The sequence below is a fragment of the Streptomyces sp. NBRC 110035 genome, from assembly GCF_000829695.1.
In the GTDB taxonomy this organism is placed as follows: Bacteria; Actinomycetota; Actinomycetes; order Streptomycetales; family Streptomycetaceae; genus Streptomyces.
The window spans coordinates 1-57671 of record NZ_BBNN01000022.1; the positions used below are offsets into that span (position 1 = coordinate 1).

A 57671-nucleotide genomic window follows, 5' to 3' on the forward strand; every position below is an offset into this window, starting at 1 on the left:
TGTGAGATGTGCGGATGGGGGCGGGCTGACCCCTGCGGGACGTCGGCGCCGGGAGTCGGCGCGGATGCAGGCGGCCGAGTTGTACGAGCAGGAGATCAAGCAGTCGGAGGTCGCACGGCGACTGCGGGTGAGCGTGAAGTCGGCGTACCACTGGCAGCAGTTGTGGCGGGACGGCGGTCGTGGGGCGCTGGCCTCCCGCGGCCCGAGCGGATCGCGATGCCGGCTGTCCCCGCGCTGTCTGGAGGAACTGGCCGGGTATCTCGAGGAGGGGCCGGCCGAGCACGGCTGGGTGGAGGATCAGGTGTGGACCGCGGCGAGGGTGGCCACGCTGATCGGCAGGAAGTTTCACGTCTCCTACAGCGTCTCGGGTGCCACCAGGCTGATGCACCGGCTCGGCTTCAGCCCCCAGGTCCCCGCGCGGCGGGTCGCCGAGCGCGACGAGCAGGCTGTGACCGCCCGGAGGGAGGCGACCTGGGCGGAGGTAAAAGAGCCCGGGCGGCGTGCGGAGGTTACATCTGCTTCGAGGACGAAGCCGGGTTCACCCGCCGACCGCCCAAAGGACGTACCTGGGGCCGGCGCGGCCGCACCCCGGTCGTGACCGTCAGCGGACGACGCTCAGGACGCCTGTCGCTGGCCGGACTGATCGCGATGCGGCCGGGCTCCCGCACGGCGGCTGTGCCACCGCCTGCGTACCCACCCCGCCGGCAAAGGCGCACGCCGCAGCATGGGCGAGCGCGACTTCGTCGCGCTGGTCGATGGCACCCACCACCTCGTCCAGGCGCCGATCGTGCTGGTCTGGGACCGCCTGAACACCCACGTCTCCCACGCCATGCGTGAGGTGATCGCCCAGCGCGAATGGCTGACGGTGTTCCTGCTCCCCGCCTACTCACCCGATCTCAACCCCGTGGAATGGGTATGGGCACACGTCAAACGCAGCCTGGCCAACCTCGCAGTGGTCGCCCTCGACCGGCTCGAAACGCTGGTCCGCAACCGGCTCAAGCGCCTCCAGTACCGGTCCCACACCCTCGACGGCTTCATAGCCGGTACCGGCCTGACCCTCGTCGATCCAGCGTCACCTTGACGAGCCGAAGTCAGTAACGCGCGGCCTGTCCTTCCTCACTTGATCCGGCCGCGCTGCGCGCGAACTCCAGCAGGCGCTGTGACACCGACCCCTCCAACGCCCAGAAAAGCGTATTCCAAACGGCACCGATCGGGCGCTCCGGCACCCGCACCATTGCCGGCCGCAGGGCCATTCCGGCCTCGGCGAACCACTCCAGCACGGTCAGCGTCTTGATCAGGCGGCCATGGGAGTCTCCGAGCACCTTGAGCACCTGCTGGCTCGATGACCAGGCTGTGTTCCGCCGAACCATGAGTGCGCCGCTCAAGCGCAGCCCACACCACCATGTCGGCCCCGCTTCGACGTCCTGGCCGCTGTGACGCGGCCAGGATTGCTCACCCCTCTGGCCAGCGTGAGGGCTTCACCCACGGCTTAGCGGATGCAGGAGAGCGAGGAGCAGGCCCGGTTCTCCGCGCGAACTGCCGGACCCAGTGCGGCCGCGGCCACGGCCTTCGCAGGTCAGCCCGTGCCGTTGGAGTAGTGCGTGTCAGGACGCTGCCGTGGGATGCCCGGATGGATCCGGCGCTTGAGGACGCTCCAGCGGTGAGGGGCGCCTTGCCGCAAGACGTACCAGGAGGCCGGGAGCGCGGCGGCGGCGTCCAGCGCGCTGCGGCCACGGCGCCGGGCCCGACTCTGCAGGGCGCCGAAATGGAGGCAGCCCTGGTGGAGTACGACCAGTTCGCCGTCGAGGACCAAGGGCTTGTCGAGGTCGGCCGCCGCCGCAGCGATCTCTGGGAAGGCACCGGTCAGGTCGGCTCCGTTCCTCGACTGGATCGTGATGTGGCCGGGGTGGGCGAAGACGATCGCGCGGAACCCGTCCCACTTCTGTTCCATGATCATTTCACCCGGGAGGGCACCGTCCGGGGGCAGCTCTCGTCGGGCTTCGGTGAGCATCGGCGCGATCGGAGGGGTCAGGACCACCCTTCACATCTACGCCGTCCGTGGCGCGTGTGCGCGCTGGGCTGCACCGAACCGGGTGGGATGAGCGGAACGACCATGCGGATCCATGGCGCAGGGGGGCTGCTATTTTCCAGCTCACAGCCCTCTCCGCGAGGGTGATGTCAGGGAGTTCTCAGGGGGGTCCCGAGCGAAAGACATTGGAATATCGGGAAACACCAAGAAACACACTTTGGTCCTGGTCACAGCCCCATAAGAAGATCCCACCGCAGCTCAAGCCCGTACCTTCTCGATGTACGAGGAGTACAAGGAGCCGCTCTACGCCGCTCCCCCGCCGCTCCCCCGCATGGTCGACGCCGGCCGCCTGGGCCGCAAGAGCGGATCCGGCTTCTACACCTACGGCTGACACGGCCGCCCCTGCCGGAGAACCGACGCTCCGGCACGTTCACCGACCGTCACGTTCCGGCCATGCGAACGGGCCCGGTGCCCCTGGGTCACCAGGCGCACCGGGCCCGCGGCGTTCACACACCGTGTGCGCTCCGGGCTCGCATATGCCTCTCGCACACTCTTACCCCGCGTCCACCAGGGGAGTTGACTCACCCTCCGCAGGCAAGGGATGAGAAGGATGACGGAGAGGAGCGGACTTGTGACCGCCGATCCCGAACAGCCCGCCGTCCAGGGTGAACTCGCGGAGTTACGGCGCCGCCTCGACGTGGCATACGCCCGCGTCGAGGGCGGACTGGCCCTGCTCAGCCATCGCACCGAGGAGGCGGCCAGGGAGCTGGACGAGCTGAACACCCGGATCGTCACCCTGGAACACGCCCGCTGGCCGCTCCAGGCGGTCGCGGCCGTCACGGCCGTGGGCGCGCTCCTCGTGACGGTCTGGCAGGCGTTCGGCCGCTGAACCACGCACCCGGGCCGGACGGCCGACGGCCGCACAAGGGGCTGGGTCAGGTGTCCTGGCCCAGCCTGAGATGGTGCAGCAGGAGTAACGCGGCCGCCATGGTGGCGGCCGGGACCTCGCCACGGGCGACCAGGTCGGGGACCACCTTGAGCGGTACCCACTCCCGGCGGTCCGACTCGAAGTCGTCCACCGGGTGTCCGAGGTACTCGGCCTCGTCGGCCCAGTAGATGTGGTGCCGGGCGTCGGTGAGCCCGTTGGACGGTTCCACGCTCATGAGGTGGTGCAGGGGCCCCGGCCGCCAGCCGGTCTCCTCCTCCAGTTCCCTGGCCGCCGCCCGGACGACGTCCTCGCCGTCCTCGACGACCCCGGCCGCGAGTTCCCACCCCCAGCTGTCGGTGATGAAGCGGTGGCGCCACAGGAGGAGGACCTCGTTGGCCTCGTTGACCACCGTGGCCACGGCGACGGGCCGCAGCCGGATGAGGAAGTGGTCGAGCTGCCGGCCGTCCGGCAGCTCGACCTCCGCGAGGTTGACGCTGAACCAGCGGTTGGCGTACACGGTTTGTTCGTTCTTGTTCGTCCACTGCACGGTTATGCCACCTTCCGTTCGATGGGTGGCAATATCGCAGCAGTGACGGTTCGGCAGCAGGCGCACAGGAGTGAGCCCGCGGCGCAGCGGACGGCGCGGTGCGGGCGCACGGTGCGGGGCACCCGGCTGCAGCGCCGGCAGCGGTTACAGCGGTACGCGCAGTGCCCCGTCGATGAGTTCGGCCGCCTCGGCGGTCCCTTCACAGCCGTTGCGCACCAGGTGCTCACGCACGGCGCGAAGCCTGTCGCGCAACCGCTGCGACTCCATTCCCCGGGCCTGCTCGGCCATCTGCACGGCGATGGCGACCGCTTTGTCGGCGTTGCCCTGTCGCAGCTCGATGGTGCTGAGCATGGCGAGCCGGTGCACCCGGCCCCGGTCGTGCGCGGGGTTGCCGACGGCGGCGGCCGCGTGCTCGCCCGCCGCGGCCAGTTCGCCGAGGCTGAGCAGGGCCTCCGCCACCTGCACGTTGACCAGGCCGGGCTGGACATAGCCGGTCTCGTCGGGTTCGTGTCCGCGCCGGATGCGCTCGGCGGCCTGCTCGGCACGCCGGATGCGGGACAGCGCGCCGGTGCTGTCGCCGAGGTGGGCGTACGCCTTGGCCTGCATCGCGTACAGGTCGGAGGCGAGCGCCGGGGTGATGTGCTTCCCGGCGGCGCGGAGCGCGGCCTCCGCGAAGGCGACGGCCTGCCGGTACTCCCGCATGAACAGCGACTGGTTGACGAGGAGTGCGATCACATACGCGCCGAGTCCCCGGTCCCCGCTGGCTTTTGCCAGCCTCAGCGCCTGGTGGAAGTAGCGCTGGGCCAGACCGTGGGCGTCGGAGTCGTAGGCGCAGATTCCGGCGACGGCCACCAGCCCGCCGGTGGCCCGGTGCAGTTGACGGCCCATGGCGTCGGTGTAGCCGCCGCGGAGCAGCGGAGCGGCCTCGGTGTTGAGGAAGCCGACGATGCGGTCACGGGTCGCGACGCCGCCGGCCTTGCGGTACATCTGCTCGTAGTGGCCGCGGGCGGCGCGCAGCATGTCCAGGTCGCCGGGGGTGACCCGGTGCCGGCCGCCGCGCGAGACGTCGACGTCCTCGGGCGGGTTCTCCCACTCCCAGACGGGCATCACGGCGGGGGTGCCGGTGACGGCGGGCGCGCCCAGTATGTGCGGGCGCCGCTGCTGGTCGGAGCGCCACAGCGCGGTGGCACGCTCCACGAAGCCGCAGAGCGTGCCCGTGTGCGGGGCGGCGGGTTCGCCGGGGACGCCGAGGCCTATGTCGTCGAGGGTGACCGGGCGCTGCAGCCGGGCGGCCAGCACCTCGCAGATCAGGTCGGGCACCTGGCCCCGGGGCCGCTGCCCTTTCAGCCAGCGTGCCACGGCGGTGTGTTCGTACCTGAGGGACAGTCCGCGCGTCCGGCCGGCCTGGTTGACGTGCGCGGCCAGGCCCGCGTGCGAGATACCGGCCTCGTCCAGGACCGCGTCGAGCAGAGTGTTGGGCTGCATGAGGCCCCCCGGGGGATCGGTGCCGACAGAGTAGTGGGTGGGCGTTCACACGGGGTGTGAACGGAGTGCCCGCATCCGCAGGGTGCGCGCGCTGTCGCGGAGAGTCGCCGGCCGGTTGACTGAGGTGCCTCGAAAGAGGCCGGCCGGGCCGCCGGCTCCCCCTCGTACAGTGCGGCGGCCCGCTTGTGCGCCGTCCGCCCGGCTGCCTGCCCGACACTTTGCGGCGGGGCGGACGGCACCGCCGGCCCGGACGGCGGCGACCGCGCCGGTCACGACGGTCACGACGACGGGTGCTGCAGCGGGTTCGTCGGGGAGAGGTCCGCCGCGCCCGGGTGCGCGGCAGTGCCCTGCGGCTCCGAGGGCGCGCGGGAGGACGGGCGCTCGTTCCTGAGGACCAGCAGGGCGACGTCGTCCTTGGGCGGGCCACCGGTGTGGCGGACCAGCGCCGTGAGGACCGTCCGCAGGACGGACTGCGGTGTGGGCGGGGCGGCCTCGCACGCGACCGAGGCCAGCACCTCGGACAGCGGAAAGAAGGTGCCGCCGGCGTCCCGTGCGTCCTCGGCTCCGTCCGTGTGCAGGACGAGCGTGTCGCCCGGCAGCAGCCTGCCGCAGGAAACGACGGGAAGCCCTGCGGGCAGCGGGAACGGACCGAGCGGCGGGAGCGGACCGGCACGGGCGATCGGCTCGGCCCGTGCACCGCTCAGCAGGTGGGGCCAGGGGTGCCCGCAGTTCAGGGCGCGCATCTGCCCGTCGGGAAGGATCTCGAGCAGCAGGACGGTGACGAACTCCTCGGCGGTCCGGAAGTCGTGGCCGGTGCCCGCCGGCAGGCGCTCGGCACGCGCCCGCTCCCGCAGGTGACGGCCCATCGCCCGCTCCAGCCGGCGCAGGACTCCGGTCAGGTCGGGCTCGTCGTGCACGGCCTCACGGAAGCCGTCGAGAACGGCACCGACGGTGGGGGCCGCTGCGATCCCGTGTCCGCGGACGTCGCCGATGACGGCCCGTACGCCGTACTCGGTGGCGACCACCGCATACAGATCGCCGCCGATCCGGGCGCCCCGGTCGGCGGACAGTTGGACGGCGGCGACGGCCAGCCCGTCGACACGGGGAGGCGGCCGCAGCATCCGCCGCGTGGAGCGGGCCGTCGTGCGGCTCCGCCGCACCTCCCGCAGCAGGCTCCGCCCGACGTGCAGGGCCAGCCCGGTACCGAGGGCGCCGAGGACGCCGGGCCGCAGTCCACGGGCGAGCGCCCGGCGCAGCGGACAGTGGTCGGGCACCCATGGGGTGGTCGACCCCGATGAGGTGGTCCCGGACCGTCCCGCGCGGGGCGGTCCAGCCTTGAAGAGGATCATGCCGATGGCCCCCCACTCTTGGCCCTGACAGCGTAGACCGGCCTGGAAAGGCCGGTCCGATTCTGTCGACCGCATCACCATATCCGGACGTATCGCCCGGAAATGCCACCCGAACGAGTGAGGTGACCGTCGGGAACGGATGTGAACAGATGCGCAGGGGACGCATGAGTCCCCGAGGGACGGGGGACGGCTGATCCTGCCCGGCAGGTCGAGCCCGGAGGCGGTGGTCGGTGCCGTCCGGCGATACCGCGCCGGGACCGCCGCGCCCGACGAGGAGGCGGAGGAAGCCGGGGACGCGCCGAACCCATCGGATGCGCCGGGGCCTTGGGCCTCAGCGGCACCGGCGGGAGCCACCGGTCGGTTTCCCGAGCCCTCCCCCGCTCTCAGGATCCCGGACCCCGGGAACACGCGGGGGCCGCGTGGCCGGCCTCGGCACGGCGAACCGTACCCGGCCGGCCACGCGGCCCCGGAGAACCCGCCGGTGCCGGCCCGGAGACCCCGCCGTCTCCGGCGGGCCCTCCGAAGCCCGGAGGGTGTCAGCCCCTCAGGACCGCCCCGGTGCGCTCGCCCGCGAGGGCGACCGCCGTCTCCCGGGCCGCGGAGGCCTCGTCGACCGTCAGTGTCCGGTCGGCCGCGCGGAACCTCAGCGCGTACGCCAGGGACCTGCGGCCCTCGCCCAGCTGCTCGGTGCTCTCGTACACGTCGAACAGCCGGATGGACTCCAGCAGTTCACCGGCGCCCTCGCGCAGCGCCGCCTCGACGTCGGAGGCCGGCACGGTCCCGTCGACGACCAGGGCGACGTCCTGGGTGGCGACCGGGAAGGTGGAGATGGCCGGCGCCTGCGGGATGCCTCGGCCGGCCTGCTCCAGGGCGTCGAGGTCGACCTCCATCGCGCAGGTGCGCGGAGGCAGGCCCAGGTTCTTCACCACGCGCGGGTGCAGCTCACCGGCGTGGCCGACGACCCGCTCGGTGCCGTCGACGGTGACCGCCAGTTCGGCGCAGCGGCCCGGGTGCCACGGGCCGTACCGGCCCTTGCGGACGACGAGTTCGGCGCCCGCCTCGGCGGCGACGCCGCGGGCGGCCTCGACCGCGTCGGCCCAGCCGGCCGGACGGCCCGCGCCCCACCAGCCGGCCTGCTCGCGGGCACCGGCGAGGACGACGGCGACGTGCCGCGGCTGGTGGGGCAGCGCCGCGTCGAGACCGGCCAGTTCCTCGTCGGTGGGCCGGCGGTCCACGGGCAGCCGGGGGGCGGTCCGCTGCTCCTCGCGCGGCTTGAAGACGAGGCCGGTCTCGAACAGCGCGAGGTCGTGGCTGCCGCGTCCGTCGTTGCGCCGCAGCGCGCCGAGCAGGCCGGGCAGCAGCGAGGTGCGCAGCGCGGGCTCCTCGTCGTTGAGCGGGTTGGTCAGCTTCACCACCCGGCGGGCCGGGTCGTCGGCGTCCAGGCCGAGCTGGTCGAGGATCTGCTCGCCGACGAACGGGTAGTTCGGCGCCTCGACGTATCCGGCACCGGCCAGGGCCCGGCCGGTCCGGCGGTGCAGCCGCTGCCGGGAGGTCAGCCCGCGTCCGGCGGGGGGCCGGGGCAGGGTGGCGGGCAGGTTCTCGTAGCCCTCGAGCCGGATGACCTCTTCGGCCAGGTCGTTCGGATCGGTCAGGTCGGGCCGCCAGGACGGCACGGTGACGATCAGCTCGTCCTGTCCGCCCGTCGCCCGGCCGGCACCCCCCGACGACGCGTTCCACGCGGCGGTGTTTCCCACCACGTCGCAGCCGACCTGCTGGAGGCGGCGCACGACGGTCTCCCGGCCGTAGACGACACCGGCGACCCGGTCGGGGTGGTCGGCCGGGAGGGTGATCGTGTGGGGCGCGGACGGGGCGACGACCTCGGTGACCCCGGCCTCGGCGGTACCGCCGGCGAGCAGCACCAGCAGGTCGACGGTGCGCTGCGCGGCAGCGGCGGCGGCCTGCGGGTCGACGCCGCGCTCGAAGCGCCGGGACGCCTCGGAGGACAGCTTGTGCCGGCGGGCCGTGCGCGCGATCGACACGGCGTCGAAGTGCGCGGCCTCGATCACCACGTCGGCCGTGGCCTTCTCGACGTCGTGGTCGGCGATCTCGGTGTCGGCGCCGCCCATGACGCCGGCGAGCCCGATCGGGCCGCGCTCGTCGGTGATCACCAGGTCCTCGGCGTCGAGGGTGCGCCGCACGCCGTCGAGGGTGGTGAGCTTCTCCCCCTGCCCTGCCCGGCGCACACCGATGGTGCCCTGCACCAGGGAGCGGTCGTAGGCGTGCAGCGGCTGGCCGAGCTCCAGCATCACGTAGTTGGTGACGTCGACGGCCAGGGAGACCGGGCGCATGCCGGCCTTCTGCAGTCGGCGGGTGAGCCAGATCGGGGAGCGGGCGTCGGGGCTGAGCCCCGTCACCGTGCGGGCCGTGAAGCGGTCGCAGCCGACGGGGTCGGAGACCTTCACCGGGTAGCCGAACGCGTTCGGCCCGGGGACGTCGAGCAGGGCCGGGTCGCGCAGCGGCAGCCCGTAGGCGGTGGCGGTCTCGCGGGCCACGCCGCGCATCGACAGGCAGTAGCCGCGGTCCGGGGTGACGGCGATGTCGAGGACCTCGTCGACCAGCTCGAGCAGTTCGACGGCGTCCGTGCCGACCTCGGTCTCGGGCGGCAGGACGATGATGCCCTTGCTGCCGTCGTCGCCCATGCCCAGCTCGTCGCCGGAGCAGATCATGCCGTGCGAGACCTTGCCGTAGGTCTTGCGGGCGGCGATCGCGAACCCGCCGGGCAGCACCGCGCCGGGGAGCACCACGACGACCTTGTCGCCCACCGCGAAGTTGCGGGCGCCGCAGACGATCTCCTGGGGCGCGCCGGTGCCGTTGGCCTGTCCGACGTCGACCGTGCAGAAGCGGATGGGCTTCTTGAAGCCCTCCAGTTCCTCGATGGTGAGCACCCGGCCGACGACCAGGGGGCCCTTGAGGTCGGCGCCGAGGTGTTCGACCGTCTCGACCTCGAGGCCGGCCGAAATGAGCTTGGCCTGGACGTCGCGCCCGGTCTCAGTCACCGGCAGGTCGACGTACTCCCGCAGCCAGGAAAGCGGGACCCGCATCAGATCTCCATCCCGAACGGCCGGGTGAACCGGACGTCACCCTCGACCATGTCTCGCATGTCCTCGACGTTGTGGCGGAACATCAGCATCCGCTCGATGCCGAACCCGAAGGCGAAGCCGCTGTACTTCTCGGGGTCGACGCCGCAGGCGGTCAGCACCCGCGGGTTGACCATGCCGCAGCCGCCGAGCTCGATCCAGCCCTCGGAGGAGCAGGTGCGGCAGGGGCGGTCGGGGTTTCCGACGGACTCGCCCTTGCAGACGTAGCAGAGCATGTCCATCTCGGCGCTCGGCTCTGTGAAGGGGAAGAAGTTCGGCCGCAGCCTGGTCTTCATGCCCTCGCCGAACAGCGACTGCACCATGTGGTCCAGGGTGCCCTTGAGGTCCGCCATGGTGAGGCCCTCGTCCACGGCGAGGAGCTCCACCTGGTGGAAGACCGGGGTGTGGGTCGCGTCCAGCTCGTCGGTGCGGTAGACGCGGCCGGGGCAGATCACGTAGACCGGCAGCTCGCGGCCGAGCAGGGAACGGATCTGCACGGGCGAGGTGTGGGTGCGCAGCACGACGCCGGACTCGGTGCCGCCCTGAGGACCCTGCACGAAGAAGGTGTCGTGCTCGCCGCGGGCCGGGTGGTCCGGGCCGATGTTGAGGGCGTCGAAGTTGAACCACTCGGCCTCCACCTGGGGGCCCTCGGCCACCTCGTAGCCCATGGCCACGAAGATGTCCTCGATGCGCTCGGACAGCGTGGTCAGCGGGTGCCGGGCTCCGGACGGTACCCGCTCGTGGGGCAGGGTGACGTCGACCGCCTCCTCCACCAGGACCCGGGCGTCCCGCTCGGCCTCCAGTTCGCTCTGACGGCCGGCGAGGGCCTTGTTCACCGCGCCGCGCGCCTGGCCCACGCGCTTGCCCGCGTCGGCCTTGGCGTGCGGGGGCAGGGCTCCGATCTCCCGGTTGGCGAGAGCCAGCGGCGAGGCGGGGCCGGTGTGGGCGATCTTGGCCTCGTGGAGTGCGTCGAGGGAGTCCGCGGCGGCGAAGGCGGCGAGCGCCCCGTCCCGCATGCGCTCGATCTCTTCCGGTTTCAACGCCTCGACCTCGACAGGGTCGTACGACTTATTGGGTGCCGACATCTCTTCCCGTACTTCCGATTGGCTGGCTGATGGTCCCCGTCACCGGCTCGTGGCCGAAGCGTCTCCGTCTGCGGGACACAAAGGTGCCAGGGGCCGAGTCTAACGGGGTGGGGGACCGCGAATGCGCCCGTGGGGCCCGGGGTGCGCGCTAGGTGAGATACGCGGGGGCCGCCACGGGCAACGTAAATCGGAGCTCCGCGCCGCCGCTGGGGGCGCGGCCGACCGTGATGGTGCCGCCGTGGGCCTCGACGATGCCCTTGACGATGTACAGCCCGAGGCCGGTGCCGCCGCGCTTGCTGCCCCGCCAGAAGCGGGTGAAGACGCGGTTCATGGACTCCTCCGGGATGCCGGGGCCCTCGTCGCTCACGGTGACCGACGTGGCCGCGTGCTCGCCGTTCTCCCGGTCACGGGGGGACGCCGAGGGCGTGATGTCGATGGTGACGGTTCCCTCACCGTGGCGCACCGCATTTTCCAGCAGGTTGCTGAGCACCTGGTCGACCTTGTCGGGGTCGGCCCACAGGTCGGGCAGGGGGTGCTGGACGCGCAGCAGGAACCGGTCGGCGCTCTGTCCGGCGGCGACGTAGGCCTGGATGTGCCGTCCGACGGCGGCCCCGATGTCGACGGGCTGGCGGCGCAGCTCCAGGCGCCCGGAGTCGATGCGGGAGATGTCGAGGAGTTCGGCGATGAGCCGGGTGACCCGGTCGGCGTCGGCGTCGACGGTCTCCAGCATGAGCTGTTTCTGCTCGTCGGTGAAGCGCTCCCACTTGGCCAGCAGGGTGGCGGTGAAGCCCTTGACGGAGGTGAGCGGGGAGCGCAGTTCGTGGGCGACGACGGCGATCAGTTCGGCATGGCTGCGTTCGGTGCGGCGGCGGGCCTCGGTGTCGCGCAGCGACACGACGACGCGGTGGACGGGTCCGGTGGGCCGGGTGCGGACGTAGCGGGCGGAGACGAGGACTTCCCGGCCGCCGGGCAGCAGCAGGTTGCGCTCGGGCTGGCCCACCCGGATGGAGAGGCCGCCGTAGGGGTCGGTGAGCTGCCACCATCGCCGGCCCTCCAGGTCCTCCAGCGGCAGGGCCGTGTCGAGCCGCCTGCCGAGGGCCCGCCCGGCGGGGACGGCGGTGATGCGGGCGGCGGCGGCGTTGAAGCAGATGACCCTGCCGTGCTCGTCGGCGACGACGAGACCGTCGGGCAGCTGGTCGGGATCGATGCCGAGTTCGGCGGGGCCGGCGGACCGGGGCGCGGGCGGGCGCGCCGCCCGAGGTGCTCCCGGTGCGCTGCTCGTGCCGACGGTCATCCCCGTACCCCACCTCTCCGTACTCCCTCGGGGTGCCCCGCGCTCGTGCGGGGTCCCCGGTCCGGTCGGAGCCGGGGAGCCTGGGGTACGGCCGAGAGCTGGGGGAGGGTCCCCGGGCAGGTCACCTTACTAGCTCTCGGTGACGGAGCGGCACCCTCCGGCGGCGCGCTGTGCACGCGCCGACGCGTAGAGACATACGGCGGCGGCGGTGGCGAGGTTCAGACTTTCGGCCTTTCCGTGAATCGGAACGCGGACGACGGCGTCGGTGAGCGCCCGGGTCTCCTCGGGAAGTCCCCATGCCTCGTTGCCGAAGACCCAGGCGGTGGGCCCGCCCATGGTGCCCCGGTCGAGTTCGTCGTCGAGGTCGCGGTCGCCCGCGCCGTCCGCGGCGAGTACCCGTACTCCGGTGTCCCGCAGGGCGGCCACGGCGTGCTCGACGGGCACGCCGACGGCGACGGGCAGGTGGAACAGCGATCCGACGGAGGCGCGGACGGCCTTGGGGTTGTAGAGGTCGACGGAGGCGTCGGTCAGGACGACGGCCTCGGCACCGGCGGCGTCGGCGCACCGCAGGACGGTGCCGGCGTTGCCGGGGTCGCGTACGTGGGCGAGGACGGCGACGAGCCGGGGGCGGGCGGCGAGGATCTCCTCGAAGCGGGTGTCGAGGAAGCGGCACACCCCGACGAGGCCCTGCGGGGTGACGGTGGTGGAGATGTCGGCGACGACCTGCTCGGCGGCGAGGTGGATGCGGGCGCCGGCGTCCCGGGCGGCGCCGATGATGTCGGCGTACCGCTCGGCGGCCTCCGGGGTGGCGAACAGCTCGACGAGCGTGGCTGCGCCGGCGTCCCGGTGCACGGCGGCCTCCCGTACGGCCTGTGGCCCCTCGGCGAGGAACAGCCGCTCCTTGCCCCGGACGTTCCGCTTGGCCAGCCGCCGCGCGGCCAGCACACGGGGTGAGCGGGAGGAGATCAGCTCGGGGGTGGCGGGGGGCATTCGGTTCACTTTCGCTCGCAGCTTCGGCGGCGGCTCCCGCGCGGGTGCCGCGCCGGCTTCCGGATCCGGACGGACTACGGACCCGCAGGCAGCGCCTGCGGGTCCGTTGGATCACGCCGGTCTCGGGGCCGGCGCGGCGTCACGCGGCCTTGGGCGCGTTCACGTCCGCCGGCAGCGCCTTCTGGGCGACCTCGACGAGCGCGGCGAAGGCGGTGGCGTCGTTGACGGCCAGCTCGGCCAGGATCTTGCGGTCGACCTCGACGTTCGCGGCCTTCAGACCCTGGATGAAGCGGTTGTACGTGATGCCGTTCGCGCGGGCAGCGGCGTTGATGCGCTGGATCCACAGCTGACGGAAGTCACCCTTGCGCTTCTTGCGGTCGTTGTAGTTGTAGACCAGCGAGTGGGTGACCTGCTCCTTGGCCTTGCGGTACAGGCGCGAACGCTGACCGCGGTAGCCGGAGGCCTGCTCGAGGATCGCCCGGCGCTTCTTGTGGGCGTTGACTGCCCGCTTGACGCGTGCCACTTGTTAACTCCTTGTAGCGGGGCCGCGGTTGGTGGTCACGTGGCCCGAAATCGATTGGGTCCCGGTTCTGACGTACTGACGGCGCCGGAGCGCCGGAGCGTCACTTGCCGAGAAGCTTCTTGATCTTCTTGGCGTCGCCCGGGGCCATCTCGGCGTTGCCGGTGAGGCGACGCGTCACACGGGACGACTTGTGCTCGAGCAGGTGGCGCTTGCCGGCGCGCTCGCGGAGCACCTTGCCGGAGCCGGTGACCTTGAAGCGCTTGCTGGCACCGCTGTGCGACTTGTTCTTCGGCATGGCGCCGTTATCTCCTCGTCGGTGGCGCTCCGGTGCCCGGTCACGAAAACCGGGCACGGTGGAGCGTCGTACTTGTTTCGGTTGTGTCCCTGGGGGCCTGGGCCCCCGAGGTCATACGGTCACGCGTCGGCGGGAGCCTCGGCCCGGACTTCGGCCGGCGCCTCGGCGTCGTCCGACTGCTCGGCCTCCGCGGCGTTCTGCGAGCGGCCGGGGTGGGCCTTCGCGTCCGCCTTGCGGGCTTCCTGTGCCTGACGGGCCTCGGCCATCGCCTCGGTCTTCTTCTTGTGCGGACCGAGAACCATGATCATGTTCCGGCCGTCCTGTTTCGGGTTCGACTCGATGAACCCGAGGTCCTGGACGTCCTCCGCGAGCCGCTGCAGCAGTCGGTAGCCCAGCTCGGGCCGGGACTGCTCGCGACCACGGAACATGATCGTGATCTTGACCTTGTCGCCCTGCTTGAGGAACCGGACGACGTGACCCTTCTTGGTGTCGTAGTCGTGCGGGTCGATCTTCGGCCGGAGCTTCATCTCCTTGATGACCGTGTGCGCCTGGTTCTTGCGCGCCTCACGGGCCTTCATGGCCGACTCGTACTTGAACTTCCCGTAGTCCATGAGCTTGCACACGGGCGGGCGGGCGTTCGCCGCGACCTCGACCAGGTCCAGGTCGTACTCCTGCGCAAGCTCCAGTGCCTTGGCCAGCGGGACGATGCCCACCTGCTCGCCACTGGGACCGACAAGTCGCACCTCGGGAACGCGAATCCGGTCGTTGATGCGGGGCTCGGCGCTGATGGATCCTCCTAGATAGCACCACGCGACAGCCTGGTGGACAGCCGCGTAACGTCTGTGTTCGTGAGACCTGACCGCGCCGAAGCAACAAAAATGCCCCGGACGATCACAGACGGGGCTCCTCGAACTACCGGAGCACCGCCGCGGTGACCGCGGGGCGCACTTTCGGGCGGATCGCCGCCGAGCGGGACCGCCTGACCGGTGACCTGCCATCCGGGGGACGGTCAGGTGGGAGTTCGAAAGCCTCCACTTGTGGGCCGGGCACGCATGCTGTGGGCAGACGGGTCCGACCGGTCGTTACACAAGGTTAGCAGCTTCCGCGAGGGTGCGCCAACCGCCCGCGCCGGGCCCTGGTCGGCGCACCTCCTGCTGTCAAGGGGACACGCGCCGGGCCCTATGGTGTGGGGCATGAGTGAGACCTCCCCCGCAGGCACCCCCGACTTCGACACCATGGCCCGAGACATCGCCGAGGTCCCGGCCGTCGAGGTGATCGTGACGGTCGCCGTCAATCTGATGAGCGCCGCGGCCGTGAAGCTCGGTCTGACCGAGGAGGGCGACGAGCACAGGGACCTGGACGAGGCCCGCAAGCTGGTACACGCGCTGGCCGGTCTGCTGGACGCGTCCGCGACCGAGATCAGCTCCTTCCACGCGGCGCCGCTGCGCGACGGCCTGAAGTCGCTCCAGCTGGCGTTCCGCGAGGCCTCGCTCGTCAAGGACGAGCCGGGGCAGGGGCCGGGTGAGAAGTACACGGGCGCGATCTACGGCTGAGCGCGGCGGGGCACGGGTCACCCGCGGACGTAGAAGGGCTCGCCCGGTGGCGTCGCTCCGGCCGGCAGCACCGCCAGGTCGAGGCCGCGCACCAGGCGGGCCCTCAGTGTTTCGTCGGCGGCGAGCCGCTGTGCCACGGCGCGGGCGGCCTCGGCGACGGGGGCGGCCGGGTCGAGGACCAGGGCGAGGGTGCCGTCGGCCTGTCCCGGTCCGAGGTGGGCGCGCAGGACGGCGGGTTCCGCGGCGACGACCGCGCGCAGGGCGCCGGTGACCGCGGGGTCGGCCAGCGGGTCGGTGGTCGTACGCCCTTCGGCGAGCGCGAGCAGCAGCGGGCCGGTCAGTTCGAAGGGCACGGGCCCGGCCAGGTCGAGGACGACCGTGTCCGCCTTCTCGTGCGCGGCCGCCTGCAGGGCCTGGTGCAGCGGCACGGCGACCGGGCGGGCCCGGGGGTCCCAGCGGGCGAGCGAGTCGGTGGAGGTGAAGGCGGGCAGCGCGGTGCGGCCGCCGGCCTTCAGCGTGGGGACGGCCATGTCGCTGGTCTTCTCGCGGCGCAGCCCTCGTTCGTCCTCCTCGGTCTCGCCGAGGACGGCCACCACGGGGACCAGCAGCCGGGTGCCCCTGAGCGCGTCGAGGACCGGCGCGACGGCGTTGCCGTCCTCGGCCCAGGCGGCGAGCGCCGCGCTCAGCCGGGGGTCCGCGGAGCCGTCGTCGTCACGGTAGCCGGGGTCGGGAATGTTCTTGTTCGCCACGGTCGTCGACCCTATCGGCCCGGGGTGGCAGACTCGCACGCGGGCGGACGGCGGGGAGCGGGAGGTTCCGGTGGGGTCCGACGGGTGGAGCGCGTGGCCGGCGGCGATGGCGGCGGTGGCCGTGCCGGACGGGGCCGAGGTGTCGGTGGGGGTGCTGGACCCGGTGTCCGGGGCGGGTTTCCGTCATGGCGGCCGGGCGTTCGTCACGGCGAGCGTGGTGAAGGTCGGCATCCTGGCGGCGCTGCTGCTGAAGGCGCAGGACGCGGGACGGGCGCTCAGCGGGGAGGAGCGCTCGTACGCGGCGGCGATGATCGAGCGCAGCGACAACGACGCGGCGTCGGTGCTGTGGCGCTCGATCGGGCGGGCGGGCGGCCTCGACGCCGCGCACACCCGCCTCGGCCTGACCGGCACCGAGGGCGGCGACGGCCCTCGCTGGGGGCTGACCCGGACCACGGCCGCCGATCAGCTCCTGCTGCTCCGCCAGGTGTTCGGGAATCCGGCGGACTCGGCACTGACCGCGGCCTCGCGGGCGTACGTACGGGGGCTGATGGAGCGGGTCGTCCCGGAGCAGGCGTGGGGGGTGCCGGTGGTGGCGGACGCGCTGCCGGCGGGCGGCGCGGCGTGGGCGGTGAAGAACGGCTGGGTACCGCGCGACGCGACCGGGCTGTGGGCCGTGAACAGCGTCGGCCGCGTCACGGTCGGGGGCCGGGAACTCCTGGTGGCCGCGCTGTCCGACGGCAACCCGACGATGGCCCGGGGCGTCGCGCTGGTGGAGGCGGCGGCACGGGCGGCGGTGTCGGCGGTGCGGCCGCACCCACCCGGCCCCGTTCGCCCCGGCCGCGGGGATGCCGCCGGTCGCCTCCGCCCCGGTCCGCCGGACGGAGAGCGGCCCTAGGCGTCCTGGTGGCCCGGTCGGCGGCCGCGCCACAGGACGACCGTGGCCACCAGGAGGACGCCGCCCGCGCCGCCCGCGAGGGGGGCGGCCCAGTCGGCGGTGCCGGTGTCGGACCCGGCGGTGTCCGGGCCGGGGCCGAAGTACTGCTCGCCGTAGGCCGCCGGCTCCAGGCTCTCGGGCTTCAGGCGGGCCGCGGCCTCGATGGCGGCGGCCGGGTCGACGAAGCCGAAGCCGCGGGAGTCGTCGCGGCCGTCGGCGGGGGCGTTGCGGGCGGTGTCCTGGAGGAGCCTCTTGAGCTGGGCCGGGGTCAGCCCGGGGTGGGCCGCCCTGACCAGGGCGACGGCGCCGGAGACGAACGCGGCGGCGGCGCTGGTGCCCCAGCCCTCGTAGTACTTGCGGTCGGGGTCGGGGATGATCACGTCGACGCCCGGGGCGCTGACCGTGGCGTACCAGCGCCGGGTGGAGAAGGGGGCGCGGGCGCCGTAGCGGTCGACGGCGGTGACGGCGATGACGCCCGGGTAGGCGGCCGGGTAGGAGACACGGTCGCCCTTCTCTCCGCCGTTCCCGGCGGAGGCGACGACGGCCACGCCCTTGCGGAGGGCGTACTGGATCGCCTCGTCCTCTCCGGACTCGGGGTGTGCGGAGGCGGAGTCGTCGCCGAGGGAGAGGTTGATGACGTCGGCACCGTGGTCGGCGGCCCAGCGGATGCCTTCGGCGAGGGCGTTGCCGCGGGTGCTGCGGGCCTTGGCACGGGAGGGGTCGCCGTCCTCCAGGATCACCCGGACGGGGAGGACCTTCGCCTCGGGCGCGATGCCCAGGACGCCTTCGCCGTTTTCGGCGCCGTGTCCGTGACCGGCGATGATGCCGGCCATGGCGGTGCCGTGCCGGGCCCAGGCGCGGTCGCCGGCCTCGGCGCCGAAGCCGACCAGGTCCTTGCCGGCCAGGACGTTGCCGTCGAGGTCGGGGTGCTCGGCGTCGACCCCGGTGTCCAGGACGGCGACGGTGACACCCGCGCCCCGCGTGGTGCGCCAGGCCTCGTCGGTGTGCAGGGCGTCCAGGCCCCACTGCCGGTCGCGGATGCCGTCGGCGTACGCGGCGGTGGCGGGGAGCAGGGCGAGGCCGGCGGCCAGCAGGACGCTCAGGGCCGCGGCTCGGGCGGTCGCGGGCCTCATGAAGACTGCTCCGTGGCCGCACCGACGTTCTTGCGCAGACCGCGTTCGACCCGGTCGGCGAGGCCCCGCGCCTCGTGGCCGAGGCCTGCCTGGGCGGGGGCGGTGGTGGTGCCGGACTCCATGGCGTCCTCGGCGGGCAGAGGGGTGTCGACGTCGCGGCCGTCGGCCCAGCCGGACACGGCGTAGACGACGACGGGGGCGTCGGTGAGGACGGAGATCGCCCACGCGGCACGCTGTCCGGCGCCGAAGCCCGCGGCCGCGGTCCCCTTCGCCGCGTACGGGCGGGGCATCAGGTCGCTGCGGCGGTCCAGGCGTTCCTTGTCGAACCGGTCGGCGAGGGAGGCCATGGCGGCGGCATCGGCCTCGGTGAACAGCAGGCCGACGGTGGTGACATGGCTCTGCGTGGCGTCGGTGTAGGTGGCACGCAGCAGTCGTTCGCAGCCGACGGGGGCGAGCAGCTTGCGCAGCAGCGGGTCGAAGGCGCCCTCGCAGCCGCTGTCCGGGGCCACCGCTGTCCGGGTCCAGGTCCGGTCGGCGTCACCGGGGCCGGCGCCCTTGCCCTGAAGGGTGGGCGGGAACAGTTCGTCGACCGGAACGCTGTGCCACATGTTTCCGGCGGCGGCGAAGCCGCTGCTCTCCCCCGCCTCGCCGGAGTCCCCGGCGAGCCAGCTCCCGGCGACGGCACCGCCGATCAGGCCCACGCCGAGGACGAGACAGACCGCGGCGGCCACGACCTGGGAGCGGAACCGCCGTCCGAGCGGGTACGGCCGGGCGTTCTCGTCGTACCCCTCGGGCTGCGCGAACGTCACGACCGGCCGGCCGGAGCCGGAGGCACCGGCTTCCGTGGAAGCGCTCCAGGAGAACGCGGGGTCGGGGGTGCCCCGGCCGTAGTGCGCGGCGGTGTTTCGCCCGGAGCCGTACGGCTCCCCGGCACCCGGACGCGGAGCCGGAGCCCACGCGCCGCCCCGCTCCGGACGGAGCGGGGGCGCGGTCGGCCGGGACGGCGGGACCGGGGGCGGGGCGGGCCGAGCCGGTGCGGATGCCCGTACGGGGACCGGGCGCAGGCGGGTCGTCGTCTCCGGCGGGGTCTCGGGGCGTGCCTCGGTACGGCGGGCGTCCGCGCGGCCCGCGGCGGAGCGCTGCCCGGTGGGCGGCTGCTGCCGGCCGGGGTGGTCGGGGCCGTGGGTGGGCTGCACCGGCACGGTGGCCGAGCCGTTCGGCGAGGCGGCCGGGGACGGTGCTCCGCGGTCCACGGCCGGCGGGGGGTCCGGAAAACGGGCGGACGCCCTCGGTGGGGGCGGTGCCGCCGCGTCCGTACCACTGTCCGTGCCCACCGGTTCGTCCCGGCCGCTTCGGCCACCGGCGCCGAACCCCGGGAAGGGGGGCCTGGACGGTGAAGACGCCGGGGAAGAGGGGGCGGGACCGGGCGCGTCCCCTGCGCCGCCCTCCGCTCCGCCGGTGCCGGCGGACGGCGCCGCGGCCGGCCGGCGCACGTCGAACGCGCCGGTTCCGCCGGAGGTCCGTCCCCTGGGCTGCACCGGCGCGGCGCCGCCGGTGCCGTTCGCCGCTCCCCCGGTGGGCGTCGCGCCGGATGTCCCGCGCGGCCCGGTGCCGGCGTCCGGCTGCCGCCGGTCCGGCCCGCGGGGGTCGTCGGCCGGAGGGCGGGGCGGGCGCGGGGGCGTGGACGGCGGCGGGGGGGTCGTGGGGCGGGGAGGGTGGGAGGCGCGCTGCGCTTCCGTGCTCATGCACCCCCCGTTTCCTCGTGCCCGGACCGTTTCCTCGCCGCGGGCCGGTGTCTGCCGCCGGACCCGGTACGAAGCCGTCCCGGGCACAGATACCCGCACGGGAGGAGCATCATCCCGGCACGGGTCCTTGCCCGGCGTGGGCCGCCGGACGTGCGCGTCACTCTACGGCGTGACACCGGCCGGACGGGAACCGGTCCGCAGGCCCGCGGCATCTGCCCGGAACATCCCCCTACCCCTGCGGCAAACCCGTCTGGCAGGCTGCGTCCATGACTGTGCGCGCCTCCGACCGGGCCCGTTACGACCGGGCCACCGCCCACCTCGACGCCCCGCTCGCGATCGTCGATCTGGCCGCCTTCGACGCCAACGCGGACGATCTGCTCCGGCGGGCCGGCGGGAAGCCGGTGCGGGTGGCCGGCAAGTCCGTGCGCTGCCGCGCCCTGCTCGAACGGGTGCTCGCCCGGGACGGTTTCGCGGGCATCATGTCGTTCACCCTCGCCGAGTCCCTGTGGCTGGCCCGCTCCGGTTTCGACGACATCCTGCTCGCCTACCCCTCCGCCGACCGCTCCGGTTACGCCGAGCTGGCCGCCGATCCCAAGCTGGCCGCCGCCGTCACCGTCATGGTCGACGACCTGGCACAGCTGGACCTGATCGACGCGGCGCGCGCCGGGGGCGCGGAGGTGGTGCGGGTCTGTCTGGAGCTGGACACCTCGCTGAGGCTGCTCGGCGGACGGGTGCGGGTCGGTGCCCGGCGTTCCCCGCTCCACTCCCCCGCGCAGGTCGCCGAGCTGGCCCGCGCGGTGGTCCGGCGCCCCGGGTTCGAGGTCGTGGGGATCATGGCGTACGAGGGTCATGTCGCGGGGGTCGGGGACGCGGTGGCCGGGCAGCCGCTGCGGTCCCGGGCCGTACGGCTGATGCAGGCCACCGCCCGGCGGGAGCTCGCCGCGCGGCGAGCGGCGGTGGTGCGGGCGGTACGGGAGGTCGTGCCGGGTCTGGAGTTCGTCAACGGCGGTGGCACGGGCAGCGTGCAGTACACCGCCGAGGAGGACGCGGTCACCGAGATCGCGGCGGGTTCGGGGCTGTACGTACCGCGGCTGTTCGACAACTACACGTCGTTCAGCGGGCGTCCGGCGGCGCTCTTCGCCCTGCCCGTCGTACGGCGCCCGGGTGTGGGCGTGGTGACGGTGCTCGGCGGCGGCTATCCGGCGTCCGGCGCGGCCGGCACCGACCGGCTGCCGGTGCCGTATCTGCCCGGAGGGCTGCGCTACGACCCGCAGGAGGGGCCCGGCGAGGTCCAGACACCACTGCTGGGCTCGCCGGCCGACGATCTGCTGATCGGCGACAAGGTGTGGTTCCGGCACGCCAAGGCGGGCGAGCTGTGCGAGCGGTTCGACGCGCTGCGGCTGGTCGAGGGTGACGCGGTGACGGACACCGTGCCGACGTACCGCGGCGAGGGCATGACGTTCCTTTAGGGGTCATTCCCCATGGGCGTCCGGTCGGGTCGCGTGGTCCGGTGCCGTGCGCCGCAAGGCCCCGGAGAGCCCTCGTAGCGGAGCCACCAGGGCTTTTCGGCGACACGGCGAGGTGCGGTGCCGGGCCGCGCGACCCGCGCGGGCACAGGGGAAGGACCCCTCGGCCCGCTCCAGCCGGGCCGGGCCCGGTCCGTCCCGGTTCGAGGGGGCCGGTCCGCCGCCACGGGCCAGGGGGCGGGCTCAGGAGGCGGGGCCGACGCTGTTGCCCACACCACCGCCGGGGCCCGCGTCGCCGGCCGCGCGGATGCCCTTGGTGATGCGGTCCATGTCGGCCAGGGGCGGTGCGTCGTCGCCTGCTTCGAACACGTAGCGGACGGCGACCGGCGCCCCGGTGCCGACGGTGGAGGGGAAGACCAGCGACTGCACGTACCCGCCGGGGCCCCTGCCGGTCGTCACCTGCCAGCGGACGTAGTACCCGGCGCGGCCCGCCACCGCGACCGGGCCGGACTTCAGGACCGTGTGGGACTCGATGCCGCCGTAGGGGCTCTGGTCGAGGGCGTCCTCCTCGAAGGCGTCCTCGGCCGCGTCGGAGACGTCCTCCTCGGCGAGCAGTTCGGGAGAGGTCTCGTCGGTCCCGGTCATCGTGCGGGAGATGACGAGGCCGTGGCGGCAGACGCTGCCCTCGCCGGGGCAGTCGTGGGTACCGGGAGTGGTCATGACGACGTCGTCCTGACTGACGTTCTCCGGCCGGACCCAGCCGTCGAGGAGCGGGAAGGTGACGCCGTTGAGCTGGTCCTCGACGGTGTTCGGTTCGTCGGCGGAGGATTCGGACGCGGGGGCGGACGACGCCGGGCCGTCGCCGTCCGGTGAGGGGGCGGACGACGCGGTGGACGGGCCGGTCCTGGTCCTGGGGTCTCCGTCGTCGCCGCCCAGCAGCACCGCGCCGGTGACGATCGCGGCGACGAGCACGGCGGCCACCGTGGCGAGGGCGATCGCCCGGGTACGGCCGCCGGTGCCACCGGAAGGCACCGGCACCGGCCCGCCGGGGGCCTCCGGGGTGCGCCGGTGCTCGGTCCAGGCCGTGCCGTCCCACCAGCGTTCCAGGTGCGGGGCGTGCGGGTCGGGGTACCAACCGGGTGCGGGCGTCATACTCATCCGAGCACTCTAGGGCGAGGGCCGGCGGAGCCCGCCGTCGTCCTCGCGACCGGTCCGCGCCCGGGACGGGTTGCCGTCCCGGGCGCGGACGGCGACGTCGGGGGTCGGCGGCGCCCCGACGGCTACGCCTCCGTGTCGAACGCCACGAAGCGCAGTTCCGAGGTGTACCGGCGTCCCTCGTCGTCGCGGAGCCAGGTCTGCTCCGGTGAGGGCAGCATCTCCGTGAACGTGACCGTGCCCCGCGGGTCCCGGCGGGCCAGCCGGCGCAGTGCCTTGGCGAGGATCGTGACGTACACGGGACTGTCGAAGTCGACGTAGAACGGCCGGGACTCGGTCGGGGAGACGACGAAGACGAAGCGGGGCAGGCCGAGCCGTGCGCGCCAGTGCCGGGCGCGGACGAAGCGCCGGGCCTCGTCCCTGTCGTCGGCGAACCCCGCCTCCGACGCGGGCAGCCGCCACGTCTCCCGGGCCACCACCAGCCGGTCGACGGTGACGCGCGGTGTGTGGCCGTCCGGCGGCAGGAGTTGGAAGAGGTCCATCGACAGGGTGGTCAGGACGTGCGAGAAGACGTCCGTCACCGGGAACCTCGCACCGTCCGGGAGCCGGACGACCAGGTCGCCGTCACGCTCCTCGACGACGGCGTCGGCGCTGCGTACGGCCCGGGGGCGGGCGGGGTCCGCGGTGAAGTCGGTCAGGGCGACCTGGTAGTCCCGGGGCCGGATCAGCGTGTTCCGGACCCGGGCGGACAGGCGCGCGCGGTGTTCCTTGGGGATCAGCGGCAGCAGGCGCGGCCCGGGGTGGTCCCGGTCGGTGAGACGGAGCAGTTCGCCGGCGTCCGGGTGCTGGTGGGTGAAGAGGGAGGCGCCCAGCGTGTTGGCGGCCAGGTGGAGTTCGCCGAGGACGAGGGTGAAGTCGCCGCGGGCCACCGCCTCGGTGCCGTCGGCGGCGATCATGATGTCCGGGCTCAGGTAACGGGCCGCCGTCCAGCCGCCGGAACCGGCGAACTCCTCGCGCACCGCCGCCTCGATGTCCGCGGAGCGGACGGTCACGCGGCGGGCGTCCGGGGGGATCGCGAGGATCCGCTGCCAGGTGGCGGCGAACTCCTCCTGGAGTTCGCCGGCGGTGGCGCGCGCGGTGCCGTGCAGCACCGGAAGGCACGCGAACCAGAGGGCGGCCAGGTCCACCGGTCCCTCGGCGGCGAGGCGTTCGTACACCGCGCGCGTCCCGGTCCGTACGACGGCGGCGAGCCGTGAGGTGAGCCACCCGGCGCTGTCCATGAGCAGCCGCAGCGGACGCAGCGCCTCCAGCACCTCGGGGCCGAGGCGGGCCGTCGCGGACCGGCGGGAGTCGTGGTACACGAGCGCCCGGCACGGCGCGGTCGACGCGGACTTCTCCCGTACGGCGGCGGTGTCGGTCAGTTCGGTGAAGTCCCGCTCCAGGCCGGTCAGCGCGCCGACCAGCGCGTCCACGTCGTGGGCGGCCGCCACCGCCGCGCGGCCCTCCTCCAGCCGGTCGAGCGCGGCGAGCCCCCGTCGGCGCGGTTCCGGCGCGCCGACGGTCTCCAGCCAGGCCCTCAGGTCCCGGTCGGGGTGGGTGCCCGCGGGCACGTCCAGGCGCCATACCACCCAGCGGCGGGCGACCAGGTCGGCGAGGACGGCGGGCACGTCGTGGTCCGGAAGCGCGGCGGCGATCGCCCGCGCCGGGCGGATGCCGTCGCAGAGGCCGAGGACGGCCGCGGTCCGGGCGGGGACCGTCACCGGACTCCGGCCGGGCACGCGGACCCGGCAGCCGTCCACCGTCACGAAGGGCACCCGGCGAGGGGCGATCCACTCCCGCAGGCCGGGATCGGCGTCCAGGGTCCTGGCCAGCGCGTCGACGCCCCAGCTCGCCCAGTAGACGGTGGACTCGGCGACGGTGCCGGAACCGGTGTCGACGGCGGCGCCGGACGCCGCGGCGTCCCAGCGGCCCCAGCCGACGGGTCCGAAGAAGCCGATGGTGTCGTTCTTCACGCAGAACCGCTGCCAGTAGTGGGCGACCAGTTCCTCCCGCTGGCGGGGCATGCTGCTGCGGCTGTCCACGCCCGGCGTCCAGCGCAGGAACGGGGCGATGCCGGAGGTGAGGACCGGGCGGTTCTGCCAGGCCACCGCCTCCCGGAAGGACGGCGTACGGGCGATGTCCTGGAGGGTGTGCGCGGTCTCCACGGCGGCGTCGGCGAACAGGCGGGCGAAATCCGTCCAGCGCGCGCTGTCGAGGGGGGTTTCCGGGTCGAACGTGTCGGCCGCCTCGGCCACTCCGGCCGGGGCCAGCCGCAGCACCCCGTCGGCGGGGAAGCCGGGGCCGCGCAGCGCGAACTGCTCCCACAGACGCCAGCGGCCGAGGGACGGTACGCGGTCTTCGGTCATGGCAGGGCTCTCCTTGGCGGGCGCGGGGGCCGGGCGGAGGGGCACGGCGCGGGCGGGTCGGGGCGGGCGGGACGAGGCGGGCGAGGGCGCGGCGGCAGGGCGGGAAGGAGTGCGGGCCGGCTCGGGACCGGGGACCGGTGCGCGCCGGTCCCCGGTCCCCGTACGGTCGCGTCGGGGCCGGTGACCGGTGGGGCGCACGGTGGGGGGAGCAGCGGGTGCCGTGGAGGTCAGGGGCGGCCGTAGTCGGCGTCGACGACCTCGGCCAGGTCCCGCGGTGTGGGGTAGGCGAAGACCAGGGACACCGGCACCTCCGCGCCGAGGACCTCCTCGAGCCGGCCGGTGATCTGGAAGGCGGTGAGCGAGTCGCCGCCCGCTTCGTAGAAGTCGGTGTCCGCGGTCAGGTCGGGAAGGCCGAGCACGTCGCGGAAGATCCCGACGAGCAGGTCGGCGGTGCGGGTGGCGGTCGCGGTGTTCTCGGTCATGGTGTGTGCTCCTCGATGGTGGTGGCGGTGGGTGCTTCCACGGCTCTTTCCGTGGATGTCGCGGTGCGTGTGCGGAGAAGGGCGTGCAGGCGGGCGGGGGTGTTGCCGCCGGAGACGACCACCACGGCCCGTTCGCGGCGGCCGGCGCGCAGGGCTCCGGCCAGGGCGACGGCTCCGCTGGGTTCGGCGTCGACGCCGAGGCGGTGCAGCAGGGCGGTGGCGGCGAGGATCTCGGCGTCGCCGACGGCCATCAGGTCGTCGACGCGGTCACGGATGATCGGGTAGGGGACGCGTCCCGGCCGCTGGCCGCGCAGGCCGTCGGCGACGGTGGCGCAGGGCGGCAGCCGGACCGGGTGTCCCTCGGCCAGGGAGCGGGCGTAACGGGGCGTCAGGGCCGGTTCGACGCCGACCACTCGGACCGGATGGTCGGCAGCGGCGAGGCAGACGCCGGCGAGGAGTCCGCCGCCGCCGGTCGGGACGTAGACCGTCTCGGTGCCGGGGGCGTCGGCGAGCAGTTCGGTGCCGGCCGTGCCCTGCCCGGCCACCACCAGGGGGTGGTCCGAGGAGGGCACGAGGGTGGCTCCGGTCTCCTCCGCGAGCCGGCCGGCCCGCTCCTCCCGCTCGGCCACTCCCCCGCCCACCTGGACCGTCTCGGCGCCGAGCGCGCGGATGACGGCGGCCTTGGCGGGGGTCGCGCCCGCCGCGAGGACGACGGTCAGGCGGATGCCGAGGGAGCGGGCGAGCCAGGCGAGGGCGATGCCGTGGTTGCCGGACGAACCGGTGACGACCCGGTCGGCGTCCAGCGCCAGGACGGCGTTGGCGGCTCCGCGCATCTTGAAGGAGTGGCCGGCCTGCCGGTGTTCGGCCTTCAGCAGCAGGTCCGGTCCGTGCGCCGGCGTCACCGGGCCGCGCAGCAGGGGCGTGCGCAGGACGTAGGGGGCGATGCGGACGGCCGCCGCGGCGACGTCGGCAGGGCCCGGCAGGGTACCGGCCTCGGCCGGCCGCAGGCCGGTGGCGGTCACGGGGCGCTCCCCACGACCAGCCGGCGGCGGTCCGCCTTGCCGCCCCGGGTGGTGGGCAGCGCGTCGTGGCGCTGGAACCGGCGGGGCATCAGGTGCGGCGGCAGGGAGCGGGCCAGGTGGGTGCGGAGCTCCGCGTCGGTGGTGCCGGTCAGGTCGCCCGTGACGTGGGCGACCAGATGGACCCGTCCCCGGTCGTCGGTGTGCGCGGTGACCGCGGCGCCGCCGACGCGCGGGTGGGACAGCAGGGCGCCCTCGATCTCGGCGGGGTCGACCCGGTGGCCGCGGATCTTGACCTGCCGGTCGGTGCGGCCGGCGTAGGTCAGGCCCTGCGGGCCCCACCGGCCGAGGTCACCGGTGCGGTAGAGGCGGGCGCCGGGCGGGCCGAAGGGGTCGGGCAGGAAGCACTCGGCGGTGCGGGCCGGGCACCCGCCGTAGCCTCGCGCCACGCCCGCGCCGCCGATGTACACCTCGCCCACGCCGCCGTCGGGGACCGGCGCGAGACCGGCGTCGAGCACCCGGACGACCGTGCCCGCCCGGGGCGTGCCCACCACGTCGGTGGCCGTGTCGGGCTCGGCCGGGACGACGTGGCGGGTGGTGGTCATGGTGCACTCGGTCGGGCCGTACTGGTTGACGAGCGTGCCCGGTACCGTCCGCCGCCCGCCGGCGGTGAGGAACGGGCGCAGGGACTCTCCGCTGGAGGCGACCAGGGTGACGTCGGCCAGCGGGTCGGCCGGGGCCGGCTGTCCGGCCAGGTGCGTCAGGAAGGACGGAGTGACGCTGAGCAGCGCGGTCACCCGGTGTTCGCGCACGGTCCGGGCGAAGTCGGCGGGGCGCAGCAGCCGGGCGCGCTCCACGATCACCAGCCGGGCTCCGGCCAGCAACGGGGCGAAGGTGTCCCGGATCGAGGCGTCGTAGCCGAGCGGCGCGGTCTGCAGGGCCACGGTGTCCGGGCCGAGGCGGAAGGCGCGCGCGGTGTCGCGCAGGTAGGCGTCGAGGGCGTGGTGTTCGACCAGGACCGGGCTGGGTTCGCCGGTGCTGCCGGAGGTGTGGCTGACGTAGGCCAGGGCCTGCGGGTCGACGGGCGGGGGCGGCGTCGCGGGTCCGTCCGGCCCGGTGGCGGATCCGGCGGGTCCGGCGGCCGGCCGGTCCAGCAGGATCGTGGGCACGTCCAGGTCGAGTGCGCGGGCGTGCGCGGAGGTGGTCAGCAGCAGGCGGGCGCCCGCCCCGTGGGCGAAGGCCGCCAGCCGGTCGCGGGGCTGGGCCACGTCCAGGGTGAGGAAGGCGGCTCCGCAGCGCATGACCGCGGCCATCGCGGCCACCGCGTCGGCGCCGTGCCCGACGGCGACGGCGCACACCGTCTCCGGTCCGGCGCCGTGGGCCCGCAGCAGCGGGGTCAGTTCGTCGGCGCGCGCGGCCAGCCGGCCGTACGTGATCTCGCCGGCGGGGGTGTCCAGCGCGATCCGCTCCGGGTGGCGGACGGCGTGTGCGGCGAGGTCGTCGGCGACGGTGCGCATCACGCCTCCTCCCTGCCGGTGACGGTCCGGTCGACGGCCACGAAGCGGAGTTCGGAGGTGTAGCGGTGGCCGTCGTCGTCGGTGAGCCAGGACTGCTCGGGGGTGGGCAGCATCTCGCTGACCTTCAGGCGGGCCCCGGAGTCCTTGCGGGCGAGCCGGCGGGCGGCCTTGGCGAGGATGGTGACGTACACGGGGCTGTCGAAGTCGACGTAGAACGGGCGGGGTTCGGTCGGGGAGACGACGAAGACGAAGCGGGGCAGGTCGTGGCGGCGCTGCCAGTGCCGGGCCCGCACGAACCGGGCGGCCTCGCTCTTCTCGTCGGCGAAGTCGACTTCCGAGACGGGCAGCTGCCAGGTCTCACGGGCCACGGTCATGCGGTCGACGGTGATGCGCGGGGTGTGTGCGCCCTCGGGACGGAGGGTGAAGCGGTCCATGACGCGCTGGGTGAGGGTGTTGGCGTAGGCGTCGAGGACGTCGTGGGCGCTGCCGTCGGGCAGTACGGCGGTCAGCCGGCCGTCCCGGTTCTCGACGCGGACGTCGGCGCTCGGCACCGAGTTCGGACGGTGCGGGTCGCCGGTCTGGTCGACCAGGGTCACGTAGTGGTCCTCGGGCCGGTCCAGGGAGGGCCGGCTGCGGGTGGACCAGCGCAGGGGCAGTTCCTTGGGCAGCGTGGGCAGCAGGCGTGGGCCGGGGAAGTCGCGGCCGGTCTCGGCGATCAGCCGGTCCCGCTCGGGGTGCTGGTGGACGAAGAGGGAGGCGCCCATGGTGTTCAGCGCGCAGTGCATCTCGCCGAGAACGAGGTCGACGTCGCCGCGGGCGAGGGCGTCCGCGTCCTCGGCGACGACCAGGATGTCGGGGCTGACGTAGCGGGCGAGGGACCAGCCGTCGCCGGGCTCACCGAACTCCCGGCGCACCCGGTCGGCCAGCTCGCCCGTGGTCAGGCGGACGCGGCGGGCGCCGGGCGGGAGGTCGAGGATCCGGGCCCACCTGGCGCGCAGTTCGGCCTGGACGGTGTCGATCAGGTCGCCGGCGTCCGGGTGCGGGGAGGGCAGGGTGTTCATCCACAGGGTGGCGAGGTCGACGGGTGCGCCGCCGGCGCTCAGGCGGTCGTGGACGGTGCGCAGCCGGGTGCGGATGGCGTCGGCGAAGCGGTTCGTCATCCAGCGGGCGGCCGTCAGGCACAGCTGGAGGGGCTCCAGACCGGCCAGCAGGGCGGGCCCGGCCGTGGCGGTGGCCGACCGTCGGGCGTCGGAGTACACCAGTCCCCGGCAGGGAGCGGTGCGCGCGCCCTTGGCGCGCTGGGCCTCGCTGTCGGTGAGGGTGGCGAAGTCGGCCTCCAGGGCGCCGATCGCGGTGGTCAGCGCGGTGGCGTCGGTCCCCGCGTCGCGTACGGCGTCGCGGCCCCGCTCCAGCACGGCGAGCTTCGCCAGCGCCCGGTCGCGGACGGCCTCGTCGGGTACGCGCTCCAGGATGCGGCGCAGGGCCCGGTCGGGGTGGGTGGCCGCGGGCACCTCCAGACGCCACTGCACCCAGCGCCGGCCGGCCAGTTCGCGCACGACGTCGGCGACGTCGGCGGTCTCCAGGCCCAGCTCGGCGGCGACGGCGGCCAGGTGCCGGGTGCCGTCGCAGCGCAGCAGTACGGCCTGCTGGAGTTCCCCGACGGGCTGGGCGGGCCGTCCCGGGATCCGTACCGTGCCGTCCTGGCAGCGGACGAAGGACATCCGGCGCGGCGGGATCCACCCCATCAGTTCGGTGTCCTCGGCGAGCACCTTGGCCAGGGCGTCGATGGCCCAGCCGGAGAAGTAGACCTCCTGCGCGGCGAGGAAGCCCCGGCCGGCGTCCACGGTGACGGCGTGCGGCGCCGACAGGTCCCAGCGGCCCCAGCCGACGGGGCCGAAGAAGCCGATGGTGTCGTTCTTCACGCAGAACCGCTGCCAGTAGTGGGCGACCAGTTCCTCCCGCTGGCGGGGCATGCTGCTGCGGCTGTCCACGCCCGGCGTCCAGCGCAGGAACGGGGCGATGCCGGTGCGCAGGACGGCGGGGTTCTGCCAGGCGAGAGCCGCCTGGAAACGGGGCTGTGCGGCGACTCGCTGGAGGTGGCGGGCGGTGTCCACGGCGGCCGCCGACAGCTCCTCGGTGAAGGCCTGCCACTCGGGTCCGGCCGGATCGGTGCCGGGGCCGAACTTGTCGGCGGCCTCGGCCAGTCCGGGCGGGGCCAGCCGCAGCACCCCGTCGGCGGGGAAGCCGGGACCGCGCAGCGCGAACTCCTCCCAGAGCCGCCAGCCTCCGCCCGGCAGCAGGACCGGTGCGTGCTCGTCCGACATCACGTGCTCCTTCCGGAAGGGGGTGCGCGGGGAGGCCGCTCGGTGCTCGGCCGGGCCGTGGCCGCCGCCGGGATGCCCAGCTCCCCGGGCGGACAGCACCGTCCCGCGCCGGGGCGGCAGGGCACCAGAGAAGATCCGGCAGCAACGCGCGCCGCGGGCTCGGCGCGTTCGTCCCTGCCCCGGTCGGGGGGCCGCCCGGCACGCTGTCGGCGTCGGCCCCGACCTGCGGCCGGCCCATCACCTGCGGGAGGTTCACCGTGACGCAACCCCACTCCGCGACCGGTCCGGGTGCCGAGGAGGCCCGCCCGGGCTCCGGGGAACCGGGCACCGACGAGGTGTATCTCGTGGTGCGCAACGACGAGGAGCAGTACTCGATCTGGCGGGCGGACCGCGACGTGCCCGCCGGCTGGCACCCGGAGGGCCGGCGGGGCAGCCGGCAGGAGTGCCTGGACCACATCGGCGTGATCTGGACGGACATGCGTCCGCTCAGCCTGCGCCGTCGGCTGGCCGGGGCAGATGTCTGAGCCACGGGCGGGCCGGCTGCTGGACCCGCCGGCACACGCCCCACCGCCGGCGCCGTCCGGGCTGCCGGGCCCGGCCGTGCTGGACCTGTCCGGGCTGCGGCACCGGACCCGGGCGCCGGGTCCACGTGTGCTGAGGGGGCCGCTGGAGCTGTACCTGGCCCACGTCGGTGCCCTGGACGAACGGGCACTGCGGGATGCCCGGGAACTGCTGGACGCGGAGGAACGGGACCGGGCCCGCGCGTTCCTCCGCGACCGCGACCGGGACGCGTACGTGGTCGCGCACGCGGCCCTGCGCGACGTGCTGAGCGCCCTGCTAGGCGTGCCCGCCGACGCGCTGCCGCTGACGCGGGAGCCGTGCGCGGGCTGCGGCGGGCCGCACGGGCGGCCCGTCCTGCGCATGCCGGGCGTGCACTTCTCGCTGTCCCACAGCGGGGATCTGGTGATGGTGGCGCTCGCCCCCGCACCGGTCGGTGTCGACGTGGAGGGGCTGGCCACCGCGCGTGCGGTGCTCGGCGCGCAGTCGGCGCTGCACCCGGCGGAGGCAGACGAGCTGGCGCTGCTGCCCGCGCACGAGCGTCCGGTCGCGTTCACCCGGGCCTGGGTGCGCAAGGAGGCCTACCTCAAGGGTCTGGGCACGGGTCTGGTGCGCGATCCGGCACTGGACTACGTGGGCACCGGGCCGCTGCCGACCGCCCCAGCACCGGGGTGGACCGTACGGGACGTCCTGGTCCCGGCGGGGTACGCGGCGGCGGTGGCCCTGCGGACGCCCTGACGGCGTACGCGCGAACACGGCGGGGACCGGTCCGGCGGGCGGGTCCCCGCCGTGACGTTGCGGCGTCCGTGCCCGGTCCGGCGCCGTTCGCGTGGGCAAGGAGCCCGACGCCTTCACCCACAACCCACAAGCACACAGCAGTTGGCGCGCTACGATCACCGGCGTGAGTGCTCCGGAACCGACCATCGTCGCCACCTCCGGAGGTCATCGCGTGGGCACACGCACCCGGGTCCTGTTCCACTCTCTGGTCCACCACGCGGTCGATCTCTCCGGTGTGCACGGCCGACGCCCCCGAGTCCTGTACCTGGGCACGGCGGTGGGCGACGCCGAGCACGTCACGGCGCGGGTGGGCGAGGCCGCCCGGGTGGCGGGCTTCGACCTCACCCCGCTCCAGCTCTTCCCGATGCCGAGCGTGGACGACGTCGAGGGCACGGTGCTCGACCACGACGTGGTCTGGGTGATGGGCGGCTCGGTGGCCAACCTGCTCGCCGTGTGGCGGGTGCACGGGCTGGACGGGGTCCTGCGGCGCGCGTGGCGCTCCGGGGTGGTGCTCGCCGGGGTGAGCGCGGGTTCCATCTGCTGGTTCCAGGGCGGCACCACGGATTCCTTCGGACCCGAACTGCGCCCGGTCACCGACGGTCTGGGCCTGCTGCCGTACGGCAACGGGGTGCACCACGACAGCGACGAGGGCCGGCGCCCGCTGATCCACCGGCTGGTGGCCCAGGGCGTCTTCCCGACGGCGCACTGCACCGACGACGGTGTGGGTCTGGTCTACCGGGGCACCGAGCTGGTCGAGGCGGTGGCGGAGGAGCCGGGCAAGGCTGCCTACGTGGTGCGCCGGGACGGCGAGCGCGCCGTGGAGGAGCGGATGGAGCCGCGGTTGCTGCCCACGCCCCCCGGCTGACCGGCCGGACGGACGACCGCTCGAAGGAGCCGGCGACCGCGCGGGGCGACGCGGGCGACCGCGTGCGGCCGTCGCGGCCCCCCGGCCGCGGCTCCCGCCCCGCCGCTGCGTCCGTCCTCCGTCCCCCGTGTCGCCCGCTCCGCCGCCTCAGACCAGGCCGTGACGCACCGCGTGGGCGACCGCGTGGGCCCGGTTGCGGGCCTGCAACCGGGCCATGATCTCGTAGATGACGTTCTTGACGGTGTGTTCGGAGCAGCGCAGCAGCAGGGCGATGTCCGCGTTGCCGTGGCCCTCGGCCATGAGGCGCAGCACCGACGTCTGCCGGGCGGTCAGGACGGGCCGGCCGCCGCCGTCGGCCGGATCACCGGGTCCTGGACCGCCGGCCAGCAGGTGGGAGAGGTCCGGGTAGGGGATGCTCGGGTGCGGATGGGCCGCGCGGCGCACCGCCGCCGCCAGGCTCTCCTCGGTGAGGTCGGCGGCCCGCAGGACGACCGCCCCGGCCCGCAGTGCGAGCCGCAGTCCCGTGCGGCCGACGGTGTCGCACACCAGGACCAGCGGGCCCGCGCCGTGCCGGCCGCGCAGGGCCTGTGCGGCGTCGGCGGCGGCCACCACGGTGACGGTCCCGGGCCCGCCGTGCTCCGCCGCGTGGGCCAGGCCGGCGCGGCGGGCCGTTGCGCGGACCCGGTCGGCGCCCCGCGAGGGCGGGATACGAAGGGTGGGGAGCACGCCGGCCGCGGCGGCGGACGCCATGGGCGCCATGGGCGCGGCGGGCGCGGGCGCGGCGGTCAGGGTCGCGGTCACAGCAGTCCCGCCCGGAGCGCGTAGGCGACCGCATGGGCGCGGTTGCGCAGCCGGAACCGCTGGGTGATGTCGTGCACCACGGTGGTCACGGTGCGCGGCGAGTAGGCGAGCCGCTGGGCGATCTCGGCCGTCTCGTGGCCGTCGGCGACCAGCCGCAGCACCGAGCGTTCCCTGTCGGACAGCATGCCGTCGGTCCAGCCGCCGGTGCCGTGCCGGGTGTCCGACGGGCGGTCCAGGAGCTGTTCGAGCAGACCGGGCGGCAGGGTGCAGTCGTCCCGGGCGGCGGCCAGTACCGCGTGGGCGAGGCGCGGGGCGTCGGCGTCCCGGCGCACCAGCAGGCCGCGGGCACCGGCGGCCAGGGTGTGCAGGGCGTCGCCGGAGGCGAGGACACCGGCCACCAGCACGACGGCGGGGCCGTGCCTCAGGGCGCGGGTGGCGCGCACCATGTCCAGCTCGCCCGGGCCGAGACGGTCGACGGTGAGGACGGCGACCCGGGCCTCGGCGGGCTCACACACGGTCAGTTCCGGGCAGGCGAGCAGGGTCGAACGCGTGCCGGCCTCCAGTACCGGATCGAGGGCGACCACGCCGACGGATACGGGTGCTCCCATCTGCTGCTCCTAGGAAGTCGGTCCGCCCGGCGCGGGCACTCCGGGCGGTGTGCGGTGGGGACTGCGCACCACAGTGCCGGGGGCGGGGGCGCGGCGGCATCGGTAACCGGCCCCCACCTTTCCCCCGGGCGGGGCGGCCCCCTCGGCCCGGGATCCCCCGGGGTCCTCCTTCCGGCCCTGCCCACGGGGGCCGTCGGCCGGTCCGCGCGACGGCGTGATCAGCGGGCCGGGGCTCCGGGTGCGGGAAAGAAGCGGTCATGGGGCCGGTGCCCCGGGGAAGGGGCGCGCACGAGGGGCCGCGCATGCGCCGAGGGGCGGGCACAAGGGCCGAACGCGCAGCATCACGTTTCCGTCCGGCGCTTCGTCCCCCATCCGGGCGGTACCGGCGGCCCCGCCTCCGAGCTGCGGGTTTGCCGCTCGGGGAGTGGTGCCGGGCGGGGCGGCCCGACGGAGCGGGGCGGGGGCCGCGCAGAATATGGGGGCCGCCTACCCATGTGGGGGTCACAGGGGGTCTGCGACCTTCTTTCTCGTGACTGAGACCGCCAGCCTCCCGACGTCCCGGAGCACCGGCCTTCCGCCCTCGTGGTGGGCACCGGCGCTGTCCCTCGCGGAACGACTCGCCGCCCCCGGCCTTCCCGGGGCGCCCGCCGGAGCCACCGCCGGACCCGCTCCCTGGGCCGCCGGGGACGCCGAGGGCTTCGCCCTGCGGCTGGCCGGTCTGGGCGTGGACGGGGCCACGGCCGCGGCACTGGCCGCGGAGCCCGCGGCGCGGCTGGCCGCCCGTGCCCCGAAGCCCGACTGGGCACGGTATGCCGAGGCGGTCCTGGACCACGCCGCGGCGGCGCCGGTGGACACGCTCGCCCCGGGCGAGGGACCCGACGCCTTCGCTCCGGTCGTCCAGCCGCTGGTCGGCACCGCCACCGCGCGGCTGGCCGGGCTGCTGCCCGCGTTCCCGGACGCCGAACCGGCCGTGTGGCGGGAGGCGTTCGCACGGCGGCTGACGCACCAGCTGGTCCGGCAGGCGGCGCGGACCCTGGTCCGCGAACTCGACGCGGCGCGGCGCGCCGGGCGGCTGGCCGGGGCCGGCGCCCGCGAGCGGTTCGACGCCTTCACCGCCGCCGCGGCCACCCGGCAGGGCCTCGGGGCGCTGTTCGCCGCCTACCCGGTGCTGGCCCGGATGCTCGCGCAGACCGCCCTGGACGCGACGGGGGCCACGGCCGAACTGGCGGCCCGTTTCGCGGCCGACCGAAAGGACCTGGCCGCCGGACTCCTCGACGGACGCGCCCCGGGGCCGCTCGTCGGGGTGGACCTCGGCCGCGGGGACGCCCACCAGGGCAACCGGTCCGTCGCCGTCCTGCGCTTCGCCGGCGGCGACCGGCTGGTCTACAAGCCACGGCCGCTCGGCCAGCACGCGCTCCTCGACGACCTGGTGCACTGGCTGAACTGCAAGGTCCCCGGACTGGACCTGCGGACCCCGCGCAGCCTGCGCCGCGAGGCGTACGGCTGGCTCGAGTTCGTCGAGCACCGCTGGTGCCGGTCGGTGACCGAGACGGACGCGTTCTACCGGCGCCAGGGCGCGCTGCTGGCCCTGCTGTACGCGGTGGACGGCGCCGACATGCACTACGAGAACGTCATCGCCTGCGGCGACCAGCCGGTTCTGGTGGACGCCGAGACGCTGCTGCACACCGGGCTCGCGCAGTCCACGACGGCGGGCGCCGACCCGGCGGCGGACGCGCTGCACGCCTCCGTGCACCGCACCTGCCTGCTGCCGCACCTGCTGATCGGCGAGCACGGGGCCCTCGACATCTCCGCGCTCGGCCGGTCCGCCGACGGCACCTACCCGAGCGAGGGCCTGCACTGGCGGGACAGCGGTCTGGACACCATGCGGGCCGTACGCGCCCCGCTCCTCAGTCCCGCGGCGCACAACCAGCCGCTGCCCGCCGGCCGCCCCCTGGAGGGCGCCGACCACCGGGCGGCCCTGTTGGAGGGGTTCCGCGCCGCGTACGCGGCGCTCGCCGCGCACGGCCGTGAACTGCTCGGCGACGACGGCCCGCTGGCGGCCGGTGCCGACCGTCCCGCCCGGCTCATCGTCCGCTCCACCCGTCTGTACGCGACGCTGCTGGAGGAGTCGGCCCACCCGTCGCTGCTCGGCGACGCGCTCGCCCGGGAGGGCGTGTTCGCGGTGCTGTGGACCGAGTCCGGGCACGACGGGACACGGCAGCGGCTGATCGAGCACGAGACGGCGGCGCTGTGGCGCGGTGACGTGCCGCTCTTCACCCATCGGCCGTCGGGGACCGCGGTCCGGGCCGACGACGGCACGTGGCTGCCGGATGTGCTGCCGGTGTCGGGCGTGGCCGCGGTGCGGGAGAAGATCGCCCGGATGGACGAGGTCGACTGCCACGACCAGGAGTGGATCATCACGGCCACGCTCGCCGCCCGGGGCGCGGGCTCCCCGCTGGACCGGCCCAGGTCCGAACTGGTGGTGGAGCCGGTGCCCGCCGTCGCGCCCGACGCGTCCCGGCTGCTCGCCGCCGCGTGCGGGATCGCCGACGAGATCGCCGCCCGCGCGGTGCGTGAGGGCGGGCGGACCAACTGGCTCGGCCTGGAGCGGGTCTCCGGGCCGCACTGGGCGGTGCTGCCGATGGGCGCCGGACTCGCGCAGGGCTACTGCGGAGTGGCGCTGTTCCTGGCGCACACCGACGCACTGGCCGAGGCGGGCCGGTACGCCGCGCTCGCCCGGGAGGCCGTCCGCCCCCTGCCCGTCCTGCTGAAGGCGCTGGCGGACGAGCCCGAGCTGAGTGCGGCGGCGGGACCCGGCGCGTACGACGGTCTCGGCGGCGTCGTGTACGCGGTGCTGCGTCTGTCGGCACTGCTCGGCCCGGACGTCGCGAAGTGCCTGCCGAACGCGCTCACCGCTCTCGGCCACGCCGCATCCGCGTGCTCCGAGCCCGGATTCGCCGGCGGTACGGCGGGAGCCCTGGCCGCCGCGGTCGCGGTGCACGAGGCGACCGGCGATCCGGCGGCGCTGGGGCTGGCGGACGCTCTGGCGGAGCGGCTGCTCGGCGCGGTGGCCGGAGGGGCCGCCGGCGCCAAGGGCGCCGTGCCGCCCGGTGCGGACCGGTGTGCCGCCGCCGCGCACGGCCTTCCGGCAGGTTTCGCCGACGGCGCCGCGGGCATCGCCTGGGCCCTGCTGCGGTACGCCGCACGCCGCCCCGGGGATGCCGCCGGGCATGCGGCCGCCGCCCGGACACTGCTGGAGGCCGCGCTGCGCGGCACCGGGGCGGCGCCCGCGGACGTGTCCTGGTCCGGCGGACTCGCCGGTGCGGCGGCCGTCGCCGCCCACCTGTCCCCCGCGCCCTCCGTGTCCCCGGTCCCGGCCCGGCCCGCGGACGCCGGGGTCCGTCCCGACCTCAGCCTCGGGCGGGGCACGCTCGGCACGCTGGAAGCCCTGGCCGTAAGCGCCGGGAGGGGCGATTCGGCCGCCTCCGGCGAGCTCGCCCGGTGCGCGGGCCGGGCCCTCGCCCTCGTCGAGGCGCAGGGCCACCGATGTGCCACCCCCGACCACGTCCCCTCCCCCGGGCTGCTCGACGGGCTGTCCGGCATCGGCTACGGGCTGCTCCGGCTGGCCCACCCCGGCACCGTCCCGTCCGTCCTGCTCCTGGCCCACCCCGACCACTGACCGGTAAGGCACCCGCGTTCCTCGGCCCCATGGCATCTCCACCTCCGCCCCGTACCTGCCGTACGGAAAACAGAAGGGGAAGACCTTTCATGGATCAGCACCTCGCCACCACCGCCGCCGACTCCGCCCGGCACACCGCCGACGAGCAGGACGCGGCGGGCGGGATCACGCTCACCGGCCGCAACCGGGCCTGCGCCCGCGCCCGGGTCCTGGCCGGGATGGTGCTGACCAGCGGCATCGTCGTCACGCTGAGCACCCTGGACACCTCGGTCTCCGCGCCGGGCTGACCCCGCACGGTTGTCACGTCGGGTGAGGGCGCGGGACCGCCGGGCGGTCCCGCGCCGCGGCGCGTCCGGCGGTTCTCCGTCGGGGTCGCGATCTGCCCCGGGCCCCGGCTTGCCGATTATCATCTGCGTCCATGCGTTCCCATGCGCCTTTCCTCGTCGGGCGGGACCCCCAACTCACCCTGCTCGAACGTGCCATGGCCCAGGCGAGACAGGGGCGCGGCGGCGTCGTCTTCCTGATCGGCGAGGCCGGAGTGGGCAAGTCGCGGCTCGCGGCACAGGCCGTGGGCGGTGCGCTGGGCTCCGGTATGCGGGTACTGCGCGGCCGCAGCAGCACCACGGGGCCCGCCGTGCCGTTCCGGCCGCTCACCGAGGCGCTGATGTCGCTGTTCCGCAGCGGCGAGCCCCTCGACGACCTGGCCCTCGGTCCCTACCGGCCGGTCCTCGGGCGGCTGATACCCGACTGGGACACCGGGGAGCGCGAGAGCAGTTCCATGGTGATCCTGGGTGAGGCGGTGCTGCGTCTGCTGCTGGCCGCCGGGCGCGGGCAGGGCCAGTTGCTGCTGCTGGAGGACCTGCACGACGCCGACCCCGAGACGCTCGGCGTCCTCGAGTACCTGGTGGACAACCTGGAGTACACACCGGTCCTGCTGCTGGCCACCGTGCGGACCGATTTCAGCGACGCCCTGGACCTGGCGCAGTCCGCCCGCCGCCGGGGCGTCGCGACCCTGGCCGAACTGCCGCCGCTGACCCGGCCCCAGGTGGACGAGATGACGGCGGCGCAGCTGGGGGCCGACGGTCCGGGGGACGTGCCGGCGGCGGTGCTGGACCGCCTGTGGGAGGACAGCGCGGGCAGTCCGTACCTGGTCGAGGAACTGCTCCAGTCCATGATCGGGGCCGGGACGCTGGTGCAGGGCACCGACGGCTGGCGGGCGGTCGGCGATCTGCGCCGTGACGTTTCCTCGACGCTGGCCCGGGGCATCCTGAGGCGCATCGACCGGCTCGGCACGCAGGGTCTGACCCTGCTGTCGGCCGCCGCCGTCCTGGGCCGCCGCTTCCCCCTCACCGTGCTCCAGCGCATGACCGGTGCCGACGACCGGGCGCTGCTCGGCCATCTGCACGCGGGCGTCGCCGCCCGGCTGGTCGTCCCCGACGAGCCCGCTCCCGACTGGTACTCCTTCCGCCACTCCCCCACCGTCGAGGCCCTGTTCACACAGATGACGCCGGGGCAGCGGGCGGACCTGGCCAGGCGGGGAGCACGGGCCGTCGAGGAGCTCCATCCGGGTCTCGAAGGCGACTGGTGCGCGCTGGCGGCCGGGCTGCGCTGCGAGGCCGGGGACCGTGTGGAGGCGGGGCTGCTGTACGCGGACGCCGGCGGGCGGGCCCTGGCGGCGGGCGCCCTGGGCTCCGCCGTGACGCTGCTCAGCCGGGCCGAGGGCCTGCTGGCCGACGCCGGCGATCCGCAGGCGCGGGCCTCGGTGCTGGAGAACCTGCTGCCCGCGCTCGCGGAGGCCGGCGACTTCGCCCGCGCCCTCGACCTGGCCGAGGACCTGCACGCGCTGGGCGGCGCCGGGCTGAGCGCCGTACGGCTGGCCACGCTGCACGCCCGGCTGGCCAAGGTGGCCCACACGGCGGGGCGGTGGAGCGACGGCAACCGGCAGATCGACCGGGCGCGCGAGGTCCTGGCGACGGCCCCGGACGAGGCGACGGAGGCGTCCGTCGACGTCACGGCCGCCTACCTCGCCCTGGACACGCCGGGGTCGGACCGCACCCAGCACGCGGAGAAGCTGGCCCGGTCGGCGGCCGACACCGCCGAGCGCCACGGCCTGCCCGTGGTCGCCTGCCAGGCCCGGGAACTGCTCGCCACCGTCGCCCGCGAGCGGGACCCGGAGGAGTCCGCGGCGATGCTCCAGCAGGCCCTGGCGACGGCGGAGCGGCACCGGCTGCCCCTGCAGCGCATGTACGCGGCCACCCGCATGGGCGGCAACACCTGGCTCGCCGAGGGCGACACCTCCGGTCTGCTGGCGGCCCGCGAGGAGGCGCTGCGGCTCGGCTCGGTGAGCATCGTGCACACGGTGGACGGCATCCTCATCCTGGACGCGGTGCTGCGCGGCGACCACGAGAGCGCGCGGTCGGCGGCGGACGACTGCCTGGCCGTGGTGCGGCGGCTGCGCCTGGCACCCGCCGTGCGGTACGTCCTGATGGCGCGGGCCGCCCTGGAGGCGCACCGCGCGGACCGGGCGGCGATGGAGACGGCCCTGGCGGCGTTCACCGAGTGGGACGGCGCCGGTTCGCAGGAGGAGCCGCTCAGCCTCGGCCTGGCCCGCGCCTTCTGTGCGCTGCTGGAGGAGGACCGCGACCTGGCGCGCGCGGAGCTGCGGTCGATGCAGGAACTGGAGGCGGGCAACCCCTCCACCTACCACCTCGGCGGCACCCACGGCCTGGTGCTGCTGCTGGACGTGCTCGCCGGTGACGCGGGGCGGGCGCGGCACGAGGAGATCACCGCCACCGCGATGGCCCGGATGCGCTGGAACCGCCAGTTCGTGCTGCTCGCCGACGCCGTGCTGCTGGGCCGGGAGGGCGCGGGGCCGCGCGCGGCGGCGGCGGTGGAGTCGGCACTGGAGGTGGCACGGCCCTACCCGCTCGCCCGGCATCTGGGGCTGCGGCTGATCGCGGACGCGGGGTACCGGGACGGCTGGGGCGATCCGGTGGGCTGGCTGCGGCGGGCCGAGCACTACTTCCACGAGCGGGACGTCGCGGCCGTCACCGGCGCCTGCCGGGCGGGGCTGCGCAGGCTCGGCGCCCCGGTGCACCAGCATCGCTCCGGCACCAGCCGGATCCCGGAGAAGCTGCGCGCGCAGGGCGTGACCGTCCGGGAGTTCGACGTGTTCCGGCTGCTCGCGGAGCGGCTCAGCAACAAGGACATCGCCGACCGTCTGTTCATCTCGCCCCGCACGGCGGAGAAGCACATCGCGAGCCTCATCGCCAAGACGGGGTCGGCCAACCGCGCGGACCTGTGCGCGCGGTCGGCCGCCTTCGGGGGGTAGGGCGCGTCGGCTACCGCATCTCGCGCACCGCCCTGGACCCCAGCACCGCCAGGCCCGTCGCGGCGAGCACCAGGGCCACCACACCGAACAGGGCGAACGTGTCCTTCCCGGCCAGTGCCCCGCACAGGATCAGCGACAGCGGGGCCACGGCGTAACCGAGGACCATGTCGACGGAGACGACGCGGCTGAGCACCTCCTGGGGGATGTTGCGCTGGATCCAGCTCAGTCCGAACACGCCCTGGAAGCCGATGGCGAAGCCCATCGCGAGGACGGTCGCCACGACGACCGGAGTGCTGTGCACCAGGCCCAGGACGGCCATCCCCGCGCCGAGCCAGCCCGCCAGCGCGGCCACCAGCAGACCGACCCTGGGCCGCCCGCCGACGGCGCCTCCGACGAGGGTGCCGAGCACGGCTCCCCCGGCGAGGGAGCCGTTGAGCACGCCGAGCGTCGCCGAGCCGCCGCGCAGCACCTGGTCGGCCAGGGTCGCGAAGCCGACCGTGAAGGGCCCGGCGTAGCAGAAGTTGACGGCGGTGTCGAGGGCGACGACGGTCCGCAGCCGCGGGTCGCGCGCGGTGTAGGTGACGCCCTCGCGGATGCGGGCGGCGAGGGACGCCCGTTCCTTCACCGCGCCGGCGGGGGTTTCGCGGGCCGCCGCGGGACGGGTGCGGACGCGCGCCACGCACAGGCCGCACAGGGCGAAGCAGACCGCGTCGACGAGGAAGGCGATCGGCGCCCGGGTCAGGGCGATGACCAGGCCGCCGACGGCCGGGCCGACGACGGCGGCGGTCCGCGCGCCGACCCCCATCAGCGCGTTGGCCGGGGTGAGCAGTCCGTCGTCCACGACCGAGGGCAGGATGGAGACGCGCGCCGGCTGGAAGAAGGCGTCGACGGTGCCGAAGGCGGCGGCCGCGGCGCACAGCATCCACACCGTCAGGTGTCCGCCCAGTCCGGCGAATCCGACGGCCGCCATCAGCACCGCCCGCGTCCAGCTGGACGCGACCATCAGGGCGCGCGGCGACCAGGAGTCGCTGAGGCTGCCGCCCACCAGGGTGAACAGGGCCCGGGGTACGGCCTGGAAGGCCAGGACGTAGCCGAGGGTGAGGGTGGATCCGGTCAGGCCGAGGGTGATCCAGGAGAACGCGACGACGCTGAAGCCGTCTCCGAGCAGGGACAGCGACTGTCCCGTCCACAGGAGGCGGAAGGAACGGTGCCGGGCGGGTGCCCACAGCCGCGGACCGGCGCCGGTGAGGGTGGTGGCCATGGTGTGCCTTTCGTCGGACCGGGGCCCGGTCAGTAGTGCACGGGCAGGGCGGTGAGGCCGCGGTTGAGCAGGGAGGGCTGCCAGGCCAGGCCCCCGGGGTCGGCGAGGGTGAGGCCGGGGTGGTCGCACACGAGCGTCCGTACGACGGTCACGGCCACCAGCCGGGCCAGGGCCGCGCCGATGCAGAAGTGGGCGCCGAAGCCGAAGCCGAGGTGGGTGGCGCAGGAGCGGCGGACGTCGAACCGGCCGGGGTCGGGGAAGCGGGCCGGGTCGCGGTTGGCGGCGGCGGTCACCAGGAAGATCCGGTCCCCGGCCCGCAGGGTGCGGCCGTCGAGGTCGAGGTCGCGGGCGGCGGTGCGGATGGACATCTTCGACGGGCCGTCCAGCCGCAGGGTCTCCTCCACCGCCCCCTGGGCCAGTTCGGGCTCCGCCCGGACGGCGGCCAGCTGGTCGGGGCGGGTGAGCAGGGCCAGGACGGTGTTGGCGATGAGGTTGCTGGTGGTCTCCCCGCCGGCGAACGCCATCTGGGTGAGCATCCCGACGAACTCCTCCTCGCCGACCGAGTCGCCGATCCGCCCCTCCCCCAGCACCTGGCTGATCAGGTCGTGGCCCGGTTCGGCGCGGCGCCGGGCGACGAGGGCGCCGAGGTAGTCCTCCAGGCTCACCAGCGCCTGGAGGGAGGCCCGGTACTCGCTCTCCTCCTGGGCTGTGCCGAGGACGAGGTCGGCGACGCGGGTGTTCCAGTACCAGAAGGAGGGCGCGTCGGCGGGCGGGATGCCGAGCCAGCGGGCGAACACCAGGGCGGGCAGCGGCTTGGCGACGCCGGACAGGAGGTCGCCGGTACCGCCGGGCACGGCCTTGCGGGCGAGGACGGCGCGGGTCGCCTTCTCGGTGAAGGCGCGGTAGCGGGCCACGGCGCGGGCGGCGAACGCCTCCTGGAAGACCCGGCGCAGCCTGCGGTGCTGGGGAGGGTCGTTGAAGACCATCCAGCGCGCGAGGATGCCGAAGGCCCGTTCGGCATCCTCGCGGGCGCCCTGCGGGACGGCGTCCATCAGCGGCCGTACCCGGTCGGCGGAGACCGCGGGGTCGCGCAGGCAGCTCATCACCTGCTCGTAGCCGGTGACGAGCCAGGCGTGGTGCAGCGGGCTCCAGCGGACGGGGGCCTGCTCGCGCAGGGCGTCGAGGTGGTCGTAGGGGTCGGCGATCATGTCCGGGGAGAGCAGGTAGCGCTCGGCGAGGACGGGGGCGGGGGCATGGGTGGTCATCGGGTCTCTCCCGTGGGGGTGCTCGTGGTGGTGCCGACGGCCCCGGTGGTGCCGGTGCGCCCGATGCCGGTGAGCAGGGCGGCGATGCCGTGCACCCGGGGCTCGGCCATCATCGACATGTGGTCGCCGTCGCTGATGTGCAGCGTGAGCCCGCCGGCGGCCACCTCGCGCCAGCGGGCGACGTAGGTGTCGTAGTCGACGTCCAGGCCGGGCATGGTGCGGCCGCGCGGCAGTCCGGCGGCCTCGCTGCCCACCACGAGGTGCACGTGTCCGGGACAGGGGCGGACGTCGTAGGCGGCGAGGGCGGCGAGCAGTGAGTGCCACACCTCGATCGGGGCGCCTTCGACGAGGGCCGCCTCGGCCGGGCTCATGCCCGCTCCCAGCAGGGTGGCGGTGAGCTCGGCGGTGGCCCGGTCGCGCTGCGTCGAGGGCGGCAGGGCGCGCAGCCGGTCCCGCTGGCGCAGCGCTTCGCGCAGGTCCCGGGTGACCTCGTCGAGGCGGGTGCGGGCGGCGGTGTTGGGCAGGTACGGCTCGATCAGGACCAGCGGTGCGACGGTGTGACCGGCCCCGTGCAGCTGGGTGGCCATCTCCAGGGCGATGTTGGCGCCCATGGACCAGCCGAGCAGGGCGTGCGGCCCGGTGCCGCCGCGTTCGGTGATCTCGGCGACGTAGTTGGCGGCGATGCCCGTCACGGTGCTGGGATCAGTGCCGCCGAGCAGGCCGCGCGCCTGGAAGGCGTGCACGGGGCGGCCGGGCGGCAGGGCGCGGGAGAGCGGGACGAACCAGGCGGCGCTGCCGCCTGTGGGGTGCACGCACCACAGGGGTTCCCCGGTGCCTTCGCGAAGCCGCACCTCGGAGGTGACGGCGGCGGGCAGGCCCTCGCCGGCCGTCCGGACGGCGTGCTCGGCCAGCCGGGCGAGGGTGGGGTGTTCGATCAGGTCGCCGACGGAGACGGACAGGCCCCGCGCGGCGGCCATGAGGGAGACGCGGACGGTGGACAGGGAGCTGCCGCCGACGCGGAAGAAGTCGTCGTGGACGCCGATCCGGGACAGCCCGAGGACCTCGCGCCAGATCTCGGCCAGGATCTTCTCTGCGGCACTGGACGGGGCGACGTACTCGGTGTCCGCGCGGTCGGGTTCGGCCGTCGGCAGGGGCAGCGCCCGCTTGTCGATCTTGCCGCTGCGGTTGACGGGCATCTCGTCGAGGACGACGAACCGGGCGGGCACCATGTACGCGGGCAGTGAGGCCCGCAGGGCGCCGCGCAGCTCCTCCGGGGCGGGCCGGCGCTCCTTCGGGGCGACGAGGTAGGCGACGAGGGCGGGTTCGCCGGGCAGGTCGGTGCGGTGCAGGACCACCGCCTGGCGGACCTCGGGCAGCTGCCTCAGGGCGTGCTCGATCTCGCCGAGTTCGATGCGGAAGCCGCGCAGTTTGACCTGGGAGTCGCGGCGGCCGAGCCACTCCACGGAGCCGTCCGGCCGGTGCGTGCCGAGGTCGCCGGTACGGCACAGGCGGTCGCCGGGGGCGCCGTACGGGTCGGGGACGTAGGTGGCGGCGGTGAGGGCGGGCCTGTTCAGGTAGCCGCGGCCGACCGCGTCGCCGCCGAGGTGGATCTCGCCGGGGACGCCGACCGGGACCGGCTGCAGGTCGTCGTCCAGGACGTGGACGCGGGTGTTGCGCATCGGGGTGCCGACGGGCGGGCGGCCCTGGCCGGGGCCGATGTCGGCGGCGAGGGACCAGACGGTGGTCTCGGTGAGGCCGTAGACGTTCTGGAAGCGCCGGCCGCGCGACCACCGGTCGGCGAGTCCGGCCGGACAGGCCTCGCCGGCGACCTGGAGCACCCTGAGGTCGGGGAAGGCGTCCTCGCCGAGCACGGCGAGGGCGCTGGGCGGCAGCATGGCGCCGGTGACGCGGCGCTCGCGCAGGGTGCGCGCGAGGTCGGGGCCGGGGCGCAGGGCGTCCCCGGGGGCGGTGACCAGGCAGCCGCCGTTGGCGAGGGACCAGGTCAGTTCCAGGACCGAGGCGTCGAAGCCGAAGGAGGCGAACTGCAGGACGCGGTCCCCGGGCGTGGGGTCCACCAGGTCACGCTGGCCCTCGAGCATGTTGGACAGGCCGCGGTGCGCGATGGCCACGCCCTTGGGGGTGCCCGTGGAGCCCGAGGTGTAGATGATGTAGGCGAGGGTGTCGGCGTCGGCCGCCGGGCCGCCGGGCACGGGCTCCTGGCGCTCCGCGGGGGCGTCCAGGTGGACGACCGGCCCGCCGAACGGCACCGTGCCGGCCAGGGCCCGCTGGGTCAGCAGTACCCGCATGCCGCTGTCCTGTGCCATGAACGCGAGCCGTTCGGCGGGGTGTTGCGGGTCCAGCGGGAGGAACGCGCCGCCGGAGCGCAGCACGCCGACGGCGGCGCGCACCAGGTCCGGGCCGCGTTCGGCGCAGATGCCGACCACCGTCTCGGGCCCCACTCCGAGCCTTCGCAGCCGGTGCGCCAGCTGCTCGGCCTGCTCGTGGAGTTCCGCGTACGTGAGCCGCTGCCCGCAGTGCTCGACGGCGGTCGCGTCGGGGGTGCGGGCGGCATGGACGGCGATGTGCTCGTGCAGGAGCAGCGGGGAGGACGGGACGAGGGGGCCGCGGGCCCAGTCGTCGAGGGCGGTGGCGCGGGCGGCGCCGGTGAGGGCGGGACGGGTGACGCGGCCGTCGGGGTCGGCGGTCATGGCCTCCAGCTGGGCGCAGTACACGTCGGCCAGCTGCTCGGCGGTGGCGGGGGCCACGTACTCCGGGTCGGCGTCGAGGGTGAAGGCGTTGACACTGGCGTTGACCAGCAGCGGGAACATGGTGCGGGCGATCTCCAGGGAGTCGTCCCAGGAGTCGTGGGAGAGGCGGTGGAAGTTGACGTAGTTGAAGACGGTGTCGGTCAGCCGCGGTTCGGTGGGCCGGAGTTCGGCGATGCGGACCAGGGGGACCCTGCGGTGCGGCAGCATGTCCTGCTCGGCCCGGAAGACGTCCCTCAGGTGGGCGAGCCAGGTACCGCGCGGGCGGGCCACACCGAACGGCACGGTGTTCAGGAACAGTCCGCGCATCCGGTCGGCACCGGGCAGTTCGGGACGGCCGTTGGTGACGAGGCCGATGCTGTGGCCGAGGACGCTGTCGTCGCGGTCGGCGAACAGGCTCATGGTGTGGTGGAAGGCGGCGACGAGCACGGTGCGGCGGGGCACGCCCGCTTCCCTGGCGAGCCGGCCGATGCGTTCGGCGAGGTGGGCGTAGGAACGGCGGACCTCGTGGACCGGCGGGTGGCCCTCGGCGGCGCCGTCCGCCCGGCGGCGGAGGGTCACCGGCCTCAGGTCGGCGAGCCGGTCGCGCCAGTACGCCAGTGACTCCTTGCTGTTCAGCGCGGCGCGTTCCAGGGCGACGTACTCGGCGAACGGCGGCGCGTTCGGCGGTTGCGGGGCGGTGCGGTGGGCGACGGCCTCCCGGTGCAGGGCGAGCAGGTCGGCGACGAGGGAGGTCAGGCTCCAGCCGTCGAGGACGACGTGGCAGTCGGTGAGGACGAGCCGCAGGTCGTGGTCGGTGACGTGGTGCAGGTGGAGGCGGACCAGAGGTGCCGCGGCCAGGTCGAAGCGGCGGTCGAACTCCTCGTCGACGAAGCGGCGCAGCCGCGTCCGCTGCTCCTCGCGGGGCAGTCGGCGCAGGTCGGTGTAGCCGACGGGCAGGTGGGCGGTGCGGTGGACGAGCTGGAGGGGCTCACGGTAGGAGACGAGGTCGACGGAGGTGCGCAGGATCGGGTGTCCGGCGACCAGCGCGTCCACGGCGGCCTGGAAGGCGCCGAGGTCGAAGCCCTCGGGAACGGTGATCTTCAGGTCGGTGACGTTGTGGTAGGCGCCGCGCCGGGGGTCGGCGAGCATTTCGTGCAGCATGCCCGCCTGGAGCATGGTGAGCGGGTAGGCGTCGGCGAGGTCCTCGGGCAGCCGGTCGGCGTCGGCGGGGTCCACCTGGGAGAAGGGGGCGACCGGCTCGGGGATGCCGGTCGCGTCGGAGACGAGTGCGGCCAGGTCGGCGAGGGTGCGTGCGCGGAAGACGTCGGCGACGGTGAAGGCGAGCCCGGCGAGCCGGCCCAGGCCGACCAGGCGCAGAGCGAGGATGGAGTCGCCGCCGAGGTCGAAGAAGTTGTCGGTGCGGCCGACGTGCTCGACGCCGAGGACCTGGCTCCACACGCCGGCCAGGGCCTGCTCGGCCGGCCCCTCGGGCGGCACGTGGGTGCGCTGTCCGCCCGCGTCGGCGTGGACGGCGCTCAGCGCGGCCCGGTCCACCTTGCCGTTGGCGGTCAGCGGCAGCCGCTCGTGGCGGACGAACAGCGCCGGGACCATGTGGTCGGGCAGGCTCAGCCGCAGCCCTTCACGCAGGGCGGGCGGGTCGAGCGGGCGGCCCTCGGGCGTGACGACGTGAGCGACCAGCCGGGCCGTGCCGCCGTCGGCGCGGGCCACCACGGCGACGTCCGCGACGCCGGGCAGGGTGCGCAGCGCCGTCTCGATCTCGCCGGGCTCGACCCGGTGGCCGCGGATCTTCACCTGGTGGTCGGCGCGGCCCACGTAGGCGAGTTCGCCGTCGGGCAGCACCCGCACCAGGTCGCCGGTGCGGTACATGCGGGCGCCGGGGGCGCCGAAGGGGTTCTCCAGGAAGCGCGCGGCGGTCAGTTCGGGCCGGTTGCGGTAGCCGCGGGCGACGCCGCCGCCGGAGACGTACAGCTCACCGACGGTGCCGGGCGGGACGAGCCGGCCCCAGGGGTCGAGGACGTAGCCGTGCTGTCCGGCCAGTGGCCGTCCGACGGGCGAGCGGACGGTGCCGCGGACGTCGTCCTCGGTGATGGTGCGGAGGGTGACGTGCACGCAGGTCTCGGTGATGCCGTACATGTTCACCAGGGCGGGCCGGTGCCCGGGGGCGGTGAACCAGTCGCGGTAGTCGCGCACGTCGAAGGCGTCGCCGCCGAAGACGACCGTGCGCAGGGCCAGGTCACCGAAACCGGCTCCGGCGTCCTTCAGGTGGGCGCGCAGCCCCTTGAAGGCGGCGGGGGTCTGGTTGAGGACGGTGACGCGCTCCTCGCGCAGCACGCGGTGCACGGCCGCCGGGTCGCGCACCTCGTCCGGGGTGAGCACGACGACGCGTCCGCCGGTGGCGAGCGGCGCCCACAGCTCCCACACGGAGAAGTCGAAGGCGGGTGAGTGCATGAGTGTCCACACGTCGGCGGGGCCGAAGCCGAAGTGCCGGTCGGCGGCGCCGAGCAGCCAGGCCAGGTTGGCGTGGGTGACCTCCACGCCTTTCGGGCGGCCGGTGGAACCGGAGGTGTAGATGACGTAGGCGAGGTCGTCGGGGGCCGGACGGAGGTCGCCGTCCCCGTCGGGGCCGTGCTCGTCGTGGGGGCCGTGCTCGTCGTCGAAGCCGTCGAGCAGCATGAGCCGGGCGGGCAGGGAGCCGGCGGCGGTGCGTGCGGCGGTGCCGGTGTCGGTGACGATCCAGTCGATGCCGGCGTCGGTGACGGTGAACTCGCGCCGGGCCTGCGGGTGGGAGGGGTCGAGCGGCAGGTAGGCGGCACCGGCCCGCCAGATGGCGAGCAGGGCCACCGCCAGGTCGGGGGTGCGGTCGAGGCAGACGCCGACGAGTGAGCCGCGGGCCACGCCGGCGGCACGCAGCCTCCGCGCGAGCGCGCGGGCGCGGGCGTCGAGCCGGGCGTAGGTCAGGGAGCGGCCCGATCCGCTGACGGCGGCGGCGTGCGGGGTGCGGGCCGCGTGCTCGGCGAACCGGTCGGGGGCGGTCCGCGGGTCGGGGGCGGTCCCGGTTCCGGTGTTGGCGGGGCCGTCCGGGCCGAGGAGGTGGCCGCGTTCGGCGGGGGTGAGCGGGTCGATGGCGCTGAGCGGGGTGTCGGGGGTGGCCCGGAACGCCTCCAGGAGGGTGACGGTGTGCCGGGCGAGGGCGGCGACGGAGGCTTCCTCGAACAGGTCGGGGCGGTAGACGAAGGCCAGCTCGGTGCGGTCCTCGCCGTCGCGCAGGTCCAGGGTGAGGTCGAACTTGGCGGTGGTGAGGTCGATCCGGTACGGCGTCACGGCCGCCTCCCCGAGGGTGAGGCCGGACGCGGCGGTGCCGGACTGCATGTAGAGCACCTGCACGAGCGGGTTGCGGGCCAGGTCGCGGTCCGGGCTCAGCGCGTCGACGACCTTCTCGAACGGCAGTGACTGGTGCGAGAACGCCTCCAGGACCTGGTCCCGGGTCCGGGCGAGCAGCGCGGCCGGGGTCGGGTCGTCGGAGAGGTCTCCGCGCAGCACGAGGGTGTTGACGAAGAAGCCGACGAGCTGCTCGGTCTCGACGCGTTCCCGGTTGGCCACGACGGTGCCGACGGCGATGTCGTGCTGGCCGGTGTGGAAGGCCAGCGCGGCCTGGAAGGCGGCCAGTACGGTCATGTAGGGGGTCGTGCCGACGCGCTGCCCCAGTGCGGTGAGCGCGTCGGTGAGGGAGGGCGGCAGGGTGACCCGGTGGACGGCCCCTCGGCTGCCGGGGGTTTCGGGGCGGGGGTGGTCGGCCGGCAGCTCCAGCGGGGTGAGTCCGGCCAGGCGGGTGCGCCAGTGCTCCAGTGCGGCCGACCGGTCGCTCTCGCGCTGCCAGATCGCGTAGTCGGTGTAGTCCAGGGGAAGGTCGGGCAGGTCCGCGGCGCGCCCCTGTATCCTGGCGCGGTACAGCTCGGCCAGGTCGCGGACGACGAGGTCGAGGGACCAGCCGTCGGAGACGATGTGGTGCATGCCCAGGACGAGCACGTGGTCGTCGGCGGCGGCGCGCACGAGGGTGGCACGGAAGGCGGGCTCGCGGGCGAGGTCGAAGGGGCGCAGGGCGGCCGCGTGCACGGCGGCGGCCAGGCGGCGCTCGCGGTCCTCGCTGCCCGCGCCGGTCACCTCGGTCACGTCCAGCACCGTGTCGCCCGCGGGCAGCACCCGCTGGTACGGGACGCCCTCGTGCTCGGGGAAGACCACGCGCAGCTGCTCGTGCCGGGCGGCCAGGTCGGCGACGGCCGCGCGCAGGGCCGGCACGTCCAGCGGGCCGGTCGTCCGCCAGGCGGCGGGGAGCAGGTAGGTGGTTGCTCCGGGATCGAGCCGGTCCAGGAAGTACAGGCGCTGCTGGGCGGCGGACAGCGGGATCCGTTCCGGACGGGGCCGGATCCGGGTCGGCCCCGTGTCCCGGGACGCGGCCCGGCCGCGCAGCCGCTGCTCCAGCAGACGCCGGGCCGCCGGGGACAGGCCGCCGCCCGCGGCGGCGGGGCCGGGACGCACGTCGGATGTGGTCATGAGGGCACTCCGATCTCGGTTCTGGGAGAGGAAGTCGGTGAGGGGTGGGGCCGCGCGGACGCCGGGCGGCGGCTGACGGGTGGCCGGCGGGGCCGGCCGTCCCGGCGGCCGGCCGGACGGGCCCGGCGGCTGACGCGGGCCCGGCGGGGCGGGCCGAAGCGGACCGGGCGGCGCGGAGGGTCAGAGGTCGGCCGTCAGGGACAGGTCGATCTCGTCGTCGCTCATCTGCGAGATCAGCTCCAGCAGACGCCGCTCCACCTCGGCGGCGAGCCGCTCGACGGTGGGGTGCTCGAAGAGGTCCCGGACCTGGAACGGGCAGTCGAAGGCGGTCCGCAGGCGGGAGGCGACCGCCACCGCGCGCAGGGAGTGGCCGCCCAGGGCGAAGAAGTCGTCGTGGACGCCGGTCCTCGGCAGGTCCAGTACCTCGCACCAGATCTGCGCCACGACCGTCTCGGCCGGGGTGCGCGGTGCGACGCCGGCCCGCGGCGCGGGCGTCTCGGGTTCGGGCAGGGCGGCGGTGTCCAGCTTGCCCTGCACGGTCAGCGGCAGGGAGTCCAGGAGGACGAACGCCGAGGGGACGAGGTAGTGGGGCAGATGGGCCCGGCAGTGGGTGCGCAGGGACTCCTGGGACAGTCCGCCGCCCGCGGCGTAGCCGACGAGGGCGGTCTCGCCGTTGAGGGTGCGCACCACGACGGCCGCGCCCCGCACCCCCGGGTGCCCGCGCAGCACCGCCTCGGCCTCTCCCGGTTCGACGCGGAAGCCGCGGATCTTGACCTGGTCGTCGTTGCGGCCGAGGAACTCCAGTGCGCCGCCGGCCAGTCGGCGCACCACGTCGCCGGTGCGGTAGAGGCGGCCGCCGCGCGCGCCGAACGGGTCGGGGACGAACCGCTCGGCGGTGAGGGCGGGCCGCCCCAGGTAGCCGCGGGCCACCTCCGGTCCGCCGATGACGAGTTCGCCGGGCACGCCGAGCGGTACGGGTTCACCGAGCGGGTCGACCACGTAGGTGCGGCGGCCGCCCAGCGGGCGGCCGATGGGCACCCGGCCGGCCGGTGCCCCGGCGAGGGGGTGCGCGGTGGCGGAGATCACCGTCTCGGTGGGGCCGTAGGTGTTGACCACGGGCACCCCGGGCAGGTGCGCGAACCAGTGCCGCAGGGGGTCGGCGGGCAGTGCCTCTCCCCCCGTCACCAGCAGTCGCAGGGAGGCCAGTCGGGGCGCCAGCGTGTCCAGGCGGGCGACCAGTTCCGTCCAGTACGACGGTGTCAGCTCCATGACCGTCACCCGCTCGGCGGCGACGCGGGCGGCCAGCTCCTGGGGCGCCCAGATGTCGTCGGGGCGTACGAGCACCGTCGCCCCGGTGCTCAGCGCGGGCAGGATCTGCTCGAGGGAGGCGTCGAAGGAGGTCGAGGCGAAGGTGAGCACCCTGTCCCGTGCGGTCAGCCCGAACGTCTCGCGGGCGGCCCGGACATGGGCGTCCAGGGCGTGGTGCTCGACCCCGACTGCCTTGGGGCGGCCGGTGGAGCCGGAGGTGAAGACGACGTAGGCGAGGTCGTCGCGGTGGGGGGTGTGCCGGGGTCCGTCGGGATCGGCCGGGACGTCGTCTGCGTCGACCGCACCAGGAGTGAGGGCGGCGACGCGGTCCCGGGTGCGCGTGTCGCACACCACGTGCCGTACGGCGGCCTCCTCGCACATGTACCGCAGGCGTTCCCCGGGGAGCCGGGGGTCGAGCGGGACGTAGACGCCGCCCGCCCGCCAGACGGCGAGCATCGCCGCCACGGACCACACGCCGCGGCCGACGCACACGCCGACGGCGTCGCCCGGGGCCGCGCCCGCGCGGGCCAGGGCCGCGGCCAGTCCTCCGGTGAGGGCGTCCAGGCGGGCGTAGTCGAGGACCGTGTCCTCGCAGACGACGGCGGGGGCGTGCGGCAGGCCCGCCACTTCGAACGCAGGCGCCGGCTCCGTGTCCCGCCCGGCGTCCTCGACGAGGCGGCGCCGCTCGTCCGCCGAGAGCAGGGCGGCCTCGTCGGCGCGGGCGGTGGGGTCGGCCAGCAGCGCTTCGAGGACACGGCCGACGTGGTGGGCGAACCGGGTCGCGGTGTCCGGGTCGAACAGGTCGGCGGCGTACTCGACGTTGAGCGCGAACCGGTCCGGCCGGATCACGAAGGTGGCGGTCAGGTCGAACTTGGCCGACCCCCAGGGCAGCGCGAAGTCGGCGGTCTCGAGGCCGGGCAGGCCGATGCCTGCCTCCGTGGACTCCTGGACGTCGACCATGGCCTGGAACAGCGGGTTGCGGGACAGGTCGCGCTCCGGCCGGAGCCGCTCCACGACCTGCTCGAACGGCACCTCCTGGTGGTCGAAGGCGCCCAGGACGACGTCGCGCACCCGGTCCACGAGCGTGTCGAAGGCGGGCCGTCCGGACAGGTCGGTGCGCAGGACGACGGTGTTGACGAAGAAGCCGACCAGCGGCTCCAGCTCGAGCCGTCCGCGGCCGGCGACGGGCGTGCCCACGCAGATGTCGGTCTGCCCGGTCCAGCGGGCCAGTACCGTCTGGGCGGCGGCCAGCAGCACCATGAAGCGGGTCGCGCCGCGCTCGCGGGCGAGGGCGTCGGTCCGGTCGACGAGTGCGCGGGGCAGGTCGATCTCGACCGCGCCGCCCCGGCCGGTGAAGGCGGGGGGCCTCGGCCGGTCCGTGGGCAGTTCCAGAACGGGGGCGGCCTCCAGGACCCGCTCCCAGTAGGCGAGTTGTGGTTCCAGGGCGCCGCGGTCGGCGCGGTCGCGCTGCCACACGGCGAAGTCGCCGTACTGCACGGGCAGCGGCGCCGGCGGGGCGCCGCCGCCCGTCAGGCGGGCCGCGTAGTGCCGGCCGAGTTCGTCCAGCAGGACGCCCTTGGACCAGCCGTCGGTGACGGCGTGGTGCAGGGCGAGCAGGACGACGTGGTCGTCACCGGCCAGCTCCCACACGCCGGCTCGCAGCAGCGGCGGCCGGGCGAGGTCGAAGCGGCGGGTGGCGTGGGCCACGGCGAGGCCCCGCACGGCCGCCATGCGGGCCTGCTCGTCCGGGGCCTGCGGGGCCCGCTCCCAGAGCAGGGGCACCGGGGCCGGGTCGCGGACCTGCTGCACGGGGCGGCCGTCGGACTCGACGAGGGCCGTGCGCAGCACCTCGTGCCGCTCGACCAGGTCGTCCAGGGCCGCCTGCCACGCGGCACGGTCCAGGCCGCCGCGCACCCGCCAGCAGTACCACAGCAGGTACGACTCGCCCCGGTCGGAGGTGCGGTCCAGGAACCACAGGCGCTCCTGCGCGAAGGACAGCGGCAGCGGACCGCCGCGGTCGACGGGGACGACGCCGGTGGCGCCGCTGACGCGGGCGGCGGCCACCCGCGGGGCGAACGCCCGGACGGTCGGGTGCTCGAAGACGGTGCGCAGCTCGATCTCCCGGCCGAGGCGCTGGGCGATCCGGGAGACCGCCATGGTGGCGAGCAGGGAGTGGCCGCCGAGGTCGAAGAAGCTGTCGTCCAGGCCGATCCGGTCCAGGCCCAGGACGTCGGCCCACACCTCGGCGACGATCCGCTCGGTCTCGTCGCGGGGCGCGGTGTGGGCGGGGTCGTCGGCGGGGCGGGTGCGCGCGGGGTCGGGCAGGGCGGAGCGGTCGAGCTTGCCGGAGACGCCGACCGGGAGGGCGTCCAGGACGACGAACTCGGACGGTACGGCGTAGTGCGGCAGGTGGCGGGCGCACCAGGCGCGCAGTTCGGCCCGGTCGGGGGCGGCGGGCGCGTCCGGGACCGGTACGACGTAGCCGGTCAGGCCGCGGCCGGTGGCCCGGTCGGGGCGTGCGGCGGCGGCGGCGACCAGCGGGCAGGCGCGCAGCACCGTCTCCACTTCGCCGAGTTCGATCCTGAAGCCGCGGATCTTGACCTGGTCGTCGCGGCGTCCGAGGAACTCCAGTGCGCCGCCGGACGTCCAGCGCACCAGGTCACCGGTGCGGTAGAGGCGTCCGCCGGGCGGCCCGCAGGGGTCGGGCACGAAGCGCTCGGCGGTCAGCGCGGGGCGCCCGAGGTAGCCGCGGGCCACCTCCGTGCCGCCGATGAGGAGTTCGCCGCCGACGCCGACCGGCACCGGCTCGCCGTCGGCGTCGACGACGTACACGCGGCGGTCACCCAGGGGCCGGCCGATGGGCACGGTGTCCCCGGGCGGGTCGTCGGCGTCGTGGGTGGTGGCGGTGACCGTGGTCTCGGTGGGGCCGTAGGCGTTGCAGACCCGGGCCCGGGGGACGGCGGCGCGCCAGACGGCGAGGGTGTCGGGCGGGACGGCCTCGCCGCCGAGAATCAGCAGCCGCAGGGAGCCCAGGGCGGCGGCCAGCCGCCGGTCGAGGCAGAGCGTGAGTTCGGACCAGTAGGTGGGCGGCACGTTGACGACGGTGAGGCCGTGCCGCTGGACGATCTCGGGGACCTGCGTGGGCAGCCAGGGCTCGTCGGGCCGCATGACGACGGTGGCGCCGGAGGTGAGGGCGGGCAGCACCTGGTCCAGTGAGGCGTCGAAGGCGAAGGAGGCGAAGGCCAGCACCCGGTCCGCGGAGGTCATCTCGAAGCGCTGCCGGGCGGCGGCGACGTGCGAGGCGAGGGCTGCGTGCTCGACACCGACCGCCTTGGGCCGGCCGGTGGACCCGGAGGTGAAGATGACGTGGGCCAGTTCGCGGGGGTGCGGCCGGTGGCGGGGACCGTCCGCGGCCGGGGCGAGCGCGGTGACGTCCACCGTCACCGGCGCGAGCGGGACGGCGGTGGCGGCGGTGGCGGGCTCGGCGACCACGCAGGCCAGTCGGGCCTCCTCGGCCATGTAGCGCAGTCGCTCGGCGGGGAGTTCGGGGTCGAGGGGCACGTAGGCCCCTCCGGCCCGCCAGACGCCCTCGATGGCGGCGACCGACCACAGGCCGCGGCGCAGCAGCACGCCCACGGGGTCGCCCGCGGTGACCCCGGCGGCGCGCAGCGCGGCCGCGAGCGAGCCGGTCATGGCGTCCAGTTCCGCGTAGCTGACGCTGTCCTCGCCGCAGCGCAGCGCGGTGGCGTCGGGGCTGCCGGAGAAGGCGACCGGCGGCGCGGGGTCCGCCGTGCGGTCGGGCGCCCGGTGCCAGTCGGGCCGGGGACGGCCGCGGCCGCCGGGGCCGCCGGGCAGGGCGCGCATCAGGTCCCGTACGGGGGTGCCGGGGTCGGCCAGGACCGCTCTGAGCAGGGCCGTGTAGGAACGGGCGAAGGCACGCATGGTGGCGGCGTCGAAGAGCGCGGTGGCGTACTGGAGGATGGCGGCGACGCTGCCGTCGGCCCGCAGGGTCAGGTCCAGGAAGACGTCCAGCGGGGTCTCGGTGAGCGGCGGGCTGACCAGCGTCACCTCCAGGCCGGGCATCTCCACCGGTGTGATCGGCGCGTTGAGCAGGGTGAACGAGGCCTGGGCGAGCGGGTGCCGGGACAGGTCCCGGGAGCCGCCGAGCGCGCCGACGACGAGGTCGAAGGGGGCCTCGGCGTGGGCCAGGTCCACCGGCACGCGCCCGCGCGCCCGGTCCAGCAGGGCCCCGAAGCCGGGCCGGCCGGACAGGTCGGTGCGCAGGACGACGGTGTTGACCAGGGGGCCGATGAGCGCGTCGGCACCGCGTCGGGCCCGGTCCGCGAGGGTGCTGCAGACGGCGACGTCGGTGCGGCCCGCCCAGTGGCCGAGGAGGGCCTGGTAGGCGGAGAGCAGGAGCGTGTAGCGGGTGACGCGCCGGGAGCGGGCCAGGGCGTCGACGGCGGCGACCAGGTCGGCCGGCAGGTCGAAGCGGACCACGTCGCCGGAGCCGTCCCAGACGCGCGGTCGCGGCCGGTCGGTGGGCAGGTCGAGCGGGGTGAGGCCGCGCAGCCGTTCGCGCCAGTGGCCGAGGAGCCGTTCCAGCCGTTCGCCGCGCAGGCGTTCGGACTGGGCGCGGGCGAGGTCGGCGTACCGCAGGGCGGGCGCGGCGACCGGCTCGCCGCGGTAGCCGGCGGCGAGTTCGTCCAGCAGGACGCCCCACGACCAGCCGTCCACGGCGATGTGGTGCACCTCGACGAGCAGCAGGTGCTCGTCGGGCGCCACGCGGGCGAGCACGGCCCGGACCGGGTGCTGCGCGGACAGGTCGACGGGGCGCCCCAGCCGGCGGGCGAACAGTTCCTCGGGCCCGTCCACGTCGAACCGCTCCAGTGCGATGCCCGCGGGGGCGTCGACCACCGGCACCGGCTCCCCGCCGACGGTGCGGAACCGGGTGCGCAGCACCTCGTGCCGCGTCGTGATCCCGGACAGCGACCGCTCCAGGCGGTCCGCGTCCAGCGGCCCCCGCAGCCGCAGGACCAGGGGGAGCATGGATCCGGTGGAGGAACCGGCCAACTGGTCCAGGAACCACAGCCGGCGCTGCGCGAAGGATGCCGTGGGGGTGTCGACGCCGTTCGGTGCCCTCTCGGGGGCCGGTCCTGCTGTCACTGTGAGCCTCCAAGCCGTGTTTCGCAGCAGACTGCCGTCGGCGGCCGGGGGCCCATAGGGAAGAAGACGCAGCACCGCGAGCAGAGCGGACTGCCGTCGTGGGCGGGAGGCGTGGAGGAGGTGCGCGCGGGACGGCGGAAGGCACGCGACGCCGGGCCCGGAACGGCGGCGTCCGTGACGGATCACAGGGCCTAGAGCGGTGTGACGTACGCCCCCGAGATGCCGCCGTCGACGAGGAAGTCGGTGGCGTTGACGAAGGAGGAGTCGTCGCTGGCCAGGAAGGCGACGGCGGCGGCGATCTCCTCGGCCTCGGCGAACCGGCCGAGCGGGATGTGCACGAGCCGGCGGGCGGCGCGCTCCGGGTCCTTGGCGAACAGTTCCCGCAGCAGCGGGGTGTTGACCGGGCCGGGGCACAGCGCGTTGACGCGGATGCCCTCACGGGCGAACTGCACCCCGAGTTCGCGGGACATGGCGAGGACGCCGCCCTTGGACGCGGTGTAGGAGATCTGGCTGGTCGCCGCGCCCATCCGGGCCACGAAGGACGCGGTGTTGATGATGGAGCCCCTGCCCTGGCGGCGCATGTAGGGGA

General features: G+C 75.0%; 39 protein-coding genes and 2 pseudogenes (1 of these 41 running past the window's edge). 13 read left to right on the forward strand and 28 right to left on the reverse strand.

The features are described from left to right. Nucleotides 1-64: 64 nt before the first annotated feature. Entirely contained in the window at nucleotides 65-598 is a 534-nt protein-coding gene (locus TU30_RS11880) for a winged helix-turn-helix domain-containing protein (protein WP_042168353.1), read from the forward strand. Continuing rightward, nucleotides 595-1081 (forward strand): annotated as a pseudogene (locus TU30_RS11885) (transposase). The gene TU30_RS11880 and the pseudogene TU30_RS11885 overlap by 4 nt, the downstream one beginning before the upstream one ends. Nucleotides 1082-1091: 10 nt before the next feature. On the opposite strand, the gene TU30_RS11890 reads toward TU30_RS11885, so the two are convergent. Both TU30_RS11890 and TU30_RS11895 read right to left on the reverse strand, forming a co-directional pair. Continuing rightward, entirely contained in the window at nucleotides 1092-1331 is a 240-nt protein-coding gene (locus tag TU30_RS11890) for a hypothetical protein (RefSeq protein WP_042168358.1), read from the reverse strand. A gap of 245 nt (nucleotides 1332-1576) precedes the next feature. Next, complete coding sequence (locus TU30_RS11895; RefSeq protein WP_234307841.1) at nucleotides 1577-2011, reverse strand: hypothetical protein; 435 nt, start codon at nucleotides 2009-2011, stop codon at nucleotides 1577-1579. A 289-nt stretch (nucleotides 2012-2300) separates the two neighbouring features. Here TU30_RS11895 and TU30_RS33945 point away from each other — a divergent pair. Both TU30_RS33945 and TU30_RS11900 read left to right on the forward strand, forming a co-directional pair. Then, nucleotides 2301-2420 (forward strand): annotated as a pseudogene (locus TU30_RS33945) (3-hydroxyacyl-CoA dehydrogenase family protein); the annotation flags it as partial. Nucleotides 2421-2660: 240 nt separating this feature from the next. Continuing rightward, nucleotides 2661-2918 (forward strand): hypothetical protein, encoded by a 258-nt coding sequence (locus TU30_RS11900; protein WP_042168360.1) that lies wholly within the window; start codon nucleotides 2661-2663, stop codon nucleotides 2916-2918. Between the two features lie 46 nt (nucleotides 2919-2964). On the opposite strand, the gene TU30_RS11905 is transcribed toward TU30_RS11900, so the two are convergent. From TU30_RS11905 to infC, 10 genes are all read right to left on the reverse strand, one after another. Beyond that, the gene (locus tag TU30_RS11905) at nucleotides 2965-3504 is read right to left on the reverse strand and encodes an NUDIX hydrolase (RefSeq protein WP_042168362.1); all 540 of its coding nucleotides are present in this window, start codon (nucleotides 3502-3504) and stop codon (nucleotides 2965-2967) included. 144 nt (nucleotides 3505-3648) lie between these two features. Then, entirely contained in the window at nucleotides 3649-4989 is a 1341-nt protein-coding gene (locus tag TU30_RS11910; protein WP_042168365.1) for a hypothetical protein, read from the reverse strand. Between the two features lie 278 nt (nucleotides 4990-5267). Continuing rightward, nucleotides 5268-6338 (reverse strand): PP2C family protein-serine/threonine phosphatase, encoded by a 1071-nt coding sequence (locus tag TU30_RS11915; RefSeq protein ID WP_370626623.1) that lies wholly within the window; start codon nucleotides 6336-6338, stop codon nucleotides 5268-5270. Between the two features lie 536 nt (nucleotides 6339-6874). Then, nucleotides 6875-9439 (reverse strand): phenylalanine--tRNA ligase subunit beta, encoded by a 2565-nt coding sequence (gene pheT, locus TU30_RS11920; protein WP_042168368.1) that lies wholly within the window; start codon nucleotides 9437-9439, stop codon nucleotides 6875-6877. Further along, nucleotides 9439-10560 carry a phenylalanine--tRNA ligase subunit alpha gene (gene pheS / locus TU30_RS11925; RefSeq protein WP_042168371.1) on the reverse strand — a complete coding sequence of 374 codons (1122 nt, stop codon included), beginning with the start codon at nucleotides 10558-10560 and terminating at the stop codon, nucleotides 9439-9441. The genes pheT and pheS overlap by 1 nt, the downstream gene beginning before the upstream one ends. A gap of 148 nt (nucleotides 10561-10708) precedes the next feature. Beyond that, on the reverse strand, nucleotides 10709-11854 hold the full coding sequence (locus tag TU30_RS11930; RefSeq protein WP_042168374.1) for an ATP-binding protein: 1146 nt from the start codon (nucleotides 11852-11854) through the stop codon (nucleotides 10709-10711). A gap of 129 nt (nucleotides 11855-11983) precedes the next feature. Beyond that, complete coding sequence (locus TU30_RS11935; protein ID WP_042168378.1) at nucleotides 11984-12844, reverse strand: RNA methyltransferase; 861 nt, start codon at nucleotides 12842-12844, stop codon at nucleotides 11984-11986. A 139-nt stretch (nucleotides 12845-12983) separates the two neighbouring features. Further along, on the reverse strand, nucleotides 12984-13367 hold the full coding sequence (gene rplT, locus TU30_RS11940) for a 50S ribosomal protein L20 (protein ID WP_004933571.1): 384 nt from the start codon (nucleotides 13365-13367) through the stop codon (nucleotides 12984-12986). Nucleotides 13368-13467: 100 nt separating this feature from the next. Further along, the gene (gene rpmI, locus TU30_RS11945) at nucleotides 13468-13662 is read right to left on the reverse strand and encodes a 50S ribosomal protein L35 (protein WP_015661694.1); all 195 of its coding nucleotides are present in this window, start codon (nucleotides 13660-13662) and stop codon (nucleotides 13468-13470) included. A gap of 119 nt (nucleotides 13663-13781) precedes the next feature. Further along, complete coding sequence (gene infC / locus TU30_RS11950; RefSeq protein ID WP_078878255.1) at nucleotides 13782-14450, reverse strand: translation initiation factor IF-3; 669 nt, start codon at nucleotides 14448-14450, stop codon at nucleotides 13782-13784. Nucleotides 14451-14855: 405 nt separating this feature from the next. Between infC and TU30_RS11955 the strand changes: the two genes are divergently transcribed. Continuing rightward, entirely contained in the window at nucleotides 14856-15215 is a 360-nt protein-coding gene (locus TU30_RS11955; RefSeq protein WP_042168389.1) for a DUF1844 domain-containing protein, read from the forward strand. A 17-nt stretch (nucleotides 15216-15232) separates the two neighbouring features. On the opposite strand, the gene TU30_RS11960 is transcribed toward TU30_RS11955, so the two are convergent. Continuing rightward, a complete protein-coding gene (locus tag TU30_RS11960; protein ID WP_042168391.1) occupies nucleotides 15233-15964 on the reverse strand; it encodes an SseB family protein in 732 nt (243 codons plus the stop codon). Nucleotides 15965-16034: 70 nt separating this feature from the next. Between TU30_RS11960 and TU30_RS11965 the strand changes: the two genes are divergently transcribed. After that, on the forward strand, nucleotides 16035-16859 hold the full coding sequence (locus TU30_RS11965; RefSeq protein WP_370626624.1) for a serine hydrolase: 825 nt from the start codon (nucleotides 16035-16037) through the stop codon (nucleotides 16857-16859). Here the strand turns inward: TU30_RS11965 and mycP are convergent. Then, complete coding sequence (mycP, locus tag TU30_RS11970) at nucleotides 16856-18031, reverse strand: type VII secretion-associated serine protease mycosin (protein ID WP_042168393.1); 1176 nt, start codon at nucleotides 18029-18031, stop codon at nucleotides 16856-16858. The two genes, TU30_RS11965 and mycP, sit on opposite strands and share 4 nt — an antisense overlap. Beyond that, nucleotides 18028-19284: a hypothetical protein gene (locus tag TU30_RS37130; RefSeq protein WP_234307845.1), complete on the reverse strand. Its 1257-nt coding sequence runs from the start codon at nucleotides 19282-19284 to the stop codon at nucleotides 18028-18030. Before TU30_RS37130 ends, mycP begins: the two co-directional genes overlap by 4 nt. Before the next feature lie 758 nt (nucleotides 19285-20042). Between TU30_RS37130 and TU30_RS11980 the strand changes: the two genes are divergently transcribed. After that, nucleotides 20043-21245, forward strand: a complete 1203-nt coding sequence (locus TU30_RS11980; protein ID WP_042168396.1) for an amino acid deaminase/aldolase — start codon at nucleotides 20043-20045, stop codon at nucleotides 21243-21245. A 240-nt stretch (nucleotides 21246-21485) separates the two neighbouring features. Here the strand turns inward: TU30_RS11980 and TU30_RS11985 are convergent, their stop codons facing one another. From TU30_RS11985 to TU30_RS12010, 6 genes are all read right to left on the reverse strand, one after another. Next, nucleotides 21486-22394, reverse strand: a complete 909-nt coding sequence (locus tag TU30_RS11985) for a DUF2510 domain-containing protein (RefSeq protein WP_042168400.1) — start codon at nucleotides 22392-22394, stop codon at nucleotides 21486-21488. Nucleotides 22395-22522: 128 nt separating this feature from the next. Further along, on the reverse strand, nucleotides 22523-24802 hold the full coding sequence (locus TU30_RS11990) for a lantibiotic dehydratase (protein WP_042168403.1): 2280 nt from the start codon (nucleotides 24800-24802) through the stop codon (nucleotides 22523-22525). Between the two features lie 227 nt (nucleotides 24803-25029). Then, a complete protein-coding gene (locus TU30_RS11995; protein WP_042168405.1) occupies nucleotides 25030-25284 on the reverse strand; it encodes an acyl carrier protein in 255 nt (84 codons plus the stop codon). Continuing rightward, nucleotides 25281-26306, reverse strand: a complete 1026-nt coding sequence (locus TU30_RS12000; protein WP_042168407.1) for a threonine/serine dehydratase — start codon at nucleotides 26304-26306, stop codon at nucleotides 25281-25283. The genes TU30_RS11995 and TU30_RS12000 overlap by 4 nt, the downstream gene beginning before the upstream one ends. Beyond that, nucleotides 26303-27820 carry an amino acid adenylation domain-containing protein gene (locus TU30_RS12005; RefSeq protein WP_042168409.1) on the reverse strand — a complete coding sequence of 506 codons (1518 nt, stop codon included), beginning with the start codon at nucleotides 27818-27820 and terminating at the stop codon, nucleotides 26303-26305. Before TU30_RS12005 ends, TU30_RS12000 begins: the two co-directional genes overlap by 4 nt. Next, nucleotides 27820-30144: a lantibiotic dehydratase gene (locus tag TU30_RS12010; RefSeq protein ID WP_042168411.1), complete on the reverse strand. Its 2325-nt coding sequence runs from the start codon at nucleotides 30142-30144 to the stop codon at nucleotides 27820-27822. The genes TU30_RS12005 and TU30_RS12010 overlap by 1 nt, the downstream gene beginning before the upstream one ends. 335 nt (nucleotides 30145-30479) lie before the next feature. Between TU30_RS12010 and TU30_RS12015 the strand changes: the two genes are divergently transcribed. The 3 genes from TU30_RS12015 (at nucleotide 30480) to TU30_RS12025 (ending at nucleotide 32344) form a co-directional block, all read left to right on the forward strand. Beyond that, nucleotides 30480-30668, forward strand: coding sequence for an MbtH family NRPS accessory protein (locus TU30_RS12015; protein WP_042168802.1), 189 nt, complete (start codon nucleotides 30480-30482; stop codon nucleotides 30666-30668). Continuing rightward, on the forward strand, nucleotides 30661-31440 hold the full coding sequence (locus tag TU30_RS12020; protein WP_078878236.1) for a 4'-phosphopantetheinyl transferase superfamily protein: 780 nt from the start codon (nucleotides 30661-30663) through the stop codon (nucleotides 31438-31440). Before TU30_RS12015 ends, TU30_RS12020 begins: the two co-directional genes overlap by 8 nt. 163 nt (nucleotides 31441-31603) lie before the next feature. Continuing rightward, on the forward strand, nucleotides 31604-32344 hold the full coding sequence (locus TU30_RS12025; RefSeq protein WP_042168415.1) for a peptidase E: 741 nt from the start codon (nucleotides 31604-31606) through the stop codon (nucleotides 32342-32344). Nucleotides 32345-32491: 147 nt separating this feature from the next. On the opposite strand, the gene TU30_RS12030 is transcribed toward TU30_RS12025, so the two are convergent. Together TU30_RS12030 and TU30_RS12035 are read right to left on the reverse strand one after the other, a co-directional pair. Further along, on the reverse strand, nucleotides 32492-33145 hold the full coding sequence (locus TU30_RS12030; RefSeq protein ID WP_052479781.1) for a response regulator transcription factor: 654 nt from the start codon (nucleotides 33143-33145) through the stop codon (nucleotides 32492-32494). Next, nucleotides 33142-33753, reverse strand: a complete 612-nt coding sequence (locus TU30_RS12035; protein ID WP_042168416.1) for a response regulator transcription factor — start codon at nucleotides 33751-33753, stop codon at nucleotides 33142-33144. Before TU30_RS12035 ends, TU30_RS12030 begins: the two co-directional genes overlap by 4 nt. 529 nt (nucleotides 33754-34282) lie before the next feature. Here TU30_RS12035 and TU30_RS12040 point away from each other — a divergent pair. The 3 genes from TU30_RS12040 (at nucleotide 34283) to TU30_RS12050 (ending at nucleotide 40763) form a co-directional block, all read left to right on the forward strand. Then, a complete protein-coding gene (locus TU30_RS12040; protein ID WP_042168418.1) occupies nucleotides 34283-37432 on the forward strand; it encodes a type 2 lanthipeptide synthetase LanM family protein in 3150 nt (1049 codons plus the stop codon). A gap of 89 nt (nucleotides 37433-37521) precedes the next feature. Further along, a complete protein-coding gene (locus TU30_RS12045; protein ID WP_042168419.1) occupies nucleotides 37522-37719 on the forward strand; it encodes a hypothetical protein in 198 nt (65 codons plus the stop codon). A 131-nt stretch (nucleotides 37720-37850) separates the two neighbouring features. Next, a complete protein-coding gene (locus TU30_RS12050) occupies nucleotides 37851-40763 on the forward strand; it encodes a LuxR family transcriptional regulator (RefSeq protein WP_042168421.1) in 2913 nt (970 codons plus the stop codon). A gap of 10 nt (nucleotides 40764-40773) precedes the next feature. Here TU30_RS12050 and TU30_RS12055 read toward each other — a convergent pair whose 3' ends face one another. The 5 genes from TU30_RS12055 to TU30_RS12075 all read right to left on the reverse strand — a co-directional run. Next, nucleotides 40774-42024 (reverse strand): MFS transporter, encoded by a 1251-nt coding sequence (locus tag TU30_RS12055; RefSeq protein ID WP_042168425.1) that lies wholly within the window; start codon nucleotides 42022-42024, stop codon nucleotides 40774-40776. Nucleotides 42025-42053: 29 nt separating this feature from the next. Then, nucleotides 42054-43289, reverse strand: coding sequence for a cytochrome P450 (locus TU30_RS12060; protein ID WP_042168428.1), 1236 nt, complete (start codon nucleotides 43287-43289; stop codon nucleotides 42054-42056). Further along, a complete protein-coding gene (locus TU30_RS12065; protein WP_052479783.1) occupies nucleotides 43286-50608 on the reverse strand; it encodes a non-ribosomal peptide synthetase in 7323 nt (2440 codons plus the stop codon). Before TU30_RS12065 ends, TU30_RS12060 begins: the two co-directional genes overlap by 4 nt. Before the next feature lie 180 nt (nucleotides 50609-50788). After that, nucleotides 50789-57082, reverse strand: a complete 6294-nt coding sequence (locus TU30_RS12070; RefSeq protein WP_042168431.1) for a non-ribosomal peptide synthetase — start codon at nucleotides 57080-57082, stop codon at nucleotides 50789-50791. Nucleotides 57083-57273: 191 nt separating this feature from the next. Continuing rightward, a protein-coding gene (locus tag TU30_RS12075) for a 3-oxoacyl-ACP reductase (protein WP_042168433.1) crosses the window boundary here: on the reverse strand, nucleotides 57274-57671 show its 3' portion. Its footprint extends 394 nt past the window's final position; the window shows 398 of its 792 coding nt (coding positions 395-792); the start codon falls outside the window, past its right edge — the gene reads right to left on this strand; the stop codon is at nucleotides 57274-57276.

Coding starts and splice junctions, on each gene's coding strand:
- TU30_RS11880 (WP_042168353.1), top strand. CDS start 65: ATGCAGGCGGCCGAGTTGTACGAGCAGGAGATCAAGCAGTCGGAGGTC.
- TU30_RS11895 (WP_234307841.1), bottom strand. CDS start 2,011: ATGCTCACCGAAGCCCGACGAGAGCTGCCCCCGGACGGTGCCCTCCCG.
- TU30_RS11910 (WP_042168365.1), bottom strand. CDS start 4,989: ATGCAGCCCAACACTCTGCTCGACGCGGTCCTGGACGAGGCCGGTATC.
- TU30_RS11915 (WP_370626623.1), bottom strand. CDS start 6,338: ATGATCCTCTTCAAGGCTGGACCGCCCCGCGCGGGACGGTCCGGGACC.
- pheT (WP_042168368.1), bottom strand. CDS start 9,439: ATGCGGGTCCCGCTTTCCTGGCTGCGGGAGTACGTCGACCTGCCGGTG.
- pheS (WP_042168371.1), bottom strand. CDS start 10,560: ATGTCGGCACCCAATAAGTCGTACGACCCTGTCGAGGTCGAGGCGTTG.
- TU30_RS11930 (WP_042168374.1), bottom strand. CDS start 11,854: ATGACCGTCGGCACGAGCAGCGCACCGGGAGCACCTCGGGCGGCGCGC.
- TU30_RS11935 (WP_042168378.1), bottom strand. CDS start 12,844: ATGCCCCCCGCCACCCCCGAGCTGATCTCCTCCCGCTCACCCCGTGTG.
- rpmI (WP_015661694.1), bottom strand. CDS start 13,662: ATGCCGAAGAACAAGTCGCACAGCGGTGCCAGCAAGCGCTTCAAGGTC.
- TU30_RS11955 (WP_042168389.1), top strand. CDS start 14,856: ATGAGTGAGACCTCCCCCGCAGGCACCCCCGACTTCGACACCATGGCC.
- mycP (WP_042168393.1), bottom strand. CDS start 18,031: ATGAGGCCCGCGACCGCCCGAGCCGCGGCCCTGAGCGTCCTGCTGGCC.
- TU30_RS11980 (WP_042168396.1), top strand. CDS start 20,043: ATGACTGTGCGCGCCTCCGACCGGGCCCGTTACGACCGGGCCACCGCC.
- TU30_RS11985 (WP_042168400.1), bottom strand. CDS start 22,394: ATGACGCCCGCACCCGGTTGGTACCCCGACCCGCACGCCCCGCACCTG.
- TU30_RS11990 (WP_042168403.1), bottom strand. CDS start 24,802: ATGACCGAAGACCGCGTACCGTCCCTCGGCCGCTGGCGTCTGTGGGAG.
- TU30_RS11995 (WP_042168405.1), bottom strand. CDS start 25,284: ATGACCGAGAACACCGCGACCGCCACCCGCACCGCCGACCTGCTCGTC.
- TU30_RS12005 (WP_042168409.1), bottom strand. CDS start 27,820: ATGCGCACCGTCGCCGACGACCTCGCCGCACACGCCGTCCGCCACCCG.
- TU30_RS12010 (WP_042168411.1), bottom strand. CDS start 30,144: ATGTCGGACGAGCACGCACCGGTCCTGCTGCCGGGCGGAGGCTGGCGG.
- TU30_RS12020 (WP_078878236.1), top strand. CDS start 30,661: ATGTCTGAGCCACGGGCGGGCCGGCTGCTGGACCCGCCGGCACACGCC.
- TU30_RS12035 (WP_042168416.1), bottom strand. CDS start 33,753: ATGGGAGCACCCGTATCCGTCGGCGTGGTCGCCCTCGATCCGGTACTG.
- TU30_RS12045 (WP_042168419.1), top strand. CDS start 37,522: ATGGATCAGCACCTCGCCACCACCGCCGCCGACTCCGCCCGGCACACC.
- TU30_RS12050 (WP_042168421.1), top strand. CDS start 37,851: ATGCGTTCCCATGCGCCTTTCCTCGTCGGGCGGGACCCCCAACTCACC.
- TU30_RS12055 (WP_042168425.1), bottom strand. CDS start 42,024: ATGGCCACCACCCTCACCGGCGCCGGTCCGCGGCTGTGGGCACCCGCC.
- TU30_RS12060 (WP_042168428.1), bottom strand. CDS start 43,289: ATGACCACCCATGCCCCCGCCCCCGTCCTCGCCGAGCGCTACCTGCTC.
- TU30_RS12065 (WP_052479783.1), bottom strand. CDS start 50,608: ATGACCACATCCGACGTGCGTCCCGGCCCCGCCGCCGCGGGCGGCGGC.